At 47.6% G+C, this 57,116-nt stretch carries 44 protein-coding genes and 4 pseudogenes (1 of these 48 only partly in view); 19 read left to right on the top strand and 29 right to left on the bottom strand.

Translation table 11 applies throughout. The annotated features are described in order from the left end of the window. Positions 1 to 136 precede the first annotated feature (136 nt). The 3 genes from L3556_RS13935 to L3556_RS13925 all read left to right on the top strand — a co-directional run bounded on the left by L3556_RS13935 (position 137) and on the right by L3556_RS13925 (position 1,915). Positions 137 to 709 carry a hypothetical protein gene (locus L3556_RS13935; RefSeq protein WP_277867943.1) on the top strand — a complete coding sequence of 191 codons (573 nt, stop codon included), beginning with the start codon at positions 137 to 139 and terminating at the stop codon, positions 707 to 709. 259 nt (positions 710 to 968) lie between these two features. Continuing rightward, a complete protein-coding gene (locus L3556_RS13930) occupies positions 969 to 1,541 on the top strand; it encodes a hypothetical protein (protein ID WP_277867942.1) in 573 nt (190 codons plus the stop codon). 233 nt (positions 1,542 to 1,774) lie between these two features. After that, positions 1,775 to 1,915: a hypothetical protein gene (locus tag L3556_RS13925; RefSeq protein ID WP_277867941.1), complete on the top strand. Its 141-nt coding sequence runs from the start codon at positions 1,775 to 1,777 to the stop codon at positions 1,913 to 1,915. 3 nt (positions 1,916 to 1,918) lie between these two features. On the opposite strand, the gene L3556_RS13920 is transcribed toward L3556_RS13925, so the two are convergent. Beyond that, positions 1,919 to 2,101 carry a hypothetical protein gene (locus tag L3556_RS13920; protein WP_277867940.1) on the bottom strand — a complete coding sequence of 61 codons (183 nt, stop codon included), beginning with the start codon at positions 2,099 to 2,101 and terminating at the stop codon, positions 1,919 to 1,921. A gap of 68 nt (positions 2,102 to 2,169) precedes the next feature. Continuing rightward, the gene (locus tag L3556_RS13915) at positions 2,170 to 2,328 is read right to left on the bottom strand and encodes a hypothetical protein (protein WP_277867939.1); all 159 of its coding nucleotides are present in this window, start codon (positions 2,326 to 2,328) and stop codon (positions 2,170 to 2,172) included. 12 nt (positions 2,329 to 2,340) lie between these two features. On the opposite strand from L3556_RS13915, the gene L3556_RS13910 reads away from it, so the two are divergent. Further along, positions 2,341 to 2,664, top strand: a complete 324-nt coding sequence (locus tag L3556_RS13910; RefSeq protein WP_277867938.1) for a hypothetical protein — start codon at positions 2,341 to 2,343, stop codon at positions 2,662 to 2,664. A gap of 42 nt (positions 2,665 to 2,706) precedes the next feature. Here the strand turns inward: L3556_RS13910 and L3556_RS13905 are convergent, their stop codons facing one another. Continuing rightward, positions 2,707 to 2,868: a hypothetical protein gene (locus L3556_RS13905; RefSeq protein ID WP_277867937.1), complete on the bottom strand. Its 162-nt coding sequence runs from the start codon at positions 2,866 to 2,868 to the stop codon at positions 2,707 to 2,709. Positions 2,869 to 3,077: 209 nt separating this feature from the next. Here L3556_RS13905 and L3556_RS13900 point away from each other — a divergent pair, with 209 nt between their 5' ends. Continuing rightward, a complete protein-coding gene (locus L3556_RS13900) occupies positions 3,078 to 3,545 on the top strand; it encodes a hypothetical protein (RefSeq protein WP_277867936.1) in 468 nt (155 codons plus the stop codon). 28 nt (positions 3,546 to 3,573) lie between these two features. On the opposite strand, the gene L3556_RS13895 is transcribed toward L3556_RS13900, so the two are convergent. The 10 genes and pseudogenes from L3556_RS13895 to L3556_RS13850 form a co-directional block, all read right to left on the bottom strand. Then, positions 3,574 to 3,798: a hypothetical protein gene (locus L3556_RS13895; protein WP_277867919.1), complete on the bottom strand. Its 225-nt coding sequence runs from the start codon at positions 3,796 to 3,798 to the stop codon at positions 3,574 to 3,576. Continuing rightward, complete coding sequence (locus L3556_RS13890; protein ID WP_277867935.1) at positions 3,791 to 4,408, bottom strand: ParA family protein; 618 nt, start codon at positions 4,406 to 4,408, stop codon at positions 3,791 to 3,793. Before L3556_RS13890 ends, L3556_RS13895 begins: the two co-directional genes overlap by 8 nt. A 125-nt stretch (positions 4,409 to 4,533) precedes the next feature. Beyond that, positions 4,534 to 5,151 carry a ParA family protein gene (locus L3556_RS13885; RefSeq protein ID WP_277867934.1) on the bottom strand — a complete coding sequence of 206 codons (618 nt, stop codon included), beginning with the start codon at positions 5,149 to 5,151 and terminating at the stop codon, positions 4,534 to 4,536. A 394-nt stretch (positions 5,152 to 5,545) separates the two neighbouring features. Then, positions 5,546 to 6,221, bottom strand: a pseudogene (locus tag L3556_RS13880) (transposase); the annotation flags it as partial. Between the two features lie 90 nt (positions 6,222 to 6,311). After that, on the bottom strand, positions 6,312 to 12,614 hold the full coding sequence (locus L3556_RS13875) for a DEAD/DEAH box helicase (protein ID WP_277867933.1): 6,303 nt from the start codon (positions 12,612 to 12,614) through the stop codon (positions 6,312 to 6,314). Between the two features lie 20 nt (positions 12,615 to 12,634). Continuing rightward, positions 12,635 to 13,549 carry a hypothetical protein gene (locus L3556_RS13870; RefSeq protein ID WP_277867932.1) on the bottom strand — a complete coding sequence of 305 codons (915 nt, stop codon included), beginning with the start codon at positions 13,547 to 13,549 and terminating at the stop codon, positions 12,635 to 12,637. Continuing rightward, on the bottom strand, positions 13,539 to 16,424 hold the full coding sequence (locus tag L3556_RS13865; protein ID WP_277867931.1) for a hypothetical protein: 2,886 nt from the start codon (positions 16,422 to 16,424) through the stop codon (positions 13,539 to 13,541). The genes L3556_RS13870 and L3556_RS13865 overlap by 11 nt, the downstream gene beginning before the upstream one ends. 282 nt (positions 16,425 to 16,706) lie before the next feature. Then, positions 16,707 to 16,928 (bottom strand): annotated as a pseudogene (locus L3556_RS13860) (ISKra4 family transposase); the annotation flags it as partial. An 82-nt stretch (positions 16,929 to 17,010) separates the two neighbouring features. Continuing rightward, positions 17,011 to 17,706, bottom strand: a complete 696-nt coding sequence (locus L3556_RS13855; RefSeq protein ID WP_277867930.1) for a ParA family protein — start codon at positions 17,704 to 17,706, stop codon at positions 17,011 to 17,013. Position 17,707: 1 nt separating this feature from the next. Next, positions 17,708 to 18,385, bottom strand: a complete 678-nt coding sequence (locus L3556_RS13850) for a hypothetical protein (protein WP_277867929.1) — start codon at positions 18,383 to 18,385, stop codon at positions 17,708 to 17,710. A gap of 154 nt (positions 18,386 to 18,539) precedes the next feature. Between L3556_RS13850 and mobQ the strand changes: the two genes are divergently transcribed. Beyond that, the gene (mobQ, locus tag L3556_RS13845) at positions 18,540 to 19,790 is read left to right on the top strand and encodes a MobQ family relaxase (RefSeq protein WP_277867945.1); all 1,251 of its coding nucleotides are present in this window, start codon (positions 18,540 to 18,542) and stop codon (positions 19,788 to 19,790) included. A 109-nt stretch (positions 19,791 to 19,899) separates the two neighbouring features. On the opposite strand, the gene L3556_RS13840 is transcribed toward mobQ, so the two are convergent. Next, on the bottom strand, positions 19,900 to 20,304 hold the full coding sequence (locus L3556_RS13840) for a hypothetical protein (RefSeq protein ID WP_277867928.1): 405 nt from the start codon (positions 20,302 to 20,304) through the stop codon (positions 19,900 to 19,902). A 78-nt stretch (positions 20,305 to 20,382) separates the two neighbouring features. On the opposite strand from L3556_RS13840, the gene L3556_RS13835 reads away from it, so the two are divergent. Further along, positions 20,383 to 21,036, top strand: coding sequence for an XRE family transcriptional regulator (locus tag L3556_RS13835; RefSeq protein ID WP_277867927.1), 654 nt, complete (start codon positions 20,383 to 20,385; stop codon positions 21,034 to 21,036). A gap of 879 nt (positions 21,037 to 21,915) precedes the next feature. Next, entirely contained in the window at positions 21,916 to 25,050 is a 3,135-nt protein-coding gene (locus L3556_RS13830; RefSeq protein ID WP_277867926.1) for a DUF3854 domain-containing protein, read from the top strand. 230 nt (positions 25,051 to 25,280) lie between these two features. Here the strand turns inward: L3556_RS13830 and L3556_RS13825 are convergent, their stop codons facing one another. Further along, positions 25,281 to 25,670: a hypothetical protein gene (locus tag L3556_RS13825; protein WP_277867925.1), complete on the bottom strand. Its 390-nt coding sequence runs from the start codon at positions 25,668 to 25,670 to the stop codon at positions 25,281 to 25,283. Between the two features lie 185 nt (positions 25,671 to 25,855). On the opposite strand from L3556_RS13825, the gene L3556_RS13820 reads away from it, so the two are divergent. From L3556_RS13820 to L3556_RS13790, 8 genes and pseudogenes are all read left to right on the top strand, one after another. Further along, a complete protein-coding gene (locus L3556_RS13820; RefSeq protein WP_277867924.1) occupies positions 25,856 to 26,182 on the top strand; it encodes a transposase in 327 nt (108 codons plus the stop codon). A 163-nt stretch (positions 26,183 to 26,345) separates the two neighbouring features. Then, positions 26,346 to 26,510, top strand: a pseudogene (locus tag L3556_RS13815) (DUF1156 domain-containing protein); the annotation flags it as partial. 537 nt (positions 26,511 to 27,047) lie between these two features. Further along, the gene (locus L3556_RS13810; protein WP_277867947.1) at positions 27,048 to 29,255 is read left to right on the top strand and encodes a DUF1156 domain-containing protein; all 2,208 of its coding nucleotides are present in this window, start codon (positions 27,048 to 27,050) and stop codon (positions 29,253 to 29,255) included. A 25-nt stretch (positions 29,256 to 29,280) separates the two neighbouring features. After that, entirely contained in the window at positions 29,281 to 29,484 is a 204-nt protein-coding gene (locus L3556_RS13805) for a type II toxin-antitoxin system HicB family antitoxin (RefSeq protein ID WP_277867923.1), read from the top strand. Then, entirely contained in the window at positions 29,481 to 29,690 is a 210-nt protein-coding gene (locus L3556_RS13800) for a type II toxin-antitoxin system HicA family toxin (RefSeq protein ID WP_277867922.1), read from the top strand. The genes L3556_RS13805 and L3556_RS13800 overlap by 4 nt, the downstream gene beginning before the upstream one ends. 35 nt (positions 29,691 to 29,725) lie before the next feature. Next, positions 29,726 to 29,950 (top strand): UPF0175 family protein, encoded by a 225-nt coding sequence (locus tag L3556_RS13795; protein WP_277867921.1) that lies wholly within the window; start codon positions 29,726 to 29,728, stop codon positions 29,948 to 29,950. Continuing rightward, positions 29,947 to 30,144 (top strand): PIN domain-containing protein, encoded by a 198-nt coding sequence (locus L3556_RS16410; RefSeq protein WP_479682450.1) that lies wholly within the window; start codon positions 29,947 to 29,949, stop codon positions 30,142 to 30,144. The genes L3556_RS13795 and L3556_RS16410 overlap by 4 nt, the downstream gene beginning before the upstream one ends. Beyond that, complete coding sequence (locus L3556_RS13790) at positions 30,131 to 33,328, top strand: SNF2-related protein (RefSeq protein ID WP_277867920.1); 3,198 nt, start codon at positions 30,131 to 30,133, stop codon at positions 33,326 to 33,328. The genes L3556_RS16410 and L3556_RS13790 overlap by 14 nt, the downstream gene beginning before the upstream one ends. A gap of 519 nt (positions 33,329 to 33,847) precedes the next feature. Here L3556_RS13790 and L3556_RS13785 read toward each other — a convergent pair. From L3556_RS13785 to L3556_RS13775, 3 genes are all read right to left on the bottom strand, one after another. Continuing rightward, a complete protein-coding gene (locus L3556_RS13785; protein WP_277867919.1) occupies positions 33,848 to 34,072 on the bottom strand; it encodes a hypothetical protein in 225 nt (74 codons plus the stop codon). Continuing rightward, entirely contained in the window at positions 34,065 to 34,682 is a 618-nt protein-coding gene (locus L3556_RS13780) for a ParA family protein (RefSeq protein ID WP_277867918.1), read from the bottom strand. The genes L3556_RS13785 and L3556_RS13780 overlap by 8 nt, the downstream gene beginning before the upstream one ends. Positions 34,683 to 34,948: 266 nt before the next feature. Further along, complete coding sequence (locus tag L3556_RS13775; protein WP_277867946.1) at positions 34,949 to 35,116, bottom strand: hypothetical protein; 168 nt, start codon at positions 35,114 to 35,116, stop codon at positions 34,949 to 34,951. A 42-nt stretch (positions 35,117 to 35,158) separates the two neighbouring features. Between L3556_RS13775 and L3556_RS13770 the strand changes: the two are divergent. Beyond that, a pseudogene (locus L3556_RS13770) lies at positions 35,159 to 35,503 on the top strand (transposase); the annotation flags it as partial. A gap of 23 nt (positions 35,504 to 35,526) precedes the next feature. Here the strand turns inward: L3556_RS13770 and L3556_RS13765 are convergent. The 7 genes from L3556_RS13765 to L3556_RS13735 all read right to left on the bottom strand — a co-directional run bounded on the left by L3556_RS13765 (position 35,527) and on the right by L3556_RS13735 (position 45,471). Further along, the gene (locus L3556_RS13765) at positions 35,527 to 36,669 is read right to left on the bottom strand and encodes a cysteine desulfurase family protein (RefSeq protein WP_277867917.1); all 1,143 of its coding nucleotides are present in this window, start codon (positions 36,667 to 36,669) and stop codon (positions 35,527 to 35,529) included. A 78-nt stretch (positions 36,670 to 36,747) separates the two neighbouring features. Further along, positions 36,748 to 37,467, bottom strand: a complete 720-nt coding sequence (locus tag L3556_RS13760; RefSeq protein WP_277867916.1) for a hypothetical protein — start codon at positions 37,465 to 37,467, stop codon at positions 36,748 to 36,750. A gap of 24 nt (positions 37,468 to 37,491) precedes the next feature. Next, positions 37,492 to 38,279, bottom strand: a protein-coding gene (locus L3556_RS13755; protein WP_277867915.1) for an IS5 family transposase whose coding sequence is annotated in 2 segments (ribosomal slippage) — positions 37,492 to 37,935 and positions 37,938 to 38,279 — 786 coding nt in all. Because the reading frame shifts where the segments join, the coding sequence is not laid out codon by codon here. A 77-nt stretch (positions 38,280 to 38,356) separates the two neighbouring features. Next, a complete protein-coding gene (locus tag L3556_RS13750; protein WP_277867914.1) occupies positions 38,357 to 39,352 on the bottom strand; it encodes an AAA family ATPase in 996 nt (331 codons plus the stop codon). A 7-nt stretch (positions 39,353 to 39,359) separates the two neighbouring features. Next, complete coding sequence (locus tag L3556_RS13745; protein ID WP_277867913.1) at positions 39,360 to 44,672, bottom strand: FtsK/SpoIIIE domain-containing protein; 5,313 nt, start codon at positions 44,670 to 44,672, stop codon at positions 39,360 to 39,362. Beyond that, positions 44,672 to 44,866, bottom strand: coding sequence for a hypothetical protein (locus L3556_RS13740; protein WP_277867912.1), 195 nt, complete (start codon positions 44,864 to 44,866; stop codon positions 44,672 to 44,674). Before L3556_RS13740 ends, L3556_RS13745 begins: the two co-directional genes overlap by 1 nt. Before the next feature lie 413 nt (positions 44,867 to 45,279). Next, positions 45,280 to 45,471 (bottom strand): hypothetical protein, encoded by a 192-nt coding sequence (locus L3556_RS13735; protein ID WP_277867911.1) that lies wholly within the window; start codon positions 45,469 to 45,471, stop codon positions 45,280 to 45,282. 105 nt (positions 45,472 to 45,576) lie between these two features. Here L3556_RS13735 and L3556_RS13730 point away from each other — a divergent pair, with 105 nt between their 5' ends. Then, complete coding sequence (locus L3556_RS13730) at positions 45,577 to 47,037, top strand: HNH endonuclease domain-containing protein (RefSeq protein ID WP_277867910.1); 1,461 nt, start codon at positions 45,577 to 45,579, stop codon at positions 47,035 to 47,037. A gap of 40 nt (positions 47,038 to 47,077) precedes the next feature. Here L3556_RS13730 and L3556_RS13725 read toward each other — a convergent pair whose 3' ends face one another. Then, positions 47,078 to 47,530: a hypothetical protein gene (locus L3556_RS13725; RefSeq protein WP_277867909.1), complete on the bottom strand. Its 453-nt coding sequence runs from the start codon at positions 47,528 to 47,530 to the stop codon at positions 47,078 to 47,080. Further along, entirely contained in the window at positions 47,527 to 48,429 is a 903-nt protein-coding gene (locus tag L3556_RS13720; RefSeq protein WP_277867908.1) for a DUF4007 family protein, read from the bottom strand. The genes L3556_RS13725 and L3556_RS13720 overlap by 4 nt, the downstream gene beginning before the upstream one ends. A gap of 283 nt (positions 48,430 to 48,712) precedes the next feature. Between L3556_RS13720 and L3556_RS13715 the strand changes: the two genes are divergently transcribed. Continuing rightward, positions 48,713 to 50,725, top strand: a complete 2,013-nt coding sequence (locus L3556_RS13715) for a DNA phosphorothioation-associated putative methyltransferase (RefSeq protein WP_277867907.1) — start codon at positions 48,713 to 48,715, stop codon at positions 50,723 to 50,725. A gap of 328 nt (positions 50,726 to 51,053) precedes the next feature. Here L3556_RS13715 and L3556_RS13710 read toward each other — a convergent pair whose 3' ends face one another. Both L3556_RS13710 and L3556_RS13705 read right to left on the bottom strand, forming a co-directional pair. Further along, positions 51,054 to 55,607 (bottom strand): beta strand repeat-containing protein, encoded by a 4,554-nt coding sequence (locus tag L3556_RS13710; protein WP_277867906.1) that lies wholly within the window; start codon positions 55,605 to 55,607, stop codon positions 51,054 to 51,056. Next, positions 55,507 to 57,116 carry the 3' portion of a beta strand repeat-containing protein gene (locus L3556_RS13705; protein ID WP_277867905.1) on the bottom strand. The gene runs 2,935 nt beyond the window's last position, so 1,610 of the gene's 4,545 nt are visible here — the last part of the coding sequence; its start codon lies off the right edge, out of view; it ends in the stop codon at positions 55,507 to 55,509. The genes L3556_RS13710 and L3556_RS13705 overlap by 101 nt, the downstream gene beginning before the upstream one ends.

Raw genomic sequence — 57,116 nt, 5'->3', positions numbered from 1 at the left:
TCCCTAGCGTCTACCGCCTTCTAGCCCCTTCTGCCCCTCGCTAAAATGCCCTAGGACTCACTGTTAACTTATCTACGGCTCACCGATAACTTATCTAACTTATCTAACTTATTTCCCGACCCATCCCCATCCACCCATGGACTATCGGCCCCATGGACTTCACCCACCGGGCCCCATCCATCGCCCTCGTCCCTCCCTTATCTGCGGATGCCCCACAGCCACCGGGCCCGCCACCCTCATAGCCCATCGGCCCATCAGACTAGAGATCGCCGCCCATCGGCCCCATGTCCACCATCGCGCCGCCGGATCAGTCCCCATGGGCCAGCCCGACCATGCCCCATGGACTTCACCCCCCGGCCTCAGTCCTGCCCACCGGCCGCCGGGCCAACCATCCATGGGGAAAATGCCAAAAAACTCCCCACTCAAAACCCTGAAACATAGTCCGCCCCTTGGCCCTCGGCAGGAAACCCGCGGCTACCGGATGCACCGATCTAATCGTGGATACCACCGGGCCGCTACCCCATGGGGCCCCCACATTGCCCATTCCTCCCTAGAGGATAGCTACCGGGCCGGGCCCTACACCCTGGCCAGCCCCCACAATGACCCTACGGATTACGGATACCGACCGGGCCGCCCTGCCCTCGGCCGCCAACCCCTACCAAATTTTTCCCCCAGGACTGATCGCCCAAATCCACTGCCCATGGACTAGCGATCGCCGCCCACTTCATAGCCCATCTACGGATGCCCCTTCCATGTCCGCCGGACAACGATCCGATCATGGATGCAAACCATAGCCGCCCCCATGGACTTCCCCCACCGGACTCATACCCTCCGGGCCGCCCCATGGCCCCCCACAATGATCATTTCTCCCTAGAGGGGGGCCCAGCGATCAGTGGTTTGTTGATGAAGTCATTGACACTTCGACATCGGTGACAGATTATTGTCGATGATGTTATTGACACGGTGACATGACTGACGCTGAAATTTTGTACGAAGACGAGGCTTTAACATCCATTAAAGATTACTTAGAACGGACAAGGTTAAAGCGTCCCACACTGTACAGCCGGATGAATGCCCTTGGTATAGAACCCGTTAAGATTGGTCGCAATAGCTTTCTGACGGAAGACCAGATCAAGGAATTAGAGCGGTTGCACGAACATCTAGGGCGTGGTCGATCAGTTGCAGATTTCGGTATTGATGATGTCATTGATACACCAACATCATCGACACAGCTAACGAAAAAGATGAGTGCAGCACTTGCTTCATCTCGATCTATGGAAGGGTTAATGCTGCTTGCGGAAGCCTTTGCAGACGCAACTAGACCCGATGTAGGACAGGTTTTACTGAATCGGCTGCGTTTACTTGAAGAAGCTGCACAGAATGAGTGGGTGTTTAGTACAGGTGAATTAGCCGAGTTGTTAGGGGTTAGTGGTTCGTCCTTAACTAAGCATCAAGCATTCAGACGACACGGCTTTAACTTTGTCCGTACTCAGTCGCAGGGGCGATCTGTGCAGTGGTGTGTTTCTAAAACTACCTCCTAACTTTAGCTTTGCATCAATTCAGCATCTAAAAGACCTTCTAACATCTGTCTCGCAAGTGGTTCGGCATCATCTCATAATTGCTCACCTAACATAAACGTTGTCTGCCACCCGATTCCAGCAGCAACTACAAATTACGGATACCCACCGGGCCCGACCCCCTGGCTCATCAAAATAGCGATCGCCGAACCTCTACGATGATCACCTAGAGCAGTTGAAGCGAGAGGCCGTAAACGATGGCTAAGAAATTTTCCAATCTTCGCAGTCAAATGTCGCATGAGGCACAAGCCAAGGCGCAAGCGAAAGCTGTGGCAATGCTGGAAGAAATGACCCTGCATGAGCTACCGATTATGGATACCGACCGCCCCATGCCCTAGCGATCACCGGCCCGGGCCCATGGCCACGGCCGCCGCAAAAATACCCCAGGCCGCCCCATGGCCACGGGCCACCCCCTGGCCACCGGCCGACGGATGCACCGATCTAGTCGTGGATACCGGCCGCCGCCCTCCATTTTCCCCATCGCCATGCCCATCCCCCCATGGCCACCCTCCATCAAGTTTCACTTACGGTTTTGGCAGTTTTCTCGGTGAAACCCAGCCCCCGTAAGACTTCTATTTACTTACGATCTGACTCAGCCCATCACAATAGCGATCGCTCTGCCCATGGCCGCCCCATGTCCACGGCTACCGGCCGACGGGGCCATGGACTTCCCCCATTCCCCCCATCGCCCAGCACAAAATACGGATACCCCATGGCCACCGGGCCCATAGCTCCCCCATGCCCCGATCACAGAATAGGCCCCATGGCCGCCCTCTATTTCCCCCATGGAAACCACCGCGCCACCGGATCAGTCCCTTGGCCACCCCCTGGCTACCGTTTCGATCATGGCCGCCCTGCCCTGGACTTCCCCGCGCCGGACACAGGCCCCATCGTCCGCCCCACAGCCCATCACAAAATAGTCCCTCTGCCAATCGCCCCCATTGGCCACCACCCCGACCATGGCCATGCCCACCACAAAATAGCGATCGCTAACCCCATGGAGCAGGCCGCCCCCAATACCCGCCATCGGGATGAGCCGCTGCCCTCCCCCCTAAGCTCCCCCCATGGCCACCGGATACCGATCTGATCATGGATACCATTGATCTGCCACAGCGATCGCCATCGCCATCTACGGATTACGGATACCCCCCATGGGCCACCACTCCATGACCCCCTGGCATCGCCATCCACTTTCCCCATCGGACTCAGGCACACACACCGGGCCGCCCCATGCCATCCCCCCGAAGCTCCCCATGCCATCGTCGCCCATCCGATCATGGATGCAAACCATGGATACCGCCGATAAAACTGGGCTACCACTTTTTGATTTTTTTGCCTGAATCACAGTCCTAGCAAGCCTTTAACTGCACTACCACTCCTATTGATACCATCCCCCACCCTGCATCCCAATATTCCCCATCGCCCCGACCATGCCCCGATCACAAATCACAAACACAATGCCCCTGCCCATGCCCTCGCTCTGCCCCATGGATACAAACGATGGATACCGATCACCGCTGCCCCATCTTCCCCATGCCCTCCGGGCCACCCCACGGATACCGCCCCATAGCGATCGCTGCCCATCTGCCCATCGCCCTCCATTTTTCCCAGTCATCAGTCCCCATGGGCCACCCCGACTATGCCCTCCGGGCCGCCGCAAAAATGCCCAAAAGCTCCCCGCTCAAAACCCTGAAACATAGTCCGCCCCTTGGCCCTCGGCAGGAAACCCACGGCTACCGGATGCACCGATCTAGTCGTGGATACCACCGGGCCGCTACCCCATGGGGTCCCCACATTGCCCATTCCTCCCTAGAGGATAGCTACCGGCCCGGGCCTACACCCTGGCCAGCCCCCACAATGACCCTACGGATTACGGATACCGACCGGGCCCCAGGCATCCCCGCCCCTGCCCATGGCCACCTACCAAAAATCCATGGATACCGCCTACATCAAAATGGCGATCGCTGAACGCTCTCCATTGCACATCACACTTTCCCTAAGCAGTTGGAGGCTCACCGTACATTTCTTTCATGGCCTGGATCACATAGTCTCCCAGGCTTATCCCTTTCTTGGCAGCCTCCGATTTCCAGTGATTACGCCATTGACTGGGAACACGCACACACAGATTGACCATTTCTCCTGCTTGCATTGCTTCATGCAATGAGGATTGTATAACTTCCTCTTTTTTGGCTTGACTGATAATCTGCTTGTAGTTAACCATGATGTCCTCGAAGTATACTAATGACTTCCCGTCCTACTGCCTCATAATCTCGCCAGGCTATGCGGCCCCGACTATCAGGAATATCCCGAATCGCAACTCCGAGGGCGGCGGCCTTTGTGAACCCAGACGAACGGCGAATTTGTGCAGTAAATAAGGGAATCTGGGCTTCTGTTAGAGCCTCCCGTACTTGCTCTGCCTCTTTACTCGGTGCAGGTGGACAGATGGTTAACAGAACTCGATATAAACATTGACTCGGTAGTTCACTAATCATGTCAAGGGTGACACTGAGGCTAAACGCATCGGGTAAACACGGGACAATGACTAAGTCAGCCCCTTCTGCAATTTCTTTTAATTCATTGCTGCTTGGCCTAGCAGGGGTATCGAGGACTAAATATGACTTGCCCGGAATATGCCGGGATGCTGCTTTCTCGTTGGTCACGATAAAGGCTTGCTGACGATTGCCTCTATCCGACCACTTTTCACAGGTGCGATTCGGGTCGGAGTCAATTAATAAAGTTGGTGTAGATTTGCTCAGGAATGTTGCCAGGTGGATCGCTGTTGTGGACTTGGCAATCCCGCCCTTAAACCCAGTCACTGCAATGATTTTCATAATGAAACTATGAAGCAATGAATCTATGATTGCATGAAATTATCAAAATAGTAATACCATTTTTAATATGCAATGAGGATTGTATAACTTCCTCTTTTTTGGCTTGACTGATAATCTGCTTGTAGTTAACCATGATGTCCTCGAAGTATACTAATGACTTCCCGTCCTACTGCCTCATAATCTCGCCAGGCTATGCGGCCCCGACTATCAGGAATATCCCGAATCGCAACTCCGAGGGCGGCGGCCTTTGTGAACCCAGCCGAACGGCGAATTTGTGCAGTAAATAAGGGAATCTGGGCTTCTGTTAGAGCCTCACGTACTTGCTCTGCTTCTTTACTCGGTGCAGGTGGACAGATGGTTAACAGAACTCGATATAAACATTGACTCGGTAGTTCACTAATCATGTCAAGGGTGACACTGAGGCTAAACGCATCGGGTAAACACGGGACAATCACCAAGTCAGCTCCTTCTGCAATTTCTTTTAATTCATTGCTGCTTGGCCTAGCAGGGGTATCGAGGACTAAATATGACTTGCCCGGAATATGCCGGGATGCTGCTTTCTCGTTGGTCACGATAAAGGCTTGCTCACGATTGCCTCTATCCGACCACTTTTCACAGGTGCGATTCGGATCAGAGTCAATTAATAAAGTTGGAGTGGATTTGCTCAGGAATGTTGCCAGGTGGATCGCTGTTGTGGACTTGGCAATCCCGCCCTTAAACCCAGTCACTGCAATGATTTTCATAATGAAACTATGAAGCAATGAATCTATGATTGCATGAAATCATGAAAGTAGTAATGCCATTTTTAATAAAATCATGCAGTGATACTTGAATGCTGTGATGGGTCAACGACCTCACCCACAAGGGATTCAGGCTTGCCTCTAAAGCCTAAGACCTGAAGCATCCGGCAGATTGACCGCTGCCTGTTCTTCTGTCCCTAGTAGGGTAGTGGAAAGTATGTAGTCGTCTTTATGCTTCTTCGCTGCATTGCAATCAGAATGATCGCGGTTGCCACGGTGAAAGCGAGACTCCGGGCGATTCGTTTTTCTGATCGGCTTGCCTGACTGTTTCACAGTTTCAGCTTTTTGTTCGGCAGTATATGTTCGTCTTGGTTTTTGGGGCATTTCGACTTTCTCCTGCATTGGCAATCACGAGCGTCTGCCCTGGCTGCAATACGGGAATCAAGCAGGTTTCTAGCCATACCTCAAAGATGGAGCGATTACACATGCCGTCTACGGTAAATGGAGCCATCAATTGCCCTGCACACAAAGCCGCAATCATATTGACCCGTCCACTCCGACAACCTGATTTGAGGGCAAAGAGACGCTCCCCTTTTAGGTTATAGCCATAGTCATATTGGTCACGATTATCCATCCCTGATTCATCGGCATAGACTATCGATTCCGACTCAACCGTTCCTAGCTGGGCTAAAAACTCAACTCGCTGCTCTTCGTTACACTCTTGGTAGCCATAGCTTTTTTTTACGGGTGAAGTTGATGCGCTTGAGAGCACGGCTAATGGTTCGGTCACTAATCTCGTCGTCCCATAATTCCGCGAGTTGCACTTGCGTTTTATCCGAATGCGTCCCAACAAACGTTTTGAATGTGTCCCAATCGATAATTTTATGGCTATGACCGAAATGATTGTGGGGGCGCGATTGAAGGTCTCCCATTTCTGCCCTGAGCTTGAACCACTGATGAATTGTGTTGCGGCTGATTCCAAATGCCTCACTCGCTTCACTCCGAGTCATCCCGTTGAGTTCGATGGCTTCGAGGACTTTACGACGAAAATCATAGTCATAGGCTTTGGGCATGAAACGTTCTCAATCAAGGGCAGATTTTTCCTCTATATTATGTCCTAATCTATATATGCAGTTGCTATATCTATAAGAAATGGCGAATAGTCAAGGCGCACTGGTCACAACAACATAGGTTGCCTCGGTAATTCGGTAAGTGCCGTCTGAATTTTTCTCCAGGAAATCAATTCCTTTGTCAAACAGGATGCGGTAAGTCGGATGATTGTGTAGCTCGATAGTCAGGTTTCGACCATGGGGAAAGGGTGGATGGAAACGCTGGGGATAGGGACGCATTTCAACAGTGAGCCGTCCAGTGAAGTGTGATCCGATTCGTTCTATCTCTGTCCGTCGTTGGGTACTACGATAGTGGTATTCATCCTTCAATTGCTGAATCTGAACCACGTTATGGGTGTTCTCATTAAGCCAATTGCCTTGCAGTAAGGCTGCCAGTCGCTCTGCGCCTGATCGCTGCAAATAGCGATCGCAATAGGTTAGTCTTTGCACCTGATGCCCCTGTAAGACTGGCGCGATTCCCAGCCGTTGTTGCAGTTCAGCCAAACTTAAATTTCCCCATTGGGGTGTGGGGAAGATCACGATTGTATCGGGATCTTCCAAGGTTTGATCTGAGACGGGACTTGCTTGTGCCTTCAAGGACTGTAAATCCTGCCAAACCTGATTAACACCCCGTTGACTGCTGGTCTGGAACCACTCGACTGGTTCTTTACTCTCCGTTAGGCGCAATTGAAGGGCGATGCGATGAGGTAATTGACTGCTGAGGCAAAGGGTGGGCAATTGTTCAACAGGGTTTGTGTAGAGCCGTAACAAGCCCTGATCAATCCATTGTGCTAAGCGCTTTCGTAGGACTCGAATGGAGTCATCATTGGTGCGATCAGGCAGGTGGGTCACAATCAGTTCTAGTGGCGCAGTCCGATCAAGTGCATCCACCATCTGGGTCAGTCGTTTGAGCGTAAACGGTGCGGTGATGCTGGGCAGGTAGAGCAGGCTAAGTTCACCTGCCATTGTGCTATGGCTTTCCAATGCAACCATCATTTGCGCCAGACTGACGCGGTTGGCATCGGGGGCAAAAGATTGAAGGGCAGCATCGGGCTGGACTCGCTCGACGATCGGACGTAAAAAGTTGGCGACAACTTGGCGATTGAGTTCGTGATGGAAGATTTGATTGGTGTAGGTGCGTAGACAGTCGTAACAACTGCTGCTGCAACTACAGGATTCAACAAATTGGAAGGCGCGTTGCAAGATTGTGGGAAAACATTCGGCAATGCGTTTGCTGTAGCCTGCGCCACCGGGAACGTTATCGTAAAGGATGATTTCGGCTGCCCCTGTATGGATCTCTTCCACCGGACGGAATAGCCCATCTAATTCAGCGCGGGGCACGTCAATCACTTGAGCGGCAGCCGCTAGTAGTGCATAGGTGAGCGATCGCCAAAAACCTGCTCCTGTGACCGGAATGCTTGCTTGATTGCGATCGCCATCGGTATCGGAGTGAATTTTACCCCCTGCATCTAGGTGCAATACCGTACCAAATAAGCGCGGGGGATTGATGGTTGGCGTAAAGCGCAGCTTGAGCAAATCACTGCGAAATTCATGACCTAAATGGATACGGCGATATTGCCCTTGGCATTGGCTCCCGGTGATGGGATGGTTATGATCAACCCTTCCAAAGAGACGATTCATAGGGGCTTTATCGGTTTGATCACGTCCGCAGCGTTCACAAATTGCAAAGCCATAATGCTTAAATCCTCTTCCAACTTGATTTGCCAGGAAAAATCTACCGCCTTGGCTTAGTGTCAAGTGATACAGGTCAGCCTGGATATGCTCCGGATGATTGCCCTCCTGGGCTAGAAACACCTGAGAGGTGGGTTGGCGCATCGGTTTGCTATAGGACGTAACTTTGGGGATTTCACTCCAATCAGTAGTAAATGCCTTGGGAATTTTGTAGGATCGGGGTTTTTGCTCATTGGTAGATAGTCTGGTTCGACAGATCGGGCAATTGGGATCGCCTTCGGCGACACCTAACCGGGTGAGAAGATCGGTGTTTGTGCTGGCTGCCATGAAGAAATTGCAGGCTTGACAAACCCAATAGTGGCGGGTAGGTAAGTCATCAGGGCGCATCACACCAACGCTGGTATGGACGCGATCGTCTACTACAACATCCTGTCCGGGGGCATATTCTCCCAGGGCAAGCCGACGATCTCGCTGGAGGCGATGTTTGCCCTGTCCCTGGAAAAATTGGCGGCTCTCTCTGGTCAGCAGTTGGACGACATCAATGGGAAAGCCATAAATGGGTAGAATGCCCGCTTTTGCCAGTTCCTCATGGAGTTGTTGTTTCTTCAGTTTGTCTAATTCATCGCGCACGCGATCGCGCTTATATTCCAATGCCTTTTGCTTTTTGGTTTTATTGGCATCTTCTGCCTCTCGCACTGCCTGTTTCAGCTCTTGTAAGACCGTTGCCAAGCCATTCCAATCTTGTAACTGCTCGGTTTGAAACTCCTGCAAATCTGCTTCAAACTGTTGCACCACAAAAGCAATGGGTTGTGGATTGTGCAGCCGTTCTAACCATCGTTGCGTCAGGTCTTTTGCCCGATCGCTATGGAGCCACTCCTGCAAGCGATGGATCATGCCTTCAGCAGGAATTTCAGACAACGTGATAAACGTATTAGGCAGTCCTAAAAAGCGGGCGATTGTCACTTTTTCTGCCCCAACTTGATATTCGGTGCGGAGAAATTTGGCTAATAGCTCTGCGCGAATGTGGCGTTTTTGAATTTCAAAATTGCTGGGATCAAGTTTGGGCACTTGATTTTTGCCGTTGATCAATTTATCAGGTTGTTCAAAGTAGTAGCGATCGTGGGGGCGACGTTGCCCATACATCAGCGTAATTGCCACGCCATCGGTGCGCCGTCCTGCTCGTCCTGCCCGTTGCTGGTAATTGCTGACATGGGGCGGAAAGTTTCGCAGGGCAACCGCTTGCAATTCGCCAATATCTACCCCCATTTCCAGGGTGGTTGAGCAACTGAGTAGGTTAATTTTGCCTTGACGAAAGCGACTTTCGCGGCTTGCCAGTTCGTCAGTGCCCAGTTGAGCCGTGTGTTCTTGTGCGCGTAACGGTAAGAACGATCTCTCCTGAATCAGATGGCGGTAGTGATGATCGGCTAATTGCTCTGGCTGAAAGAGTTGTAATATCCCCTGACAGCGGGGCGCAAGACAGAAATCGACTCCAAATTGAGATTGTCCCTTTAAAGTTGATAAACCGGGACGATGGAAAATCTGCTGACAGGTATTGCATTGATGCCAGTCTGTTTCGGTTCGTCGGAGATTGAGCAATTCCCAATGGAGTTGTCGCCCATCCTGATACCGCACTAGAGAACCCTGCCGCAGTAATTCATCAAACAACCATAGCAAGTCTTCTTCTGCAGGGAAATCGCCCAGAAAATTACGGTAGTAGGTCACAATCTGGTTTTGCCGCTCGGTGGAGTCACCGTTGGATTTTTTGCGCCAGAGAAAGGCGATCGCTTGTTGAGAATCAGTGGGATCTCGACGCAATTTGAGATAGATCTGAGAACGCCCTTTGCTATCCAAGCGAGCTGGTTGTCCGCCTTCAATGCCACCTGTTTCTGGAAAATACCGTGACGCGCCTTGTAAATCAACCGCGCCCGTCAGACGAATGGTGTCTGTTAATCCCGTCAGAAAGAGTAACGCTTCGGCGTGATTTAAACCAAACCGCTCTGCCACCTGTCCCAACATTGAATCATGCCACTCCAAGTGACAGGCAAGTAAACCCAGGGCTTCAATCGAAAAGCGACGAGCAGAGGGCAAGCCAAATTCGCGTAACAGTAACTCTTTTGCACGACTTTGAGCGCGTTTTTTACAATCGATCACGTTGAGACTAATTTCTTCATTCTCATCGTTAGCAACATAGCTGCGGTGGTGTTTATCAGATTCTCGATCGGGATGGGGAATGGAAAGGTAGAGAAACTGTTCGACTAAGTACTCTTCGATCTGATTGATGGAAGCAACCCCCTCCTGTTGCACCGCTGCAAATGCCTGCCAGACGATCTGACGATAGAGCGTTTCGGTATGTGTGCGTTGGAAGTCAGAAGCAAAGAAGGCGGCATCCTGACGACCATCAGAGAAGGTTAAGAGTTTACGTTTCGTTGCCTGGGCGGAAGCCTGTCCAGGTTCTGGCAGTAGCTCGAATAGGCTATCCAGCATGACTTCCAGGGGGGCATCGGTGTAGGAAACAAACCGCCCGATCGCCGCTGTTTGCGCTCTTCCTGCTGCACAGGCTGGACAGCGAGTTAAGTATCCCCCTTGCCGATTTTCAGCCTTGGGCGGCATCTTTTTCGTGTCGGGCGGTATCTTTGTAGTGTTGGGCTTAACCTTGGGCGGCATCTGCCACTGTAAGACCCATTTATCCGCATTATTTGTGGAAACAGGTGGGGTTGGCGATCGCCTGCCAATCCAGCCATTGGTCTGGCTTCCTGGTTGAATTGTGAACGTTCCAACATTGACGGCAGTAGGTTGATCGTCCGCTTCGTCCGCTTCGCCCGCTTCGTCGTCATCGCCCTCATCATTGGTGATGCTATCCAGGCTGCCAGCAGTCAGTACATAAATAGAACTACTGTTTTCGACGGCTTCCAGAGAGCGGGGCAAGAGTTGCAGTTCATCGCCAGTGCCCAGATAGGTCAACCCATATGCCTGTCCACATTTGCGGCAACTGGATAGTTCAAGCACCGGAGCTGCACAGCGCTCACAATGGGTCTTGCTATTGAGGTAGAGTTTGCCGTAGCGTTTGGGGCGTTCAGGATGATTGGGATCTACCGACGCTTCAGGACAGTTGGGGTTGACACAGGCATACAACCCTTCGATGCTGCGAAACAGCAGGTGTAGCCGCACGGGTAGCAGAGGCAGATCGTCAGGATTTTGCCGTGCCAGTGTGCTTAATTGCACCAGATTGGAGAGGGCAATTTCTAGTTTGGCTTCTTCTTCGGGCAAAATACTGCCGTCGAGCGAAGTGGGAATGTGCCAAAGGGAGGGCGATCTAGCAATTTGATCCCAGGGCTGGGGCGACTGGCTCAAGAGTGCAATCAACCGATGCACTGTGGGATGCTGCTTTAGCGCCAACCAGAGAAAATGGTGAACATCGTCGGATGCTTCTGCCGCCGTTTGGAGTATAGGATCAGGCACTAGATAGCTGAGTTGTTGTCGCCATGCCGCGATCGCATCAGTCAGAGCAGGCAGTTCCAGGTCGCAGAAATGCTCATAAACATCGGCTTCTGCCAACCCGTCTGGTAGGTCGTAGGGATTGCCCAGACGTTCTGCCACCGGGACGAGATCGCCCCAAATCACTCGCTTAAATGGTTCACTAAACAAGTCGCCCACAAAGGCTTTCACCTGTTCTAAGACCTTTGGATCGCCGCGATCACCCAAACTAGCACTGGTCGCAATGCCCCGTAGTTTCCCTGCCTCCTCAATGCCCACTGCCGTTCGCAACCGCTTCAACAGCATTGCAACTTCTGTTCCAGTCGAACCATTGTAGGAGTGCGCTTCATCCACCACCAGCAACTTAAAGTCATGGGCAGACTCAAAAATTGCCTCCCGCTCTCTGGGGCGAATCAGCATATGCTCCAACATGGAATAGTTCGTCACTAGAATCTGGGGTGGGTTGTCCCAAATCTCCTGCCGAGAAATTGCCTGCACCCGCATAATCTGTTGCAATGCTTCCCGAACCAGATATTCTGGACGGCTGAGGTTGAGCGATCTCCGCTGTTCCTCCGTGAACAGCTGCAACAGTTCATCGCGATCGCTTGCCTCCAGTTCATCCTTCAATACCTCTACTGCCGCTTGCTGGGCTGTCACTGTTCGGCTGGTATAAAACCCAAACCGAATCAACGCCTGATCCTCACCCTGTCGACAAAGCAGTTGTCGCAACCGTTTCACCTGATCATTCACCAGGGCATTCATCGGATACAGAATCAGGGCTTGCATACCGTACCCCGGTTGCTTCAGCAGTTGATCCAGCATTGGCATCAAAAAGCACTCCGTTTTCCCAGAACCAGTGCCCGTCGCAACAACAATGTTTTCTTGCTCTTGCACCACTGCCCGAATCGCCGCTTCCTGGTGTTGGTAAAGGGCACGGGTGGGATTAAACAGCCGTGCCATTTCTGGATGCAGTACTCCTTCTGCCACCAATTGCTGGATTGTGCTGGCAGGCTGATAGGGCTGTGCGCCTTCCAGGTAGGGATGCTGTGAGATCGTACCCGGTGCTTCTAAAAGCTGCTTGAAGCCAGAGCGCAGATGCGGATCGCGCAGGGGATAGGCGGTCAGAAAGTAGCGGATGAGGTTCTTGCGGGGTTCAGTAGCAGCGTCAATCGGGTTGAGATAGTGGGACATGGCGGATGAGTAGTAGAGAGTTAGACGAGGGTGCAACCCAGGCGGAGTAGCGCCTCACGGGCTATCGGGCGGTTAGCTGGAGCAAACAAGCGGGTGCGGGGCATGTCTACATCAGGTTGGGAAAGCCGCCAGAGTAATTGAGCGTAGCTGCTTGGCAAACTGATTCCCTGCAAATTCAATCTGCCAGGAACTTCATCCCAGGGAATCGAAATTGGAGCCCTTGCGTCTTGAGCAAGCTGAAACATTGCTAACAAAGCGGTGTCAGGGGTTAGTTCATAGAATTGCTCGGCTTCAAACCAGATACATTCGCCCGTGGGCAGCTTGAGCAAGGTGCAATCGCGTAAAGCTGCCTGCATGATGGGAACCCAGTGCTCAAATTGTTGCGTTCCTAAGCTGGGAATATACTGGCGACAGGGGTCTGTCCAAGTAGCAGCTTCAAAGGGATTGAGACTTTCACAGCCTTGCAGCCTAGAAGGTTGTGGTAACTCTGGCAGCGGCAGATGATCTACACTGCTAGCAACGGTGAGTAGTCGAATACCCACCTTTCGCAACCGCTCGTTGATCCGGTGAAAGCCATTGATTCTTGGACGAAGAATCGGTCTGGTAGAGGGTTGTCCGGTTTCTAAGGCTTGATGTGCCAAGCGCAGGTAGGCGCGATCTCCCCGAAATAATACCCCAGTTAGATTCATCTCATCTTCTGCCAAAACCACAGGAGGAGCCATACAAAAACGATTCCCCATTCCTGCCAGCACTTCTCCCTGTGCCTGAAGTTCGCGTAAATCAGCTTCAAGCTGTTTCGAGACATCTTCGTATTGGGGCGGTAAGCTCTGCTGGATGAGGGTGGCGATCGCCCGTAGCGACAGTGGTTGCGGCAGTTCTGTTCGATATGCTTGCCGATGGTTACTTAGGAGGCGAATAATTAATTCAGGCAGCATCAGGATTTCTTCCTAGCATTTGAGTAACTTGATTTAGAGAAAGTGGACGACGCTCAATCCTTTGAAAGTAAGGAGTTTGACAAATTAGTTCTAATATTTCACTTGATAAGTTGCTCGTTTTAATCAAGATATATTGCAGATAGTCATTACACGGTGGTATTTCACATCGTTCGATTAAATGGCTATTGTCTCTACGTCTCAGTTCTCTAGAGAAAATGGATTGGCTATTGTTATTAGGTCGGATTGTAACCAAATACCATCTTCCTGGCTGGGGAGGCGTAACTTTTTGTCCATTAATTGAGACGATTACAGGGACATTGGCCTTTGGATTCGCTGGAGATTTTAGAAATACTTGTAGTTTTTGATGCAATAAATCTCGATCGAGCCAGCCTGGGAGATGGCAGGGATCATTTTCCAAAGACGCGATGGCCCGATTTACGGCTTGTACGTCAATATCGAGATCAAGCCGTCTAACTTCTGCTGAAAAAAAACCAACAGGCTGGTTCTCAAAGATATTCATGGAATACTCAAATCTGTCATTACTCAGTTCCTCTGGTAGTAACAAGTTAGTAATAGTTTGAATCCCACTCCACCAACCCAGACTTTGAGCAGCGCCACTAGAACATTCAAGCTGAACATGAAAAAGCCCCCACAAATCATTCAAAGGAACTGTCACCGCATCTTGTTCGGGTAAGGCACGAACAATACGTTGGAGTATTTTATTATCTGGTAGCATCATATTCCAGAACGTGAGGATATAGGTTTGCCCTGGGTGTAAGCCAGAGAGATGAATTGCCTGATTTGCCCAGGTCTGGCTAATCAGACCACCAGAAACCATTTCTAACAATCGTTGAGGGGCTTCTCCCTGCCGCTGATAACTCAAAGCATACCCGTTTGACTCTGGTAAAACATCGCGCCATGCCGCCAGAGTAATTGTCAACACACCTGATATGGTGGCTTGCTGACGATATCGTCGGGTGATTGCGTCACCAGTGAGCAGAAGCATGATCTCCTCTAGTGCCCACAGGCCGTGCAGGGTAAGTTCACTGAGCCAAAAGTCTGCTGGAGCAGGAACTTGCAGTGGAATTTCCATAGGGGTTTGGGTGCGATCGCAGACCACTAACACCGATTTATGCGGTGGCTGGTTCAATTCAAAACTGGATTTCACTTCAAACTGTTCAGACCAACGATGATCCTCAGTCCACAACCGCACCACGTAAGAACCTGATCGAGTAATCCACTGCGATAACTGAATGCTTTGCCAATTGGCATTAGCAGCTACCGTCAGGGTTTCGTCTAGTGCCGTCAGGATGGCGCGGTGTGTCAGATCCTCGACCAATATCTTGACCGTTTTGCTTAGAGGCAAGGGTGGATGCCAGATCGTGGGAACGTCGAGATAAACTGGCTGTCTACCCTTCAGTTTCAAACCACGTAACTGAGGATGGTTTGCCTGAACCTGACTCCATAGAAAAGACTGCGTGCCATTAGCAAAACGAACGGTAAGCTCCGATTGGGCGGCAGTAAGCAGTAATTGTTGCCCACGCCAACCCGCAATACTACAGGGAACAAAACCATCCAATAATTCAATGCCGTCTGAGAATTCCAACTGAGTACTACTGGCAAAGAAGCAGATGATTTCAGTGCTGCCCTTTAGTTCGCTGCTAAATAGCAAGCGATCGCCCGTCCACGCATCAAAAATCAGGACGGGGAGATTTGGCGCAATCCCTTCACAATGCCATTCGGTAAGGGATGCATCCGTGTGTGATCGCAATTGCCATGTCCATGATGGTTGGTGATGGTGAACAGCCCGATTCTTTGCCGGAATCTCTACAATTCCCGAACCAAGATCAATATCTCCCTCCCAACTGATTTCTGTAATCTTGCAGTGGCTTCTGCTCAAGGCTTTCCAATCTTTTCGGTAAAGACGCTGCTCTGGTAGACAAAGCTGAATATCCATTGAATCAGCCACATCAAGTGCCAAAACCAAAGGCTTTTTCCGCCAATCAATGATGCCGCGCCGTGTGGTTTGACTCTGCTCTTGAGGTGTAAGCACCTGAATCAGATTGTCCCAACTGCGAAGGAAGAATGTGCTGGGCAAACAATAACTATGGAGAAACTGTTCCTGTTGCTGGCTATCCTGCAAAATTGCGGGAGAAAGTCCCCGCCGTTCCAGTTCCTGAGCCACAATCGCAATGCCCTGAAGCAATTGTCCTGAAATTGGCTCCACCGCTTCATCGTCCTCGGCATAGCTGCTCTTCAAGAACGTCAGCAGCTTTCGCCATTGCGGATGTCGATGCAAACAAAACTCATACATCATCTGTGACAAGTCTTCGGGCTCAGCATGGGCAATTTCCCACCAGCTATACTCCTGGGAAATGTCTTGCAATAAGCGGGCAAAATGTTCCAGGTTTTGTTGGGGAATCCCACTTTGTAGCCATAGCGTTGAAACATAATAGTTACTCTGCTGCGTTTCAACCAAGCCCAACAGCTTGATTCCCTTTTTCAGCACTGCTCTGAGTGTATTTTCTACCCCCTGTGTTCTTTGCAGTCCGAGGCGATCGCAGACTCCCTCCCAAAAACCAGTATGTCCTTCGTCGTAGTAGGCGTATTCCGACAAGGCTAATGTGCTTAGTCTGATCCAATAGTTTTGAGGATCATGCCCACTGAATTCTTCTTCTAACTCTGCAAAAGTGAATGGTTGAATAGGGGCAAAACTGCTGCAAACAATATGAAGTAGTTGCTCTACAACATTTCTTGAGATCCGCATACTGCCCAAAAAGCGCTGACCTGGGGGGCGATCGTGGTGCCCCCAGTATTGCTCGATCTGAAGTTGTTGCCAAAGCTGCTGAGATCGCCCCGGTTGAGAGAAACCCATCAACGCTGCTCCAGACTGCCTGTAAACAAACTTTAAATAAGAGTTCCCACTACTAGGGAAAAATTCGTACTTACTTGACAGACACTTCTTAAACTTAAAGCCCAGAAGTATTGAAAGTTAGCTTAAAGGGGAGAAATGTATTATTCTACCCTTAAATAAACAAAAAATATAAGTTTATCATGGCATTATTCCAAAATATTGTCAAATCAATTCTCAAGCAACTCAGACCTTGCGAATACCCAGTCCTTAACGGGTGCGTTTCACATTCTCCAGAGAAAAATGTTACAACTGGTTATTGAGATAAGCACAACGCGGGGCTAAAACCTTTGGAACATTCTTTCGCTTCCATCGTGCCCCTAAAATTTTGAGCCGTCGATCAATCTGTTTAACCATTGATTCAACGGAACCCGAACCAATGGAGCAAATACCCTCTGCCTGCAAATAATCATAATTAACAATGCAATGGTGATGCTTGCGTAAATACTGGCAGAAACACTGGGCTTGATGTCCTTAACACGCTTCAAACAATGCCAGGTCTCATTGATCGTCCTCTATCGCTCCTGGGATCTCCTAGCCGGTGATCTTCCTAGCCGGGGACGCTCATAAATTGATCCAGGGATTTGGCGACTTTGGCCCACTCCCGCGTTGCATCACCCTTGCTGCGAAAATTGAAAACTCTTACAAAGTCATCAAAGCGGGAAATCGCAGCAGTCGTTTCATACTGCCAGACTGCCTTGCCCTCACATTTGATTTCCCGATACGCGATCAAATCTGTTAGATAGCCCAGGACTGTTGCGTTACTAATTTGCTTGGCTTCAGCAATTAACTCCGTATCAATGCGCGAATTTTTACGCCGATTGATGATGATGCCCCTTGGTATCGTTGGCGCATACTGATCCAACAATTCTATCGCCACCCTTAACGCCTTTATCTCCTGTTTGCCTGGCAGAAATGGCAGTATCACGCGCACAGTTTGTTCCTGACTCCACGCTGCTAACGTTTTCAAAATGTCGTCATTACTCGCACCAAACTGATCGTCAGCCCCAGGTTTGCTATCAATTATTAAGCAATCGCGCTCATTTTTACTATCCACAATTAGGTTGGCTTTGTCTGGATTTAATGTACACCACTCATCCACCCACATCTTTAATTCTTGTTGTCGGTCAATATCTAAAATCTGGACTGCTTTATTGCGCCTTAACATTTCAGCCGTTAGCAAAATTGAAATTGTCGTTTTGCCAACGCCACCCTTGGGCATGAACACAAAAAAGATGGTTTTCATTTCAAATATCAGCTAGGTTGATTTTATTTTGTGCGCGTGGATTATTCTCACGATAGTTGTCACTATAGTTGTCTTTATTTTCCGATTCAGTTGCAGTTGTAGCACTTGGTTGAGGTTCTACGTTTACACTTTCTGACCCAACTGGCTTTGATTCAGTAGCACTTTTTTTCCTGGTTCTACGCCTCCTAGTCGAACCAGCTTTCTCTTGCTTGATCTGGCGGATTACAGTCATTAATTTGCGCTGTGTAATCGGATGGTCTAACTTGCTATTTACAAATTGAAGAATTTCTTTTGGCGAAATTTTAAGCTCCAATGATTCCACAATCAAGTCATATTTATTCCGAATCACGTCCTCCCACGAAACACGATTCTTATTTATCTCCTTTATTTTATCCTGCAAAAAATTTTCTAAGGATTCCTCAAAATCTTCTTGAGCAAACGACTTCACCATAATTTCTGCCACTCCCTGACCACTAATAAATTGTTCAATCTTAGCAAAATTTTTATCACCCAGGTACGACTGCAAATCAGTTGGAGGCTCAGGGTATCGTTTCAGGTAATCCTCCAGCCATGACCCAAGTAGTATCAGGCAGTGGTTCCTAAATCTACGAGCATCTCTATTAGACCATGCCTCCTGGGATGCCTCTAATTTTTTCTTTAGTTCCTCTGACGTACTCACCAGAAATCTTATCTTACCCATTTTTTGCTAATTATAGTACAATACCTTTATCCGAAATTTTTTAGAAAGGCGCACTTATGAAAACTATCGTTTTCAGTGCGGCAGGGGAGAACCCCTGCACCCCCATTCGTTGGAAGCAACCATTGGCATAGGTATGAGCGGTATATTTCATTGTTCAATGAAAATAATGAGTCGGTCTAAAGGGCGGAACGCAGTAGCGGCGGCTGCCTATCGAGCCGGAGCGAAGTTGACCGACCATCGAAAAGAGAAAACCCACGACTATACCCGCAAACGTGGTGTCATATATAACGAGGTCTTACTACCCAAATCAATCCCCCTGGTGAGGATCAAGAGAGAGCTTCTATGGAATCTTGCTGAGGAATCAGAGAAACGCATCAATTCTTGTGTTGCTAGGGAAATTCAAATTGGGCTACCAGCCGAGCTTGATCGGCAAAGCCAGATTCAGTTAGCCAGGCAATTCACCAAAGCCATTATGGAAAGGTATCAGGTAGCGGCTGACCTGGCGATCCATGAGCCAAACAAAAAAGGCGATCAGCGGAATGTCCATGCTCATATTATGTTCACCACTCGCCAGATCGAGATGGTAGACAATATGCCAGCCCTCACCCGCAAGACAAACGAGCTAGATAGCAGAAAAACTGGCTCTCAAGAAACCCATTGGATTCGACAGCAATGGGAAGAATTAGCAAACGAATATCTTGCCGCAACAGGCAGCACTACCAGGGTGGATCGCCGCAGACTGAAAGATCAAGGGATTGAAGACAGATTGCCCCAGAAGCATCTGGGAGTGGCAGCCATAGCGATCGAGCGGAAAACGGGCGAAAACTCACGGCTTCGGCAGGAGTGGGAAACGGCGAATCACAACCATAAATCACTCTACGATCAATACACAGCAAAACTAGCTGAAGAAGCCAAGGCAAAACGGGATGCTGATGCAAAACGGCAAGCAGATCAACTAGCGAAACTAGAAGCCGAACGACAGGCAGAAGCTAAACGACAGGCAGATGAATTAGCGAAAGCAGAAGCCGAACGATTAGCAGAGGAACGGGCTAAATTAGATGCTCAACGGCAAGCAGAAGCGCAACAATTACAAGCGCAACGAGCGGCACAGGCTGCACTAGCAAAATGGGATAAAGATTATCTCGCCTGTATCGCCCAAATTCAAGAATTTCCAGAGCAAAATAGAGCCATTTTTCAGGTTGCTCCTGACTACAGTAGTGTGGCTATCCCATCCAAGGAAGGTAAGCGAATCTACCGCAATCAACCCAACCCAAAAAACCTAGAAATCCTGAAAGCAGTGGTCGGCAAAGCCAAGCAGTTCGTAGAGAAGCAGCAACCACAACCACCGCCACAACAACGGAAACGACCCGACCTGGAGCGGTGAACGACCTATTTCTGGACTACCACAACGTCCTGGATGCTAACCGCTATCGGATCACTCTCATCAAATTCCTGGAGGACAAGAAAAACAAAGGTTAGGTCATGGGGGGGTTCTAGCTAGCATACCGATCTAATGCATCCCGCCAGGCAAGTGGATTTAAGCCTAGGCAGCGTACTCGGTATCCTGCTGAATGCTCTAGAAGGGTTACGAGGGCTGATACGGTTGCGGCCCATTTGCTAATCCGATGGGCTGTAAGTTCGCAGTCACACTCAATTGATACTGACCAAACTTTGAGATGACTTATCTCTAGGCTGATGTTGGGTCGTAATGTACAGTGCGATAGGGGCTGTGGCTCTCCAATGATCTGCTCACAGTAGGCGATGACTTCTGCTTTTTCGATCTCGGTCATGGCTTCCCATTTTTTGCCAAATTTGTGACGTATCAGTATCCGTCCCACCCGTTTCTCTAGGGCGGTTAATTTTTCAAGTAGCTGATCTGCTCTACGAATCTCGCTCATCCCCTTTCCTCTCGCTTTATGTCCTAAGTTGCCATGGCTTTTGTGGTATGATTTGCCCATTCGGGCATATTATTGAAAATGAATCGTCCAGAACAGCGATTTTCTCTTGGTATCGGACAGCGGTTGTTACATTTGCGCGGCAAACGGAGTCGGCAGACGTTTGCGGATTTGCTTGGCATCGGACATCGCAGTTTAGTCCGGTATGAAAAGGAGGAAAGGCTACCGGATGCGGAGGTCTTAGCTCGGATTTGTCAGGTATTTGAGGTTGATCCGATGTGGTTGCTGATGGGCAAGTACCGGGAGCGGCCAACGGTCTTGATTCCTCGGTATGATTTGGAGGCGGCGGCCGGGACGGGGACGTTTTTGGAATCGGAAGGAGCGATCGATGCTCTTAGTCTGGATCTGGATTGGTTGGTGCAGGAGTTAAAGGTCAATCCGCAGGAGGCTGGGTTGCTGACGGTTCGTGGGGATTCGATGGAACCTACTCTCTTCCATGGCGATTCGTTGCTGTTTACTCGAAGGCTGCTTGACCCTCTCCAGGAGGGTATCTATTTGATTCGCTGTAATGCTTTGTTGATGGTGAAGCGGCTCTTACCAAAACCTGGCAAGACTCTTTTGATTGCTAGTGACAATAGTGCTTATCCGCCTTTTTCTATCTCGGTGCAAACTGACCCTGATGATTTTGCCATTCTGGGGCGGGTGGTCTGGTCTGGTCGCAGGTTAAGAGGCTAGGCAGTCATGACTTCTGTGCCTTACGACTATTGCAAGGGAGTAGATAAGATACTGCTTTTCGCAGCAGTCATGAAATGGAAGACCGAATAGGCTTCAGTAAAACCAACTGGAATTAGACGGAATCATCTATCCAGATACACGACGGGTAATGACCAAATTGCCATTGTAGTAGTTGGCTCCTAGTGGCTCCCATAAATCAGTCTCGTACCCTAGCTCCGAGGGATAACCTGGGCAAGCACCATCAATAGGCTAAAGGGGATTAATCGCACAGACCAGATAATAGCTGTAAGCTTCCCCGATCTAAAGAGACTGGGCTTCCACAACTACCGCTTGTTTCTCGTGAGCATTGATTTAACAAGACTCGAACTTCTGAAATTCAAGTATCTGCACTTGCTTTAGTTACATAAATGAAAATTAAAAAATTTCTAATTTTATATAAAACTACAAAAAAAGAAAATTACAAAGTTAATGTCCAAATTTCAAATAAGGATAGATAAGTATATAAAAAAATTATATTTTCAATACATTACAATTCCAAAATTAAATATTTTTACATATTGAAAAAATAAAAATCAACTGTATCATTTTTAGGCAATCTGACTTATATTAGACTCCAAGTAGCAAATCCCTTGTTGAGGAGGTGATCGAAAAAAAAACCCTAACTGCAAACAGCTAGGGCTTTATAATTTTTGAATATTTATGAATTTATGGATAGGGGTCGGGCACGCTAACCTTATTGTTTGGCGACGATACGTTAGAGCGCCCCACGTATGCCATGTCTAAAATTTTGACATATCTTGCAATCTATCGCAAGGTAGCAGCGAAATTGAACATGGCTCCCCCCTATCGGACACCACGAAAACCGAAGGGAGTCAAAAAATGTTTCTTCAGAGAAATTTTCCAGAGTTTGTCCTAGAAGAGTTCCGCCTGTCCAGCATCCCCAACAGGCTCACTAAGGCAAACGTTGAATGGCTTGAGGGGGAAGAAGCTGTAGTTGTCTTGGCTCAGGAAGCCATGGTACAAGCGCAAAAAGTAAATAGCTATGTAACCACTGCCGCTGCCCGATGGCGCAAGAAGTATCAGTTCGCAGCCGCAGGGGGATGGGCTACTACAGGCTGCAACCTCGATGGGACTCCGGCTCACATTTACTATTTCAAACCGAAAGAACCTCGGAAACGGAGCCAAGGCTTCGGCGGAAACACCCAAAAAACCAAAGTTATCAAATACGAAACCCCAGCCTTGTGTCCTGCGCCGCCGATTTTACCTTGGGTGGACGCGCAAACTGCCCAGGCAATCTACCGCCGCTACAACCTAAAACCGTTACCCGGCGAATTCTTCTGGCAGACGATTCAGCGATCCAACGTCGAGATCGCCATTACCGAGGGATTCAAAAAAGCCCTGAGCCTACTCGCCCAAGGAATACCGGCGATCGCCATTCGGGGAATTACCCAGTGGCGCACACCAAAAACAGACGACCTACACCCGATAATTGCTCAACTTGCCACCGCAGGACGAAGAGTATATATCGTTTTCGACCAGGACGAAAAGGCTAAAACCCAGGCTGCCGTCCGCAAACAGGCGATTAAGCTGGGTCATGCCTTAGTTGGCTGCCAGTGCAAGCCCCTCTATCTGGTCTGGGACACTGTTTTAGGTAAGGGAATTGATGATGTTATTTACAAACAGGGGGCGAATGCCGCCACCTGGCTGGTGGAGGCACTGTGCCAATCCTGGAATGTAGAGACCTACCAGCGCGAGGCCCGGATTTTTACAGGGCTTTCGACAATCAAGCAACTATCGCAGACGACCTTCCAGATCGAGCGAGTTACGGAAGGCCCCTACCTCCCAGAACTGCCCCCGTTAGCCCAGGGAGCCATTCATGTCGTTAAGGCTCCGATGAACTCTGGGAAAACAACCCGGCTCGGAGAGAATTGGGTGCAAAACGCACGGGAGCAAAACTGGCTCACTTTAGTCCTTGCACCCCTCAATTCACTGGGCAAACAAACGGCTCAAAAGTGGAACTTACCCCATATTCACGACTTTTCTAAATCACCAGAGCAGCAGCAGGCACTCCTGGCAACAATCAGCTACCAGGGGGGGGTTGTCTTGTGCCCCGATTCTCTGCATTGCATCCCACCCTGGTTTTTAGACAAGCCGGTGCTACTGATTCTTGACGAGGCTAACCAAGTTGTAAATCACATCGTCGAGGGGAATACCCTTAAAAGCCGGTGGTCTGAAATCGTGGAAAAATTTGGAACCATCGCCAAACACGCTGCCGAGAAGGGGGCAATCGTCCTGAGTGAGGACGGCTTGCCAGATCGGGCGATCGATTTTGTGAAAAAGGTCAGTGAGGCAAAGGCTGTCCGAGTTTTTCAACACTTCAAACACGGTTCAACCTGGCAGTGTTCGGCAATGACGGGGCAGGTGAGTGGCTTCCGGAAAACGTTATTGGAGCGTTTGGAGGCGGCTAAACAGGACAAGGATCGACAGCCCCTATTGTTTGTCTCTACCTCCCAGCAGGAGTGCCGACGGTTGGAGCGGGTCTTGAGTAACACGCAACCTGAACTGAAGGTCTTCAGGATCGACAGTCAAACGAACGAAAAAGGCACATTTAATTCGTTCTTTATTGATCCAGACCAATGGATCCATGATTATCAGCCCGACGTTTTAATTCTCTCGCCCTCGGTCAAATCCGGCGTTTCCATTGAAGGCAACGTTGCCCTTGAAAATGCCTATTTCAAAAGCGTTTGGGGATACTTCCCCTCCCTCGATACCGATAGCCAAATGCAGTTGTTGGGGCGGTATCGGCCGCCGGTGCCCCGATTTCTCTTTGCTCCGCCTTTTATCCGAACAAACGGCGAGGAATCACTCTACCGCCCAAAAGCAATTATTCACCAGATACAGCAAAACGCAGCCGCATTGGCAGACGCTTACGGCTTTGCTCTTTTGCTAGATCCTGACGGTGATTCCCAAGACACCCACCAGCGGACAATCGAAGCTGCGACCTTAGAGTACCTAGCTACGTCACGGGCAATCAGCGGAAATCAAAAACAGATCGCCTATCACGCTTTAATCAATCGTTTAGAGGAGGCGGGTCACAAGGTCAAAAGAGAAAAAGTTGATGCTGATAAGGAAACAAGCCAGCTTTTTAATTCTGTTATTGAAGAACTATGGCGGGAGGATGCAGCGGAAGGGGCGGCGGTTGTTGTTGATCCTGACATCCACACGGTTGAATGGGCGATCTCCCTCACTCATTCCCTAGACGTGTCCCGCGAGGATCGGGTGATCGCATCAAAAGTATTGCTCCGCCAAGAATTTCCAGGAATAGACTTCAATGATTGTTTGGAGTGGTACGAGGGGATATACAAGAATTATGGGGCGATGCGCCGGGGCGTAGTTTTGCAGGCAAAGGCTGAGAATCTGCTGGGAGCCAAGGAAGAGGATCGCGCCGGGGTGAGCAAAATATTCGGGGCAAATATCCGAGCTTTTCACCGGCTACCCTACAAGTTCGTCCAGGCGGCTCTGATTGAAAAAACGGGTGTTCTTGCCCTTTTGGATGGTAAACCCTATAGCAATGCTGACCCACGGGCAATCAAGATCAAGGCAGCAGCTCTATGGTTTGCTAATCAAATTAACTACTGGCTACGGCTGACGATTAAGCCAGAGCAGACACCGGTGGAGATATGCAACAAGCTACTGAAAAAGTTAAATATTAGCGTTGAACAAGGTCAAATCGAGGTATCCCGTCCAGGGCGGCGGGGGGAACAGTTGGCGCGAGTCTATAAGATCACGCTTGATTCTAACTGTGTGCGTTCACGGTTGCTAGAAGCTGCACGGCGTAAGGTTGCTGGAGCTGTATCCGCGATTTGTAATAATAAAGACTCTCCCAATATAAAAAACACGGATACAAGCTCCAATCCCCCTCCAGACGTGGGAAAAGGGGTCAGTGATGGGGGTTATTTTGGTATAGAGGAAGCCCAAGCCTGTCAAAAAATACCCATCGCTCACTCTTTCTAAGAAAAAGAGGCTCTGATGACCTAGAAAATATCTAGGAATAGCCCAAGCTCCACAGCCCAAGTGTTTTTTCTTTGGAATAATATTATTTCCACCCCGAATTCTAGCGATAGGGGTAGAGCTTCATGTGACTGAGCTTTTTGATTTCAGTCCCGTTGCCGGGATTTAGTTAATGGAAAGTTAAGATCGGAGCAATACGCTGGAGCTGTTCAGGGGTAACAGTTTCAGGGATCTTAATTTTGCTCATCAGCTTCTCTCCTCTGACGCATTCGTTTCATGAACTCCCGGTTTTGGGCATATCGTTCATCAACGGTAGAAAACCCTAAACCCAAGTCATCACAGATTCTTGCTTCTTCTTCCTGAACATTTAGCCCTAAATTCTGAAGCCGAATCTTTGGCTCCATTAAATCATCCCCGATTACATTTAGTCCTATCAAATACTTACTGCCCCGGCGATTCTCCACAGCCGCCTCTTGCTCATCAAGCATAAAATTCAGGCACTGGATCGCGGCTCGAAAACTACGCCGCCAGCCATCAGCATCATCATAAGGCGGATCAAAAGTCTCGCCCTGCTCATCAACCAATCCGTTTTCAGTAAAAAACTTTTTGAGATTTACGTCCATTCTTTTCTCCTTAAATGACTCGTCCACTGGGGGAAGCCCGTTCATCTTGAAGCCTCTGGACAGAACGACCTATAACAAATCGCTACACCCGACCTGATGCTACACTCGGCTCATTGCCCAAAACTGCTGGTGGCGGGTGAGTTTGACCCTGACTGAAAAAAGTGGACAAACTCCAAGAGTCGCCAATGAAGGAGAAAGTCCAAATGAGCCAAAAACCAAGACGAACATTTACTGCCGAACAAAAAGCTGACGCTGTGGCAATAGTGCAACAGTCAGGCAAGCCGATCAGCCACGTCGCCCAGGAAATGGGTTTGACAGAAAGTGCCCTACGCCAATGGGTCAAACAAGCAACCATTGACCAGGGTGGTGGCAAGCAAGGGGCATTGACGACGCAGGAACGGGCGGAACTGACGGCATTACGCAAAGACTTGAAGCGCGTCGAGATGGAGCGTGATTTCCTAAAAAAAGCGGCAGCCTTCTTTGCACGGGAAAGCTCAGACCCTATGAGTTAATCGATGCCCAGAAGGCACATTTTCCCATCAGCCTGATGTGCCAGGTCTTAAAGCAATCGAGGAGTGGCTATTATGCCTGGTGCAACCGACTATTATCGCCCCGAGGGAAGGAGAATGAACACTTGAGCCAAATGATTCAACAGATTCACAATGAGGAAATATCATGACTAAGCGGTTAATTGAAGACTGGCTCCCGATTGCTGAACTAGGGATTGAGAGTATTCGAGAACGAACCCCAATGACTCCTTTTCCGGCCCCAAATCGGCTTCATGTGTGGTGGGCAAGGCGGCCGTTAGTGGCTTCTCGAGCAGCAGTGTTGGCTTCATTGTTACCCGCAGATGCAGATCGCAAAATGTTTACTCATATTCTTGGGATTCATGGGGATCCAATACAAGCACAGAAACTAATTGAAAAAGCTAAACGAACAGGAGAACGAGTTACAGACCCTTATGGTTATGAACGATCATTTAAGTACAATCCCTCTACTTCAGAACAAGAATGGATTAAATCTGAGTTGGCAAAGATCGGAATTGCTGAACCCAGTGTTTTAGACCCAACAGCGGGTGGCGGAAGTATTCCGTTTGAATCTTTACGACTGGGATGTTCAGTTCTTGCCAATGATCTAAATCCTGTTGCCGTATTAGTTCAGAAAGCAACCTATGAATGGCCCATAAAATACGGATCAAAACTACTTAGTGAGTATAATCGTCTTACTAAAGTATTTCGTAATGAATTAGAAAAAAGATTAGATCAATATTTCCCTCAACCTGGCAGTCCAGATCGATTGGATGCAACCTACCTATGGGCAAGAACAATTCATTGTCCCTATTGCGATGGCTTAATTCCGTTATCTCCAAATTGGAAGTTGGCTCCTGATGGGACGGGGGTAAAATTATTACCGCAATTAACCGGCAAGCGGGTTTGTCAGTTTGAAATTGTCCATTCAGCAAAAGATCAATCTCCAGGGACGGTGAAGGGGGGTGTTGCGACTTGTCCCTATCCAGACTGTGGGCGGGTGATTGAAGGGGATGAAATAAAAAAACAGGCCCAGGCCGGGAACATGGGAGAGCAGCTTTTCACGATTGTTTATAAAGAACGGATATTATCTAAAACTAAAACGGGCAAGGTTCGGGAAAAATGGTCAAGGGGATATCGTGCGCCGCAATTAACCGACAACATTGATGACAAAATTGCCGCAGCTTTAGCAGAGAAACTCCCGGCCTGGGAAGCCTTGGATTTAGTTCCCTCTGAAATGATTGATCAAGGTCATAAAACAGATGAACCCCTGCGATATGGATTTAGAAAATGGCGAGATTTATTTTCTCCTAGGCAGTTACTTTGTCATGGTACGAGTGTTGAAATTTTCCGAGAACTCTTAACCGAAGCCCAACAGAACCCCGACTATTCAGAACTTACAAAAGCAGCACTCGGTTATGTTGCACTTTCAATAGATACATTACTTAATTATGGTACGAGGTCTTGCCGCTGGGACTCATCAACTGGAAGGGTCAGAGCATTATTTGACAGACATGATTTTGCCTTTGTCTGGTCTTACTCTGAAATGGCCCCTTTGATTACTGGACTTGGCTTTGATTGGACATTTGAAAAAACTGAGAAGTGCATTAAGGAATTACTGGAGCTAACAAAAAACAATGCTAGTGAAAATTATGAAAATCTGCCTGTTTTAGAGTCTCTTTCCGCTGCAACTACGCCCACGCCCATTACCCTCACTTGCCAACCTGGAGACCGCTTAGACCATTTAGTTGATACCAGTATTGATGCCATAGTCTTGGATCCGCCCTATTACGACAATGTGATGTATGCGGAACTCTCGGACTTTTTCTATGTCTGGCTGAAACGCACGGCGGGCTATATTTATCCAGACTTATTTACCCGTTACCTCACCGACAAAGAAAACGAAGCCGTGGCCAACCCCGCCAAATTCAAAGGGCAAAAAGGAGCCAAAGACCTGGCCGGGCAAGATTATCAACACCGCATGGCCGCTATTTTTACCGAGTGTCGTCGTGTCCTCAAACCCGATGGCATTATGACCCTAATGTTTACCCACAAAGCAACTGGGGCCTGGGATGCACTGACAACGGGCCTGATTGAAGCCGGATTTGTAATCACTGCCAGTTGGCCGATCAATACCGAAGCTGAGGGATCGCTGCACATCAAAGATAAATCCGCCGCCAATAGCACCATCTTTTTAGCCTGTCGTCCCCGTAACCAAGCCCCCACCGATGACGTTTACTATTGGGAAGAACTTGAACCCCTCGTGGCCCAGGCCGTGCGTAGTCGGATCAGTCAATTTCAAGCTGCTGGCATCCGGGGCGTTGATCTATATCTTTCCTGTTTTGGACCAGCCCTAGAATTGTTCTCCCGCCACTGGCCAGTCAAACGGGGACAACCCAAAGCCGAATTCCCCACTTCACGCCGCCGCTCCACCCCAACTCCAACCGATCCCTATGCCGTCACCCCAGAAGATGCCCTCGAAGCCGCCCGCCGGGAAGTCAAACGCTGGAAACTGGAACAACTCACCAATGCCCAACGCATCCATGAACTTGACCCGCTGACAGAATGGTTTGTCCTGGCCTGGGATGCCTTCAAAGCCCCACAATTCCCCTACGATGAAGCCTTACGCCTGGCCCGTGTTGTTGGATTAGACCTAGATCGAGACATTATCAAAGTCCTAGCTGAGAAAAAAAGCAGTGATGTCATCCTCTGGGATAGTGCGATTCGTGCTGCTAATGCTTCCCTAGGCCCCACCGATGGCAGTCGCGGACTCATTGATGCAATCCACCATGCCGCCCACCTGGGTCGAAGTCAGAGTTTAGCCGCTGCCCGTGAACTCCTAGAAAAAAATAACCTCAGCCAAGACCCGACCTTTTTAGCTGGACTGGAAGCTGTCCTAGAAGTCTTGCCCCCCTCCAAAACCTACACCGGCATTGATCCCGCCAAAGCTGTTGCCGCCGCCGCCAATGACTTTGAGGGCCTGGAAAATCTCCGCCGTTTAGCCTTTGCTGACAAAATTGATGAACCGCAACAACTCGCACTTTGGGCAGAACCTTAACTTAAAAATCTAGGAGATTAAAATCATGAAACTCACGGTCATTATCCATAACGCTGAAGAAGGCGGCTATTGGGCCGAGGTTCCTGCACTGCCAGGTTGTGTCACAGAAGGGGAAACGAAAGAAGAATTAATGGCAAATTTAGAGGATGCGATTCAGGGCTGGCTAGAGGTAGCGAATCAGAGAGCTATCACTGCTCCAGACGAAACGAAAATTGAGATTGCGGTATGAAATCCGTGTCAGGGAAAAAGCTATGTAAAATTGTCGAGAAAAAAGGATGGACTTTACAACGAGTCAGCGGCAGCCATCATATCTATGAAAATTTACAGACCAAACAAATTATCTCGATTCCTGTCCACCGCAATCAGGACTTAAAAATTGGAACACTTAAAGCCTTAATGAAAACCGCAAATCTTACGGAAGAAGACTTAAGTTAAGAAAGAAAATATTTTGTTTTTTAGGAATGTTAATAATGTCAACAATCGAGCTAAAATTTGAACTACCCTCAGAACTTTCAACGGATGAGGTGACCCTCCTATTAGCCATCAAACTCTATGAATTCGGTAAAGTCTCCCTGGGGCAAGCCGCTAAAATCGCCGGGTATTCACAACGGACTTTTATGGAAATCTTAGGCCGCTATCGAGTCCCTATTTTTGCCTATTCACCAGAAGAACTGAGAGAAGACCTCGGCCTGTGACCAGCACCGTGATTATTAGCGATACTGGATGTCTAATTAGCTTAGAGAGAATTGGACAGTTAGACATTCTACCTGCACTCTTTGAAACTATATTTATTCCTCCAGCAGTGCAAGCAGAATTTTGGATTGATCTTCCTTGGTTAAAAGTCATAAATTCTACAGAAGCATTAAAACTAACCAATGAACAGTGTTAACAGCCTCAAATACTATTCTTGGAAGACGAAATATAGTCGCGATAGTGGGGATATTCTTCAAGAGTTTTATATTCCAGCCTTAACCTTTGCCACACGCTACTGGCGAACAACGGGCTATTTTTCAGCAACGGCTCTGGCTTTGGCGATGCGGGGCCTGGAGGGGCTAATTCAAAATCAGGGAACAATGCGCTTAATTGTTGGTTGTACCCTTAACGCTCCTGAAATTGAGGCTATCCAAAAAGGAGAAGACCTCCGCCAACGTATCCAAACCTATTTACTGGCTCAACCCCTTATTCTGCCCAATCAAGCCGCCCATGATGCCTTAGAACTCCTGGCCTGGTTAATTCAACATCATATTCTCGACATCAAAATTGCTATTCCCTGTGATGCTCACCGCCAGCCTTCGTTTGCCCCCCATGTTTTTCATGAAAAGGCTGGAATTATTGAAGACAAAGACGGGGAACGTATTGCCTTTACGGGTAGCATTAATGAAACCGAAAATGGTTGGCTTCATAACTGGGAAAGTTTTCATGTCTTTACAAGCTGGGCCACGCCAGATCATGTCAACGCCGAAGATGAAAGTTTTGCCTCCCTCTGGGCAGATCGCTCACCCAATGCCTTAGTCATGACTGTCCCCCAGGCCATTCACGATCATCTACTCCAATTTGCTCCACCGGCCAATACACTCCCAAAACGCCTCGTTCAATCCACGTCAGGAACCTATACCGTTACACCATCGATCAGCCCAGCCAAACCACCAGAACCAGATCCAATCCTTGATTCAAGAACGATTGTTTGGAATTACATTGCCCAGGCCCCACACTTACCCGGTGGTGAACGAATTGGCGAAGTGACCAGTGCTGTTACTCCCTGGCCCCATCAAATCCGAGCTTTCAAACGGATGTGGGATAACTGGCCACCTAAGTTACTGATTGCCGATGAGGTTGGCCTGGGTAAAACAATTCAAGCGGGGTTAATTCTGCGCCAGGCCTGGTTAAGTGGAAAAGCCAAGCGCATCTTGATCATGGCGCCGGCAGCGGTACTGAAACAATGGCAAATAGAGTTGCGAGAAAAATTTAACCTCAACTGGCCCACTTATGATGGCAAAAATTTCAACTGGTATCCCTCCGTTGGCCTACAACATTCTGACACTCGCCCAATTAGCCGCCAAGATTGGCACAAAGAACCCTGTCTCATTGTCTCCAGTCACTTAATGCGTCGTGCAGATCGAATGCCCGAACTCTTACACCAGGCGGAGCAGTGGGATCTAATTATTCTCGATGAAGCCCATGCTGCTCGCCGCCAAGGCCAACAAACCAATCTGGAAAAACAACGCCCAAACCGCCTCTTAGCTCTGATGCAGCAGTTACGCAATCGCACCCAAGGCCTGGTCTTACTAACTGCGACACCGATGCAAATTCACCCGATTGAAGTTTGGGATTTACTCTCATTACTCGGCCTGCCTTCAGAATGGACAGCCGCCGACTTTCTTCGTTTCTTTGAACTGACGAATAAACCTAGCCCTAGTTCTGAAGAGTTAGCCTACATGGCCCGCCTGTTTCGGTCAGTAGAACATCACTTTACAGAGATTAATGAGGGACTGGCCCAGAAACTCGCTCCGCAAACTCATAATCGCTCCAAAACAAAACGGATTCTGAAAGCCCTGCGAAATACAGCCACAACACCACTACGACAGTTAGAGACCGATGAACGAGCTGCTGCCATCCGCATCATGCAAGCCCATAGTCCCGTGCGGGTTTTAATATCACGCCATACCCGAGACCTGCTCCGGAGTTATTACAACAGTGGCAAAATTTCGACACCAATTTCCCAACGCCACGTTAAAGACGAATTTATCCCACTATCTCCACGAGAACGTGAAGTTTACGAAGCAGTGGAAAACTATATTACGACAACCTATAACAATGCAGCAGCGGCTGAACGAAATGCGGTTGGTTTTGTTATGACCATCTATCGGCGGCGGTTGGCCAGTAGCTTTTATGCCCTTGCTCAAACATTGAAACACCGCTTGGAAAAACTACAGGGGAATAGCACGACACCAGTATTAGTAGAAACATTAGCTGAAGATATTTTTGACGAAGATATTAATGATGAAGCGCCTGATATTGATGAAGCTCAGCAACTAGAGATTCAAGCACTAGAAAAAGAAGAAGCAACTGATCTGCAAGACCTACTCAATCAGGTATCGGCACTGCCCATAGACAGTAAAACTGAAGTTGTTAAACAGTTAATTAAAAATCTCCAATCCGATGGGTATCAACAGATTATTATCTTTACTCAATTTACCGATACTCTAGACTTTCTTCGTCAAGAACTCACCCAAAGCTTACAGCTACCGATTATCTGCTTTTCAGGACGAGGTGGAGAAATTTTACAGAATAACGGATACTGGAAAGTGATTTCCCGGGAACAAACTAAGCAACGATTCTTGAATGGGCAAGCCGATCTTATGCTCTGTACTGAAGCAGCGGCAGAAGGCTTAAATTTTCAGTTTTGCGGTGCTTTAATTAACTACGATATGCCCTGGAACCCGATGAAAGTTGAGCAACGCATTGGACGGATTGATCGCATTGGACAAAAACATCGCGAAATCCGGATTCATAATCTCCATTACGCAAATACTGTCGAAGCAGATGTTTACCAAGCCCTACAGGAACGAATTGAAGCATTCCAAGATGTAGTTGGTCGCCTACAACCAATTTTAGCTCGCCTTCCCAATCAAATTAGTCGTCTGGTTCTGCAAAGTAAAGAACAACGGGAACGATACAAAGCTAACCTAATGGATGAAATTAAGCACGATCAATCACAAATTTCTAACTTTGATCTTGATGCCATTATTGATCAGGATTTCATTAGCCCCGCTCTGCCGGAACCTGCCTATACACTTACGGATTTGCAAAACATCCTAACCCAGCCAAACTTACTACCAGCCGGAATCTCAGCAACCAGTACAGGAACTAAGGATTTTTCCTATCTCCGGCCTGGGATGAACCATTCAATCCGAGTCACAACTGATCCAACCTACTACGATCAAAATTCAGATAGCGTTGAACTCTGGTCGCCAGGTAGCCCTCTTTTCCCACAAGCAGTTTCTCATCAAAACAATCAAAATCAGAATAAAATTCAATTTCAAAATGCAATCAGTCTAAATAGAAAAAATTAATACCTGGAACGGGATACCTTTGAGTCCAGAAGTGTTGAAAGTTAGCTTAAAGAAGAAAAAAAGGGTAGAAATATAGTATTTTACCCTTATATAAATAAAAAAATGTGAGTACATCATGGCATCATTTTCAAAAATTGTCAAATCAATTTTTAAGTCACTTAGCCGTTCTGACTACCCAGTTCTTAACTCTCAACTGAATTTCAAAATCTGGCTAACCTACATCTTAGATGCAGGCTTGACCAGCATGAGAGCATTGTTTTATCGCTTAAACAAGTCAGGAATAAATGTGCATATGTCCACATTTTCAAAAGCAAATAAAACTCGAACGGATGGCTCTTTTCAGCGAATCTATGCTCAACTAATTGAGAAAGTTAAACGAAAAAATTCTGCCTTTCAGCACATCTTATTTCCCATTGACTCAACAGTGATTACCCTAACCAGTAATACCAAAAATCCATGGATACCGCCTACATCAAAATGGCGATCGCTGAACGCTCTCCATTGCACATCACACTTTCCCTAAGCAGTTGGAGGCTCACCGTACATTTCTTTCATGGCCTGGATCACATAGTCTCCCAGGCTTATCCCTTTCTTGGCAGCCTCCGATTTCCAGTGATTACGCCATTGACTGGGAACACGCACACACAGATTGACCATTTCTCCTGCTTGCATTGCTTCATGCAATGAGGATTGTATAACTTCCTCTTTTTTGGCTTGACTGATAATCTGCTTGTAGTTAACCATGATGTCCTCGAAGTATACTAATGACTTCCCGTCCTACTGCCTCATAATCTCGCCAGGCTATGCGGCCCCGACTATCAGGAATATCCCGAATCGCAACTCCGAGGGCGGCGGCCTTTGTGAACCCAGCCGAACGGCGAATTTGTGCAGTAAATAAGGGAATCTGGGCTTCTGTTAGAGCCTCACGTACTTGCTCTGCTTCTTTACTCGGTGCAGGTGGACAGATGGTTAACAGAACTCGATATAAACATTGACTCGGTAGTTCACTAATCATGTCAAGGGTGACACTGAGGCTAAACGCATCGGGTAAACACGGGACAATCACCAAGTCAGCTCCTTCTGCAATTTCTTTTAATTCATTGCTGCTTGGCCTAGCAGGGGTATCGAGGACTAAATAAGACTTGCCCGGAATATGCCGGGATGCTGCTTTCTCATTGGTCACGATAAAGGCTTGCTGACGATTGCCTCTATCCGACCACTTTTCACAGGTGCGATTCGGATCAGAGTCAATTAATAAAGTTGGAGTGGATTTGCTCAGGAATGTTGCCAGGTGGATCGCTGTTGTGGACTTGGCAATCCCGCCCTTAAACCCAGTCACTGCAATGATTTTCATAATGAAACTATGAAGCAATGAATCTATGATTGCATGAAATTATCAAAATAGTAATACCATTTTTAATAAAATCATGCAGTGATACTTGAATGCTGTGATGGGTCAACGACCTCACCCACAAGGGCTTCAGGCTTACCTCTAAAGCCTAAGACCTGAAGCATCCGGCAGATTGACCGCTGCCTGTTCTTCTGTCCCTAGTAGGGTAGGGGAAAGTATGTAGTCGTCTCTATGGTTCTTCGCTGCATTCCAAAAAGTGACGGGGAGTGTCAAAGGGCACGTTCTGTTAAACCCATTTCCTGGGCGACGTGGCTGATCCGCTTGCCTGACTGCTTCAGAATCGCCACGGTTACTGACCTATAGTTAGAGAAATCGGTTTTTTGTTTGGCAATAAATGTTCGTCTTGGTTTTTGGGGCATTTCGACTTTCTCCTGCATTGGCGACTCTTCGAGTTTGTACACTTTTTTCAGGCAGGGTCAAATATGATTGCGGCTCTGTGTGCAGGGCAATTGATGGCTCCATTTACCGTAGACGGCATGTGTAATCGCTCCATCTTTGAGGTATGGCTAGAAACCTGCTTGATTCCCGTATTGCAGCCAGGGCAGACCCTCGTGATTGATAATGCCAGTTTTCACAAAGGCGGACGAATTGAAGAACTGGTGAAAGCAGCAGGCTGTCAGGTATGGTACTTGCCCCCCTATTCTCCCGACTTGAATCCCATTGAAAAATGTTGGTCATGGATTAAGAGTCGGATTCGCAAATGCTTAGGTGAGTTTGACACCCTACGAGAAGCGATGGAGAACGTTCTAAGCATAGCGTCCTAATCTATGTAGCGACTGCCATAACGTCACGCCATCGCATGCTTCAACGCCAGCACGGCTTGAATCAGAATTACGGCAGCTTGGTAAATATCATTGTCAGTCAAAAACTTGCCTAGGCTAATTCTAAGGGCACCTTCGACAACTGGTTCGGATAGCCCCATCGCCCTCAGCACATGGGATGGAGCTTCAACGCCAGCGGAACAGGCGGAGCCAGTAGAAATAGCTAGTTGATGGCGTACTCTGGCAATAATGGTGCTGTTGGGAATGCCAGGAATGGAGATATGCAGGTTCCCGTCCAGGCGGTTTTGGCGATCTCCGTTGATTACCAGCTCAGGAATCTGGCTTTGGAGTAGCGTTTGCAGGCGATCTCGCTTTTTGCCAATTTCAACCTCATCCACGGACATTTCAATCGCTCGCAGCCGACAGGCTTCGCCCAAACCAACAATACCGGGGACGTTAAGGGTACCGGGGCGTAATCCTTTTTGCTGTCCACCGCCGTAAAGTAACGGCTCTAGGGGATGATCTCGACAGAAGACGAGTGCGCCGATCCCTTGGGGGCCGTAGAGCTTATGGGCCGACAGGGCCAGCATAGTCAGGCCCCACTCACTGAACTGGATGGGGATTTTGCCAACGGCTTGGGAGGCATCACAGAGAAAGGGCACTTGGTAGCTCTGGGCGATCTCGGCAATTTTCTCAATGGGGTAGATGGTGCCGACTTCGTTGTTGGCGGCCATGATGCAGAGCAGATGAATGCCTCTGGCACAGGTTTGCTCTAGCTGACCCAGATCAAGTCGAGCCTGGGTATCGACGGAAATATGGATCAGCTCGATGCGTCCCTGTTTGTGGAGGGCAGCACAAGTATCAAGGACAGCTTTGTGCTCAACGGTAGAAATGGCTATGCGAGGCTTAGTGCTGGATCGTTCTAGATGATGAACGGTTCCTTGGATGGCGAGGTTGAGGCTTTCGGTGGCACCGGAGGTGAAAATTACATTGCGGGGAGAGGCACCCACTAGGTCAGCAACCTGGCAAGCCGCTTCTTTGACGGCAGCTTCAGCGCGATCGCCCCACTCGTGATCGGTACTGCTAGCATTTCCAAATTCTTCTGTCATGCATTGATAAATGCGATCGGCTACTCTTGAATCAACTGGAGTTGTGGCATGATAGTCCATATATATACAGTGATTAACAGAAGTAGAATCATGTAGTTTAGTCATGGTGGATAGATCAATAGGATTGATTAAAAATAGCTACAAAACATCCCAGATAGCTGTCGCGATATCTTTTAACTCTTGTATAGCAAGATGCTCTGTGACCTGAAATAAATCAATATTCCCTCCTATCTCTTGTTGAAGTACATTTCTTAAGTAACCAATGACTGATTTCCCATGACGATATCGAACAACATCCTGATCATACAAATTCATTGCTGCCATTGCAATTTCACCTGCATCTGGCTTGCTTTCATGACCCCGGTAATAAGCAGCGAACTTAGCTTGTGTCCGGGCATTAATGAACTTCTTAATTGATTTCTCTTTAGCCCAAACTGTCGTTTCTTCTATAATCTCTGTTACTCTTTCAACAGAAATAACAGGAAATAGATGATGGATATGGTCAGAGGAAAGAAAATGTGACTCTGCATCAGTAGCAGTTGTCAGAAAGCAACTTATATTTGCAGCTTCAATTTTACTCTTGAATTCTTCAGCTTCTGATTGCGTCAGATAATCCCTATCTCTATGAAGTAGAATTTTTGTTGCTGGAGCATTTTCTTTAATAAAAGCAGCTAAAACAAGAGCCGTATCAACTTTTGAGCATCCTTCATAAGACCAAACATCCATCTCGTTGATATTAAAATCAGAAGCCTCTAAAATGGTTTTAATAGGTTTAGTATCACTATCTTCCGTTAGAAGAACACATTTTGTAAGACCACTTTTTAAGCGATCGCCTTTGTCTAAAGCTCCAATTTCCATTAAGAGGCTGTTTAAAAAGAAAGATTAAGCAGGGGCAAGGTAGCGTAGTGTCAGGTGAACCATTACCGCATAGATGGCTGACTCAGAGACTTCAGGCAACAACTCGTAGTCCTTACTCAATCGTCGATAAAAATTCAACCATCCAAACGTGCGCTCTACCACCCAACGCTTTGCGACCACCTCAAACTCTCCCTTGAGATTCTCTCGGATTTCTACGGCTGCTTGCACCAGTGACCACACCCATAAGCGAAATCGGTCTCCCCGATATCCGGCATCTGCCAGCACTGTATGCACGTTCTCCACCATTTCGGGATATTGATCTCGCCACTCCAGCAAACCATAGGCTGCCCCGACTCGATCTGACCCATTCGCTTCTGTCACAATCACCTTGAGCATCTGACCGAGGGAATCGACAATGATATGACGCTTGCGTCCTTTCACCTTCTTGCCCCCATCAAAGCCATAGACCTCCCCCTTTTTTCCGTGGTCTTGACGGATTGAGAATCCACAGCAACCACGGTGGGTAACGGATGTTTGCCGACATGCTCTTGTCTTTGCCGGATGAGGGTTTGATTGATGCGTGACCAAACGCCCTCTACTTGCCAACTGCGGTAATAAAAGTAGACGGTGGAGTAGGGGGGAAACTCACTCGGTAGCATGCGCCATTGGCAGCCCGTTTTCAGGTGATAGAAGATGGCATTGCATACCGCTCTTAAGTCTACTCGCCGTTTCCGACCACCGGGCTTTTGATCTGGGAGCAACGGTTCAAGGATTTGCCATTGCTGGTCTGAGAGGTCACTGGGGTATGGCATAGACTGTCTTAGAGAACTACATCACCATTATTTTCAGACGTTACTCTAGTGGCTTGCTACTATCTTTACATTTCTTTTTACACAGCCTCTAAGACTTTAACCACATCAAAGTTTTCATCCTCTACACGGTTACCATCACTAATCCAATGAATTTTTGCTGAACCAGATAGTTCATCTAAAATGTGCCTAGAATGCGTGGTTAAAACTACCTGAAAATCTCGGCTTTCTGATAATTTAACTAATATCTTGGCTAGTTTACGTTGGTTGTTTGGGTGTAAATGAGCATCAGGCTCATCAAGAAGGAGTAGCTTGGGCTTATAAAGATTAACGTATGAGAGAATTTGTATAGCTTGTAAAACTCCTGTTCCTACTGAGTCAATTGGTAAATCTTTCTCAGAGTTTTTTACAGTACACATAATATGATCATCACGATCTGGGCTGAAATTTACATCAATATTTTTATCTGGAAACACAGAATAAAAGTCGTCAAGGAACTTTTGCCAACTATCTGAATTCTGTTTAAGTAGCCATAAGATATTACGAAAAACGTTGTTTGCATCACCTCGAGCGGCTGCTTTACGGACAATGCCTGGATTTTTGTACTCTTCAACGTTTGGAATTCCTGCTAATCCTGGGACATAGATACTAAAAGGATCTTCGATTTCCTGAAGTTTTATCCCCAATGCTTTTCCCTCAATCGCAACAGTAATATTTCTATTACGCCCTTTTCTTATGACAACTGTTGAGGCGCATGTTGTGTCCCATTCCTCTAGTTGTATGAAAATAGCTTTCTCCCTCCTTTCTTCTAACGTTCCACCCATAGCGAGAGCAGAAACGTCTCTTAGAGGCGAATAAATCAACTGCAAGTGGGATAAAGATGTGGGCAACCTATTTTGCACCCACTTAATATTTTCTAGGTTTGTTGTTTGGGCTATTGAAACTGCAAATTGAATTGCTTGCAGGATACTGCTTTTGCCTGAGTTGTTACCTCCTACTAAGATATTAACTTTATCTAGGCATATAGTTATGTCCTTTAGGTTCTTAAACCGTTGTATTGAAACAGAGCTCAACATATTTGACTCAGAAACTATTTTGAGAGGTAATAATTCGGGCAATTGCAGTCATTTCTTCATCAGCTAGAAATGGTACTTGAGCGTAAATAAGATCAGATTGATTGGTCAGGCGAGCAGCTAAATGTCCTTTGCCTAAAAGGCTCTCCGCCCCTTTTTGACCAAGCGAGATTTCTGAAGTGCCGACACTCTCGACTCTCAGAATTAAACGATTTCCTAAGTTGTCTCGAAGCTGTACTGGAAGGACGTTGGCATCAGGACGCTGTGCTGCAAAGATGAGGTAAATGCCCGCTGCTCTCGCCTTCACACCTAAACGCTGCACGGCAGAGGATACAGCAGCTTTGTATTCATCGATTAGCATCCATTCAGCAAACTCATCATGGACTAGCCATAGTACCGGAAGCCTATCCTGCTCAGGGACTTTACTGTTGTAGTCCTGCAACGATTTCGCTTTCTGAGGAAGAAACTTGCGATATCGGTTATCCATTTCCTCGACTAGAAGTTCCAGAACCTCGATCGCACGATCTTGATCAATAATGATTCCTTCTTTGAGATGAGGTAGGTCGCTGATGTTGGCATAATCAACGCCCATTTTGGGATCGATTAGATAAATGCTTGCCAGTTTGGGAGAGTTCGTTGCACAAATATCGAGAAGGAGGTTTTGCAACAGAACTGACTTACCACTACCTGTCGCTCCAGCAATCAGCGTGTGCGGAGCGTGTTGTTCTAAATTCTCGAAACTACTGCCTAGATTGAGGTAAAGTAATTCACCATCCAGTTCATTAACTCCAATGATAAAGCTGAGGTTCACACCAGCAGGCGATCGATTGATTTTTCGTTTTGCCCACACTTCTTGTAGGGAAATCGTTTGGCGCTGGGGACGGGCGACGGTAACAACAATTTCTCCAGGCTGACCATAAACGCTAATAATGTTCAGAGCGTGAGTGGTCAGGAGTTGAGATCGCTTCTTCTCGATGTCATCTAGCTTCAGATTGTCTGAGCCTTTGAAGCGGACGATCGCTGCATTTGGAGTCAGGCGTTTCCCTTCAATTTTGGCTTGCAGGTTATATCCTAATAGAGCCGTCCGCAGTTTTCCAGCCGCTTCCTCCAGCCATTTTTCTGCCACTGCATCACCTTGGCTGGTCTGTGCTTGTCCCTGCTGCCACCAAGAAACCAGTACTGGACTCGCCCAACTATCTACATTTTCAACAGGTGAGGAACCTGGAGAGATTGTAGTTTCAGCTTCAATTGGCTGATCAGGCAGGGTTGGCTGAAGAGGACTGTCGGAATTTTCAGGCGGATTAACTTTTGCAGGTGTTGGCTGAGGAGTCGTTGTTGCCTCTACTTTCTCAATTTCTAAAACCCATGTGACTCGATCAGCAGGTTGTAATGCTTCTGTTACTGTCCAGGGTTTATCATCGCCAAGCTGTTCCCTTACGGGGAAGAGTGGTTGTCCTGATTCATAAGCCAGAACAAGTTTACGAACAGATTCTCGATCGAATACTTCTTGGAAGCAGCGTTCAACTTTGGGAATCGGTGATCGCTCCCCTTCTACATTGCTCTCATTCGTTCCGGATACAAAGACTTGAGAGTAGCCAGATAGGTCAATCCGAAGAGTCCCTGAGCGGATATGTTCGCGCCACTGTTCAATGTTCAGTTTGTTGTCGGAACTAAATTCAATGCCATCGAGTAGAAGATCGCTAAGGCGAGATAGCCAGAGATCCCGATCAAGACGACCCGGACTAATAAAGAGGGCATCGGCAATGCGATCGACTGTTTGCCGAAGCTGGTTCTGTGAAGTTCTGCGAGCGTCAGCTAAACCCGCGACATCAACGTATTTTGCCTCAGAAATAATGACTTTCAGGATAGGCTCGTTATCGACGTACTGGAGTGAAATTGCCATGATGTCAGCAATTTGACCCTCTTTTTGCCCTAACCAGGAGGCATAGTCATCCAGAAAGTACCAGCCGATTGGGTTTTGTGCTCCCATTTCTGCTGTAATCAAAGCTTTACTTAGAACCACACCCATTAGCTCGCTGGCGAATCTGCCACATTTTGCGGCTCGTAACACGATGTCACCAGAAACGGCGTTGGCTTCGTTAATTAGGCGTTCTACCAGTTTATCGATTCTGTTGCTTTCCAAGCCTAAATTTAAGGCTTCTAAGCGTTTTCTGACTAGCACTTTAAGAACATTCAGAGATGCATCCGAGGAGACGAGGAAGTTTCGTTCATCGGTACGGTTCTGTTGATAGCGAATAACCTTTACGCCCTGGTTAACGAGTTGTCGTCGTTCCAGCAAATCATCGTAGTTGACAACCCACTCCCCTAAACGGTGGCTTTCGTCAAAAGTTGTCTTTGTCGTTTCTTCTTGGAAGGAGATTTGACGGGCAGGTAAAAAGTGTTGATCAGGAGAGCAATCTTCACATTGAATCAGGCTATACACCATATCAAGGTAGGCTTGACCCACCATCGTCTGCTTGGGACAGGTGAGATAAACGGTGGATTTAAGCTCGTCTTTAGATGACGGGCGTTTACGTGCCCAACAAGCAGGAGAATGGATTAAGATTTCGGCTGTGTTGCTGTCAAATGGTGAAGGTTGCCAAACTACTTTTGCCTGTCGTGAGATGGCATCTTGCAAAAATACAATGTCGGCAAACTTCCCTTCTGTAGGAGTGGTGGAAGGAACGTCGTTAGACATGACTGAGATCCGCAGTCTTGCCATAAAGTCTTGAGAAACCTCACTAGCAATAAACGCATCGGGATCAGCATCAGAGCTTTCCAGCATCTGTTCGTAGAGTTGAGCGAGTTTTTGCCTATTCCGATGGCGTAGAACGACCTGGCAACGAACTTCCTCTCGATTATCTTGTAGTTCTTCACTCAGCTTGTTAACGATCGCTTGAGGTAGCTTGATCGAGTCGGTTTGGTATAGAACAACACTCAGATTCGTTTTTTCATGGGGCAGCAGTTCTACATAGCGGCGGATGATCCCTAGCAATCGATCGGTTGCTTCAGCCGGATTTTCGTTGGTTGCGCGATCGCTCTCGTCTCGTGTGGGGCGCTCCATCAGGCTGTAGTCGTTAACCGTGTCAGACACAGAGAGCAATTCGGGCTGCTGCCCCTGGTAGCCAACACAAACCTCAGGATAGTAGGGGTGATCGAGTTCGTTCCGCAAATCAGCAAAGAATAAGCGAGAATCACCAAAGTTGACTTCTGGTGTAGAGATGATGTACCGAAGGAGTCCTGCCAACTGGCGGGCTTTGACGGCTAGGGATGCTAATCTTAGTGGATGCCAAGGGGCGATGATGGCAGCAGGTTTACCGCGTTCAACGCGGATGCAGCCCAAGCGCAAGATCGGTTGATAGAAATCAATACGATTGAGGTCGCCCTTGACATTTTCTAGAACAGTTTTGAATAGGTTGCCATAGGCTTCACACTGGTGCAGCAGTTCCGGACTGGCAATACCTTGTCCTTCGTTTGTAAAACTGGAGATCGCTGCCCTATATCGTTCTGCAAAAGTTTTCCAGGTGGCAGTGATTGCTTCACCCGCATTCTTCGAGAGACGACCATCCACGACAGCTTGTTTAATTTTTTCAGGAAAAATTTTGTCCAGGTCGCTCTTGCGATCATACTTACTGACTAAAGAGCCTCGATTTTGTCGATATGCTGCCATTAGGGTGCCAACGTCTGACAGAGCGATACTCTGCAATCGTCCCTTCTTGCTGACTACCTCTCTTGACACCTGGGAAAGCTGGCAAGGTGAGTCTTTAAGCAGTCGTTTCAGGTCACTACCTAGTTCCATCCCAATTGAATTGGGATTACAACGCCAAACTAGTTGCGTCTTAGCAATTAGAGCCTGGGCGTTATCCCGCATCTCAACATAGAATTTAATTTCTGTCGCAGTTTTCGCTGTAGAGGTGTTCTCGCGATACTTTGCCTGCTGCTTTTTCTGAGTCTCTTCTAGTAACATGTCGTATTTGAATAGCCAATGGGTCTCCCACTCAATGTGAGGAGCAGTCAGTTGTTCAATACCCTTATAACGGGTGCAAAAATAACGACCCACGTCAGCATTGAGTTCCAACCATTTACTTTTTCTACTACTTTTTTGGGTTTCAATTTTAAGTGACTTAAAACCAGCTACAGTTTCAGCTTGATCAAAAAGCCGCTCGAAGGCTTGTAGTAAACCAATCAGAAAGTCTGTACACTCAATAGGCTGTCCGTAGACGAATTTATCCCACTTTGCTTTGAGCTTGCGATCTCCCTCAAGTTCCTGACGGTGAGCGTCATAAAATTCTCGATCCTCGTCTAGCGCCTCACGTTTATTTCGCTTTTTCAAGGCGTTTATGTATTGGGTTTCTGACTCCGTTAGAGTGTCGGGATACTCATCGTCAAAGAAATCTAGGGTGAGAGAGGCAATGTCTGTCTTTTGAGCTTGTAAACCAGAAAACAGCGTGTTGATGTTATCCGATTCCCACTCAAACTTGGAAAGGGCTTCAGCTTCGGAAGTCCATCCTGCGGAACTGGCGATAAATGCTTGAATAGCTGGGTAGGCGATCTCAGGAATATCATCCTTCACCTTGTCAAAGGCAGTTTGGAGATCCTGCTCATCGATTGGCTTGCGGCTAGGGGTTTGCTTCAGTAGTAAACAGGCGCGTTTCGCGAAAGCTTGCTGAAATAGCTTTTCCCAGCGATGAGTGTGTCCCAACTGGGTTTCAGGAATGGCGCGAAAGTAGCCAGAATCGCGGGGGAGTCGCAAAGCGGGCAATGCCCACCCTAGTGCATCAATGACTGGAAGGCTTTCTTCAAGGATGCGAGATTTCGTTTGAACAATGTATTCCGCAAAATTTTTCAGGCTGGGTGTGCCAACTCTCTGGAGTCCCTTCAGGGCTTTACACCAGTATTCAATCTGCTCGATAGGAATTGCCAGGTCTTTGGCAGCTAGGTTAATCCAGCACTCAATCTGTCCCTTCAGTTCTTGAGCACCAACAGAGGTGATGTCATTCAGAGATTGGGTTTGGTCATCGCTGATGTTAGCCAGCAGTAGTGCAGGACGATCGCAATCTGAGTGACGCAGGTGAACTGTACGTTCATCGGTCAAAATTTCATCAGGTAACCCGAAATCTCCTACAATATCTCGTGGAACTTGAATCTTGATAAGCGGGGCAAGGTCAGAGTCATGGAGAATGGCTTGGCAGACGGCGGCAACTTGCTGAGCAGTGAGACAATCTAGCAAAAACCGTGCAACTCCCTCGTTGGTTTCGTCGGTTTGAACTGAGCGTTTCAGGAAGTCAGCCGCAACTTGACCAATCAGTTCAATGGTCTGCATTATCTTACCTCCGAGGCAAAAGGATTTTGAACATAGGCACAGGCATCGGAAAGGCGTTTGAGCAGCCCAATACTGGCAAGGCGACGTTCAAGCCGTTTGGCATTGGTTTCAAAATCTTTGCGATCAGCATCACCGGAGTTGATCAATTCTGTGGCTTGGCGATCGCCAATAACAAAACCATATGTTTGGTGCAATTTCGCTAAAAACTCCTGAAATTCCATACGAGTCGGCACAGAGGCGAATACTAACGTCCTCAACAAGGAGTCAGTCGGTGCATAGCGAGTGCGACGGCTACCCCGACTGGATGACAACCCGATTTCGCGTGACCAAGTTCCACGAAATTTGCCGAGGTGCTAATCCTCATAGCCATTTTTATTAACGTAATCATCAACGTCGATCGCATTGTAGATTTCCTTGATCTCAGCAATGCTTTTAGCTGTTCCGTGAATTGGATTTCGCCACAGCCTGTATCTACGATGCCATGTCTCAAATACTCTACCAGTCAGGTCTTTTACCTCGATCGTGCTTCGATCATATCCTCTTGTATTGGTAAGTGTTTTCAAAGTCAAGGTGTAATCTATTCCTTGGTAATTCCTGGTAGTGGTCATCAATCTTGCTCCTTTGATTTTGTGGAAGCATCAAAAACGACGATGAATTTTTCAGTAGGAGAAAGGCGACGAAGAGCTTTTAAGCACTCATCAGCATCATTTCTACGGCGAAACCGTTTTATGGAGCGGTTCTGCATATTTGGAAGCGCACGAACGATAACCCAAGGGTGCAGCAATTCTTCGTATTTCATTGGGGATTAGCCTAATGGAAACCAATTGGCTCCATCTTATCATGCTCTATAGAAGCCTTTTGGCTTCTATTTACGTCATCATGCTTCTCTGACAGGATAAGAGGCATGGGAAAAGCTGGTAAGGTTCTAGGGCAAATTCTAACAAGTTACGGCATCAGCCAGGGTAAGTTGGCTGAACAGCTTGGTATTGCTCGATCTAACGTTCACAGATGGGTCGCTGAGATTAGAGATCCTAATTCTGAGACAGTTCAGGGGATAATCACGGCGCTTAAGGCAATCAATCCTGATGCTGCGGATGAATTTATCGGTTTATATGCTTCAGGCTTGGCTGTAGGTCAAGATACTTTTGCTGAAGCGAATTCAGGAGCATGGATAAATCCCGTTAGCGGAGGGTTGGAACGACTTCCTGACACTGAAGGATTAAATGTTGCTGCATTATCCAGACTGTTTGACAAAACAACGACTTCTTATAAATATGTCTTTTTCCTTTCTCTGTTAGACATCTTGAGAAGACAAAACTTTGATATTGACTCTACAATCAGTCTTAGAGATTTGTTAATTGAGATATTGGTTAATGCTTGGTATCCTCACACATATTTCAAGTTGTCATTTGGCATACAGGACAAGATCGCTATTAAACTAGATTCCCTGGAACTGGATCTTGATAAGCCAGCATTTGATGAATTGGAGAAAAACCTGCTTAGAGAAGAGATATCTAAAAGAAATTTGGATAATCTTTTGATAGGTAAAGACTCATTGATGCGATATGTACCATTTCGACTGATTACGCCTTTTCTATCACAACAACTAAAGGCATATAAGAGTCAAAGCCGAGGTACAACAAGAAATGATGATATTGAGAATGAAATAATTACGGCTCTAGCTGAACAGTATTTTGATACAGCTAAACCACTTTATAAATTTAATGGGAATTCCCCGAAGTTATGCAAATCTATTCAGTTAAGCTCTGAATGGATTTCTTACATTAGGATAAATTATTCTATTGTTAGGGGATGGGTTTCTTGGAAATGGTTGCAATATATGCAGAGCAAGAATCCTAGCACTCCTGCCATATCAAATAAATTATTCCCTCAGATTAGAAGAGGTGCATTAGCTTCTCAGACAAAGTATTGGCAAAAGATTCTAGAATACACCGATGAAATTAGCTGTATTTATTCAAATCGACCTTTGAGGGCAGATTCAAAGCTGTCTCTTGATCACTATCTGCCTTGGTCATTTGTAGCACATGACCAGATTTGGAATCTAGTTCCAACTTTCAGTGATGTCAATTCATCAAAGTCTAAAATCATTCCCTCATCAGTTTACTTTGACTCGTTTGTTAGAGTTCATTACTTAGGCTTGAAAATCTGGAAGGAAAAAATGATCAAAGACAAAACATTGAATAGATTCATTGATATGTATATTTCTGACTTAAGACTGCATACAAAAGATGACTTGACTGACTTTGAAAAACTTAGTAAGGCTTATAACTCTACGTTTCAACCTTTGCTGTCTTTAGCTACAAGTTTAGGATTTGAAGCGGGTTGGAATTACAGTCAGAATTAGGTGGCTTTTGCTTCCTACTCATTCTCCTCACTACCCGTTGTCATCGGGTTGAACCCACATGTCTCCGGTAGAGAGACAAACTCGCCACCGTCCAACTCAGGGGTTCTCGCTGGCCCGTAGCAACTACCCGCAATAGTCCCGTCGGGGAAATATGCTCAGTAATAGCCCGGTATTCTGTGCTGTCTGAGGTAAAGGCTCGCTGGGCGATCGCTAGAGCTTCTTGTTTAATATCAGTGCTATCGTCCGCACATAAAGCCGTAAGGTAGTGGGCAAAAGCTGACTTACCCGTACCGTAGACCCCGGTAATCGTCCAGGCACGGTGGGCGAGAGGATTGCTAAAAGCAGGCAGAATCCGCCGTAATGCCCCTGCCACTGTCTCTGTGGGTACATAACCCTGCACCGCATCGGGCTTATCAATATCCCGCACCAAGTTAACCGAGCGGTAGTAGCGGCGGTTCAGACTAAAATAGGCAGAAAGGGGTTTTGGGGTCATGCCGCTTTGCCCTGGTGTTCGTCATAATAAGCCTTTAGTATATCTAACGCTAGATTACAAATATCCGCAGTCCGAAAATTAAATTGCAGTTTACCTGCCGCATCCGCCCAACTCAATTCTTTGAACTGATGCTTCACTCGGTCAATAGCGTCACAGATAGCAGCCTCATTGATCTTAAAGATCACCCCAGGGCTACCAGGGTCATAGAGTAGGTTACTAACGGGGATAGTGCGGGCGGTTGGATACATTTGATGGGCAAAAACTAAAGCTGCGTAGACAATCACCTCCGCTGGTAGGTTTTGCTTCGGCCCAATATGAAAGACGTAGTGACGGGTATCCCCCGCTAGTTGTATCAGCCGTAGCTCGGTAAAGGGGCAATCTAGAGACTCTTCCCCACTGGAGGCCTTGGTGGGCTGCTCAGTGTACATCCGCAGAATACAGCTCACATCTTTTTTCAGGGATGAATCGGCAATACGGGTAATGGTGCGATCGCGATACTCTCCTAGCTCATGAAAAAGATCACCGTAGGTAAACTCCAACTTGTTGAAGTGGTTAAAAACAAAGCTCCAAGCGGTAGCGTAGCAGGGCGGCTGAAGTAACTGCCAATGTAGCAGCCACAGAGAGGCTGGATCCTCTAAGTACGGATCCCATTTACCCAATAATGCCTTACCAAACTCGGTCGGCTTATCATCTTCTAGCAGCCCAAAAGCATTACACCAGTAGCGAATGGAGCGCACCATGTTCTTCCCAACACCAAGCTGTACCGTGGCATCGTCATCTAGGAAGATATTGGGGTTTCGGCAAGCACCATCGAATCCTTTCTTCAGCCAGCCAAACCGAGGATGAAATGTCTCATGCCGGGCAAAGACCGATAAACTAGGTACTCTAGCCTTATTCATGTCGAGCGTTGTTTGCCTAATCATAAAATTCGTACAGAATCTTTATACCTAATTATTTGGCAATGAACTTGAATGTAATCATTTTTTTGTCAGGCTATAGAGGATATAGAAATTAACTTACAGGCTTAACAACTATAGATTATTATGTGGACTAGTAGGCCTTAGAGTGGATATACCAGTAACGTTGTTGAGGTATCAAGTCACTCAGCATATATTTCTTTTTTCTTTTTTTTCAATAAGATAGCTGGCAAGCATTTTAGCCCAGTATCACCAACCTTCCAAAATGCTAGATAGCTCTGTCACCGCAATTAATATTGCCAAAGTCTGCCAGCGTAGTCAAGTTGGTAAACTATTGCCTGATGCTCTCTACGTCCATGTGTCGGCACTGAAGTACCTTGACCCTATCCTCCAAGCCATCGAGCAAAGGGCCAGAACCAGCACTGATCTGGCGGAAAAAGCTACGCTAGTTAAGTTCAACTTCAATAAATCCCAACTAGCATATCTTTTATATCCAGACTTTGATACCGATGCACACCCGGCCCTTCACAGTAGTATTCAGGTCAATCTCAACACCCTAGAGATCAGCAAACAAGACTACCACACCCGCAATAATCCTCCAATCCTGCATCGCAAAGAAACCTTCATCACCCCAGAATATCCTCTATATGCCACCTTTGCACGGCTTACCCAGCAGGAAGAGGAACTGGGATTACTAGAGCAGTCCCGTGGTATTGGTACCCGCATGCCATGGGAACACCGCCTCGTAGAGCACTGCCTAGAAATCCACGACCACGCCCTTGCCTGTCCTCTCTCCACTACACACGCTCATCCTGCCATCACTCCCCCGACAATCCAACGTCATAAAGCCGCGATCTCACGAGTCACCGTCTCCAAGCCCATCCGCCTTGCAGTGGAAGCCGGACTGTTCGCTACCAACACGACCTACTTTGACTACGGCTGCGGCCATGGAACCGACATTGAGTACATCCATCGCCTGGGCTTGACTAGCTCCGGTTGGGATCCTTACTTTCGACCCGATATTCGCAATACCCCAGCCGACGTAGTGAATTTGGGCTATGTCATCAATGTCATCGAAGACACTACCGAGCGACGAGAGGCCTTAATCAATGCCTGGAACCTGACCCAGAAAGTGCTGATTGTAGCGGCTCAAGTGCTAATCGATGACAAAACCCGAGGTGTGATTGCCTACGGTGATGGCATCATCACTAGTCGCAATACCTTCCAGAAATACTATGAGCAGGAAGAACTAAAAGTGTATATCGATCAAGTGCTGGGGGTGGATGCGATTCCCGTAGCCCTAGGTATCTACTTTGTCTTCCGGGATGAAGCCCAGTCCGAAGCCTTTCGCGCTTCTCGATTCCGCTCCCGTGCAACGGCCCCTCGCATTCGTATCAAGATCAGCAAGTTTGAGGAATACCGAGAGCGACTGCAACCGCTAATGGATTTTTACACTGATCGCGGCCGATTACCCACCACTGAAGAATTGGGGATTGAATATCTAACACCATTACAGGACACTTTTGGCAGCATTCGGCGAGCCTTTACTGTTATTCTGCAAGCCACTGATGGGAGAGAGTGGGATGAGATCGCAGACAAACGCCGCAACGATCTCCTCGTTTACCTAGCTCTAAGCCATTTCAGCAAACGCCCTAAGTTCAAAGACCTCTCCCCTGAATTCCAGAAAGACATCAAAGCCCTGTTTGGTAGCTACCAACAAGCCTGCACCGCTGCCGACCTGATGCTGATGACCCTAGGCCGCATGCCTCTCGTTAAACAGCACTGCCGCCAGAGTGCCATCGGCCAGCAGCGACCCAACTCCCTCTGGGTACATATATCAGCCTTAGACCAGCTCGAACCACTGTTGCGACTCTATGAGGGCTGTGCTTCCCGTACCATTGGCCGGCCGGAGGAAGCAACGGTAGTGAAATTCCACGTCCAGAAGCCCCAGATAACGTATTTAGTATTCCCGGGGTTCGACAAGGAGCCGCATCCTGCATTGAAAACCAGCATGACAATATCCCTGCACGATCTTCACGTCCGATATCGTGATTACGCAATCGACAATCCACCCTTACTTCATCAAAAAAACCAAGTGGTTGCACCCGACTATCCAGGCTATGCCAAATTTACCAAGCTTAGCCAGCAAGAGCAAAAATGGGGACTGCTTGATGATATGAAAATGATTTTTGACCGCCAAGGTTGGGAACAATGCCTGCTAAAACATAAAGCTGCTCTGCGTGGGCATCGCGTAGTGTGGCACAAAGATAAAGATTAGGGCACCTCGATTAATTCAAATTTCGGGGCGATTGCAAACGAGATTTCAATGGTTTCAGCCTCTATTTTTAGCAGATCGAGCAATTTTTCGAGGTGCCCATTAAAGTCTAAGATTATACTTAGCCATTAGAAGTTTATATATTGCAAGTGAGTAGAGTGTTAGGACATTTTGCCTCTGAGAAGCCTGTGAACCAAGGGACTCCCATTTGGAAGTATCCTAATCACATCTTCATCTGCAATATATGTTCGTCTTGGTTTTTGGCTCATTTGGACATTCTCCTTCATTGGCGATTCTTGGAGTTTGTCCACTTTTTTCAGTCAGGGTCAACCTAACGACACTCCTCTGCTAGAGCAGACTCTATGGGTACTCCATCAATCTCTAAGACTGCCTCTTCTCGTTTTTCGAGCAATTGACAGAGGCTTTGCTCTAGGGGCATCTCGTCCTCTTCTTGTCCTTGCAAAATGGTGGATAGGTTAGAGGGTAGGGGTAAATCCGTCGAAGTAAAAATGATCGGGGAGGGAGAGACTGAGCTAGTTGGAGGCGTTGACAGTGGTGGTAAAGATGGTACAGCAGGTACATTGACCGTCGGTGCGATCGCGGTTGAAAGAATGACCGGAGAATTGGATGTAACCGGAGGTAAAAGAGGTGCTGCCACACGATAAACAAAACCATTCCCAGCAAACCCTGGTGGTGTGGGGTAGGTCGTACTAAACTGTTGTCCTCCTCCCAAGACTGACCAGCCATTCACATTTCCTTGGGGACTGGTGGAATAGACTAGCCAACGACCTGACGTAGACTGGAGGGCATTGGCTCCGGCATTGTTAATAAAGTTTTCAGTCGCTATGAGCGTAACATTATTGTCAGCATTAATCCCTTGATTGAGAGTAATATCGCCTCCCGCTTGGAGAAGAACGGTATCTGCATTTTCAATACCATTGGGGTTCACGGTATCAATGGTTAGATTGGTTGCTGTTAACACCGTTAAATTACCCGTTGTATCGGCGGCCAGGGTTTGAATTTGGTTATCTGAATGATTCAGAAGGGTATTGCCCGACCCTAAAATTGCCAAGTTTTGCGTTGTTAGGCTGCCCGATTGAGTTAAATCCCCTTGTGTAGTAATGCTCAGAGTGTTGGCGATCGCTGATGTAGTTAACTCCAGAGCATTTTGATCGACAATCGTGGCATTGGCAGCAGTTATTCCCAAGGTATTGAAATCATTTCCGGCATCATCAAGTGTGATGTTATGGGTTCCGGTATTGAACGTTGTGGCTCCAGTGACGCTCACGGCTGTCGCTGTTGATTGAGTTAAATCACCTCCGCTGGTCACGCTTAAGTTACCGGTCAGGGTGGATGCGGCTAACTCCAATTCGTTCGTATCTTGGATCGCGGCATTGGCGGCAGTTAATCCCAGGACATTAAAGTCATTATTAACATTGTCCAGCGTAATATCATTAGCTCCCACATTGAGCGTTGTCGTACCACCTGCTGAGATCGCCCCCGACTGGGTGAGGTTTCCACCCGTCGTAATAGTTAGATTGTCACCAGTTGTAACTCCTGCCAGTTGAGTAGCTTGGTTATTTTGCAGACTAATGTTCCCGCCTGTGACTCCGGTGTCGAGGCTAACGGCTCCTGTGAGTTGATTTGCGTGAGTACTCAGATCAATCGTGCCACCCATGGCTGTAAAGTTGCTGGTTCCACTAACTTCAAGGATTCCGGTTTGACTAATACTTGCAGTGCCGCCACCCACAATCCCTTGACTGAGACCTGCCATATTCGTATTAAAGCGAATCTCACCCCCTAAATTATTATTCCCTCCTAGGGTAATTGCATTCCCGTTATGGCTATTGGTGTAGCCTGTGGTGGTTGTGCCATCAATACTGGTCATACTGAGATTGCCGGTGATAGTTTGCCCTGCTAGGGTGATGGGTCCCACTTGGGAACGGATCAGATCTCCAGCAGAAGTGGTTGCGGTGAGGTCAAGGAGAAGATTATCAGGGTTAGATAGGGTGACAGTTGCGCCATTAAGATTGGTGGTGCCTGCTACTTTCAAGAAGCCGCTTTGGGTAATTGCTCCCGTAGAGGTTAGGGTAAAGTTGCCGCCAATTGTGGAGTTGCCCAGATTGGTGTTGGTTGTATTGTTAGCGGAAACCGTACCAACATTGGCTTGAGTACTTTCAAAACTAGCGATGCCAGTACTGGTGAGTGTGCCGCCGGTTTGCCCAATCATGCCCCCGGTTGCTGTTATATCCTCGGTGCCAGTAGAAATGATGCCGTTAAAGGTGAGGCTACCGGGAGTCATTAGGGTGAGGGAACTGTTGCCTGTAGTTAAATTACCGATGGTTAAAGCAACTGAATTGGTGTAGCTAATTGCTCCGGTGGTATTGCCCGTTAGGGTGTTAATGGCATTACTGGTATGGGTGAGCGTAAAATTGCCTGCACCTAATAAGTCTAAGCTTGTGGCACTAAGGGCTTGAGTTTGGGTGACGGCTCCCCCTGCATTGAGGGTGATTGCCCCTTGAGACGCTAAACCATTCGTTGTGCCAACTGTGCCAATCGCAAATCCACCACTATCTCGATAGCTAATTGCTCCGGTGGTATTACCCGCTAGGGTGGTAATAGCATTGGTTGCACTACTAAGGGTAAAATTGCCGGCTCCGAGAAGTTCTAAGCCAGTTGCTTGCAGCGACGAACTAGCATTTTGGCTAACATTCGCTGGGGAATTAATATGCAGATTGCCTGTAGTGTTGACGGTGAGATCATTTAGGGTGATGACATTATTGGTAGAAATAAGGGAAATATTGCCGCTTGTACCATTCCCAATCCGGTTACTACTACTTAAAGTCAGAATTGCTGCTCCATTGGCTCCAGTTCCGGTATAGGTAATATTGCCAGAAGTACTACTGACTTGGGCGCCGCTTTGTTGACTAATCCCGTAATTATTTGCTCCGTTCCCTCGTCCCTCTCCCGTCAGGGCGATCGCCCCATCTTCACTCGTAATTCGAGCACTTCCATTGAGAAGGTAAATACCAAAATTATTATTTGTGCCATTGCCACCTATGCCTTCGTAGATAACGGTACCATTCCCCGTTGTAGTCACTTGAGCATTACTTTGATAAATTCCAAAGTTTTGAGTGCCATTACCTTGACCTGTCCCAGTAACAGTAATATTTCCTCCCTGCGTACTGCTAACACTGGTATTGGTTCCATCTAGATAAATACCGTGGTTGCTACCTGTACCATTCCCGCCTGTGCCCTCATAGGTAATGTTGCCAGAAGTACTACTGACTTGGGCACCACTTTCTTGACTAATACCGCGATTAGATGTTTCGTTCCCTTGTCCCATTCCGGTCAGGGCAATCGTGCCATTCCCACTAGCAATAGTTGTATTTGCTCCGTTTAGAAGAATACCGAAGTTGTTACTTATGCCATTACCGCCCGTTCCTTCATAGGTAATATTGCCAGACGTACTACTGACTTGGGCTGCACCCAGTTGATAAATGCCGTAACTTCCTGTTCCATTCCCTTGTCCCATTCCAGTTAGGGCGATCGCCCCATTCCCACTACTAATTTGTGTATTTGTTCCGTTTAGAAGAATACCGAAGTTGTTACTTGTGCCATTCCCGCCCGTTCCTTCATAGGTAATATTGCCAGACGTACTACTGACTTGGGCACCGCTTTCTTGACTAATACCGCGATTAGATGCTCCGTTACCTTGTCCGGTTCCCGTCAGGGCGATCGTGCCACTCCCACTGGTAATAGCCGTACTTGCTCCGGTTAGAAAAATACCGTGGTTATTACCTGTGCCATTACCGCCCGTGCCTTCATAGGTGATGTTGCCAGACGTGGTGCTGACCTGGGCTGCACTTGTTTGCAAAATTCCATAGTTATCAGAAGTTGTTCCTTGCCCGTCACCCGTAAAGGTAATGGCTCCAGTCTCACTCCGAACAGATGTATTGGTTCCTGTTAGAAAAATGCCATGATTGCCAGTAAAAAAGCCCCCTCCGGTTCCATTACCGCCCGTTCCGGTATAGGTAATATTTCCGCTGGTACTACTGACTTGGGCTGCACCCAGTTGATAAATGCCGTAGTTTCCTGTTCCATTCCCTCGTCCAGTTCCAGTCAGGGAGATCGCCCCATTCCCACTAGCAATAGTTGTATTTGCTCCGTTTAGAAGAATACCGTAGTTAAAGGATGTGCCATTACCACCTGTGCCCTCATAGGTAATGTTGCCAGAAGTGGTGCTGACTTGGGCTGCATTCACTTGAAAAATGCCGTAACTTCCTGTTCCATTCCCTTGTCCCATTCCAGTTAAGGCGATCGCCCCATTCCCACTACTAATTTGTGTATTTGTTCCGTTTAGAAGAATACCGAAGTTGTTACTTGTGCCATTCCCGCCCGTTCCTTCATAGGTAATATTGCCAGACGTACTACTGACTTGGGCACCGCTTTCTTGACTAATACCGCGATTAGATGCTCCGTTACCTTGTCCGGTTCCCGTCAGGGCGATCGTGCCACTCCCACTGGTAATAGCCGTACTTGCTCCGGTTAGAAAAATACCGTAGTTATTACCTGTGCCATTACCGCCCATGCCTTCATAGGTGATGTTGCCAGAAGTACTCCTGACCTGGGCTGCACTTGTTTGCAAAATCCCATAGTTATCAGAAGTTGTTCCTTGCCCGTCACCCGTAAAGGTAATGACTCCAGTCTCACTCCGAACAGATGTATTGGTTCCTGTTAGAAAAATGCCATGATTGCCAGTAAAAAAGCCCCCTCCGGTTCCATTACCGCCCGTTCCGGCCCGTTCCGGTATAGGTAATATTTCCGCTGGTACTACTGACTTGGGCTGCACCCAGTTGATAAATGCCGTAGTTTCCTGTTCCATTTCCGCTACCGGTTCCAGTTAGGGCGATCGCCCCATCTTCGCTCGTAATCCAAGCACTTCCATTGAGAAGGAAAATACCAAAATTACTATTTGTGCCATTGCCACCTATGCCTTCGTAGGTAACGGTACCATTCCCCGTTGTAGTCACTTGGGCATTGTTTTGGTAAATACCGTGGTTACCTGTACCATTACCTTGACCTGTCCCAGTAACAGTAATATTTCCTCCCTGCGTACTGCGAACACTGGTATTTGTTCCATCTAGTAAAATACCGTAGTTGTTATTTATGCCGCTGCCGCCCGTGCCCTCATAGGTAATATTGCCAGAAGTGCTGCTGACTTGAGCACTATCGCGTTGCAAAATTCCATAGTTATCAGAGGTTGTTCCTTGCCCGTCACCGGTAAAGGTAATGGCTCCACTCTCACTCCGAACAGATGTATTGGCTCCTGTTAGGTAAATACCGTGATTGCCAAGAAAAAAATTCCCGCCTGTTCCATTGCCACCTGTACCGGTATAGGTAATATTTCCACTGGTACTACTGACTTGGGCTGCACCCAGTTGATAAATGCCGTAGTTTCCTGTTCCGTTCCCTCGCCCAGTTCCAGTTAGGGAGATCGCCCCATCTTCACTCGTAATCCGAGCACTTCCATTGAGAAGGTAAATACCAATATTATTATTTGTGCCATTGCCACCCATGCCTTCATAGGTAACGGTACCATTCCCTGTTGTAGTTACTTGAGCATTGCTTTGATAAATTCCAAAGTTTTGAGTGCCATTACCTTGACCTGTCCCAGTAACAGTAATATTTCCTCCCTGCGTACTGCGCACACTGGTATTTGTTCCATCTAGTAAAATACCGTGGTTGCTACCTGTGCCATTACCGCCCGTTCCTTCATAGGTAATATTGCCAGACGTACTACTGACTTGGGCTGCACTCAATTGATAAATGCCGTGGTTTCCTGTTTCATTTCCTTGCCCAGTTCCAGTTAGGGAGATCGCCCCATTCCCACTACTAATTTGTGTATTTGTTCCGTTTAGAAGAATACCGAAGTTGTTACTTATGCCATTACCGCCCGTTCCTTCATAGGTAATATTGCCAGACGTACTACTGACTTGGGCTGCACCCAGTTGATAAATGCCGTAGTTTCCTGTTCCATTCCCTCCTCCGATTCCGGTTAGGGCGATCGCCCCGTCTTCACTCGTAATCCGAGCACTTCCATTGAGAAGGTAAATACCAAAATTACTATTTGTGCCATTGCCACCTATGCCTTCGTAGGTAACGGTACCATTCCCCGTTGTAGTTACTTGAGCATTGCTTTGATAAATTCCAAAGTTTTGAGTGCCATTACCTTGACCTGTCCCAGTAACAGTAATATTTCCTCCCAGCGTACTGCGCACACTGGTATTTGCATCGTTTATAAAAATACCGTAGTTGTTATTTGTGCCGCTGCCGCCCGTGCCCTCATAGGTAATATTGCCAGAAGTACTACTGACTTGGGCACTATCTCGTT

It is taken from the genome of Candidatus Synechococcus calcipolaris G9 (assembly GCF_029582805.1).
GTDB lineage: Bacteria > Cyanobacteriota > Cyanobacteriia > Thermosynechococcales > Thermosynechococcaceae > Synechococcus_F > Synechococcus_F calcipolaris.
Note: the sequence above shows the minus strand (reverse complement) of the source record. Positions and strands in the feature narration are given on the sequence as shown.

What these genes read in the sequence shown, in the direction of transcription:
- L3556_RS13935 (WP_277867943.1), top strand. Translation starts at nt 137, where the DNA reads ATGGACTATCGGCCCCATGGACTTCACCCACCGGGCCCCATCCATCGC.
- L3556_RS13930 (WP_277867942.1), top strand. Translation starts at nt 969, where the DNA reads ATGACTGACGCTGAAATTTTGTACGAAGACGAGGCTTTAACATCCATT.
- L3556_RS13925 (WP_277867941.1), top strand. Translation starts at nt 1,775, where the DNA reads ATGGCTAAGAAATTTTCCAATCTTCGCAGTCAAATGTCGCATGAGGCA.
- L3556_RS13910 (WP_277867938.1), top strand. Translation starts at nt 2,341, where the DNA reads ATGGCCGCCCTCTATTTCCCCCATGGAAACCACCGCGCCACCGGATCA.
- L3556_RS13905 (WP_277867937.1), bottom strand. Translation starts at nt 2,868, where the DNA reads ATGGTTTGCATCCATGATCGGATGGGCGACGATGGCATGGGGAGCTTC.
- L3556_RS13900 (WP_277867936.1), top strand. Translation starts at nt 3,078, where the DNA reads ATGGATACCGATCACCGCTGCCCCATCTTCCCCATGCCCTCCGGGCCA.
- L3556_RS13895 (WP_277867919.1), bottom strand. Translation starts at nt 3,798, where the DNA reads ATGGTTAACTACAAGCAGATTATCAGTCAAGCCAAAAAAGAGGAAGTT.
- L3556_RS13890 (WP_277867935.1), bottom strand. Translation starts at nt 4,408, where the DNA reads ATGAAAATCATTGCAGTGACTGGGTTTAAGGGCGGGATTGCCAAGTCC.
- L3556_RS13885 (WP_277867934.1), bottom strand. Translation starts at nt 5,151, where the DNA reads ATGAAAATCATTGCAGTGACTGGGTTTAAGGGCGGGATTGCCAAGTCC.
- L3556_RS13875 (WP_277867933.1), bottom strand. Translation starts at nt 12,614, where the DNA reads ATGTCCCACTATCTCAACCCGATTGACGCTGCTACTGAACCCCGCAAG.
- L3556_RS13870 (WP_277867932.1), bottom strand. Translation starts at nt 13,549, where the DNA reads ATGCTGCCTGAATTAATTATTCGCCTCCTAAGTAACCATCGGCAAGCA.
- L3556_RS13865 (WP_277867931.1), bottom strand. Translation starts at nt 16,424, where the DNA reads ATGGGTTTCTCTCAACCGGGGCGATCTCAGCAGCTTTGGCAACAACTT.
- L3556_RS13855 (WP_277867930.1), bottom strand. Translation starts at nt 17,706, where the DNA reads ATGAAAACCATCTTTTTTGTGTTCATGCCCAAGGGTGGCGTTGGCAAA.
- mobQ (WP_277867945.1), top strand. Translation starts at nt 18,540, where the DNA reads ATGAGCGGTATATTTCATTGTTCAATGAAAATAATGAGTCGGTCTAAA.
- L3556_RS13840 (WP_277867928.1), bottom strand. Translation starts at nt 20,304, where the DNA reads ATGAGCGAGATTCGTAGAGCAGATCAGCTACTTGAAAAATTAACCGCC.
- L3556_RS13835 (WP_277867927.1), top strand. Translation starts at nt 20,383, where the DNA reads ATGAATCGTCCAGAACAGCGATTTTCTCTTGGTATCGGACAGCGGTTG.
- L3556_RS13830 (WP_277867926.1), top strand. Translation starts at nt 21,916, where the DNA reads ATGTTTCTTCAGAGAAATTTTCCAGAGTTTGTCCTAGAAGAGTTCCGC.
- L3556_RS13825 (WP_277867925.1), bottom strand. Translation starts at nt 25,670, where the DNA reads ATGGACGTAAATCTCAAAAAGTTTTTTACTGAAAACGGATTGGTTGAT.
- L3556_RS13820 (WP_277867924.1), top strand. Translation starts at nt 25,856, where the DNA reads ATGAAGGAGAAAGTCCAAATGAGCCAAAAACCAAGACGAACATTTACT.
- L3556_RS13805 (WP_277867923.1), top strand. Translation starts at nt 29,281, where the DNA reads ATGAAACTCACGGTCATTATCCATAACGCTGAAGAAGGCGGCTATTGG.
- L3556_RS13800 (WP_277867922.1), top strand. Translation starts at nt 29,481, where the DNA reads ATGAAATCCGTGTCAGGGAAAAAGCTATGTAAAATTGTCGAGAAAAAA.
- L3556_RS13795 (WP_277867921.1), top strand. Translation starts at nt 29,726, where the DNA reads ATGTCAACAATCGAGCTAAAATTTGAACTACCCTCAGAACTTTCAACG.
- L3556_RS13790 (WP_277867920.1), top strand. Translation starts at nt 30,131, where the DNA reads ATGAACAGTGTTAACAGCCTCAAATACTATTCTTGGAAGACGAAATAT.
- L3556_RS13785 (WP_277867919.1), bottom strand. Translation starts at nt 34,072, where the DNA reads ATGGTTAACTACAAGCAGATTATCAGTCAAGCCAAAAAAGAGGAAGTT.
- L3556_RS13780 (WP_277867918.1), bottom strand. Translation starts at nt 34,682, where the DNA reads ATGAAAATCATTGCAGTGACTGGGTTTAAGGGCGGGATTGCCAAGTCC.
- L3556_RS13775 (WP_277867946.1), bottom strand. Translation starts at nt 35,116, where the DNA reads ATGCAGGAGAAAGTCGAAATGCCCCAAAAACCAAGACGAACATTTATT.
- L3556_RS13765 (WP_277867917.1), bottom strand. Translation starts at nt 36,669, where the DNA reads ATGGACTATCATGCCACAACTCCAGTTGATTCAAGAGTAGCCGATCGC.
- L3556_RS13760 (WP_277867916.1), bottom strand. Translation starts at nt 37,467, where the DNA reads ATGGAAATTGGAGCTTTAGACAAAGGCGATCGCTTAAAAAGTGGTCTT.
- L3556_RS13750 (WP_277867914.1), bottom strand. Translation starts at nt 39,352, where the DNA reads ATGTTGAGCTCTGTTTCAATACAACGGTTTAAGAACCTAAAGGACATA.
- L3556_RS13745 (WP_277867913.1), bottom strand. Translation starts at nt 44,672, where the DNA reads ATGCAGACCATTGAACTGATTGGTCAAGTTGCGGCTGACTTCCTGAAA.
- L3556_RS13735 (WP_277867911.1), bottom strand. Translation starts at nt 45,471, where the DNA reads ATGAAATACGAAGAATTGCTGCACCCTTGGGTTATCGTTCGTGCGCTT.
- L3556_RS13730 (WP_277867910.1), top strand. Translation starts at nt 45,577, where the DNA reads ATGGGAAAAGCTGGTAAGGTTCTAGGGCAAATTCTAACAAGTTACGGC.
- L3556_RS13725 (WP_277867909.1), bottom strand. Translation starts at nt 47,530, where the DNA reads ATGACCCCAAAACCCCTTTCTGCCTATTTTAGTCTGAACCGCCGCTAC.
- L3556_RS13720 (WP_277867908.1), bottom strand. Translation starts at nt 48,429, where the DNA reads ATGAATAAGGCTAGAGTACCTAGTTTATCGGTCTTTGCCCGGCATGAG.
- L3556_RS13715 (WP_277867907.1), top strand. Translation starts at nt 48,713, where the DNA reads ATGCTAGATAGCTCTGTCACCGCAATTAATATTGCCAAAGTCTGCCAG.
- L3556_RS13710 (WP_277867906.1), bottom strand. Translation starts at nt 55,607, where the DNA reads ATGGAACAGGAAACTACGGCATTTATCAACTGGGTGCAGCCCAAGTCA.